The following is a 57,671-nucleotide window of genomic DNA, read 5'->3' as shown; positions in this document are numbered from 1 at the left end:
ATCTACCTCGAGCGGGGGGAACGCAATGACCGGCGCACTTATTAAAGAGTGCGTCTTTTTTTGTCCGGATGCTTATATAGACTTTGGAGGCAAAGTTGCTTTGGGGGGCCGGGCAAAGGTACACTTAGGCGGAGGTGAGAGGATGGAACCCTTTAAATTGAATGATAAAGAGCCGGCGCTGCTTCATCTGGAGCCCTGGTGTATGAAGTATCAGGGCATCACCGCCGGCTTTACGGCACGGCAGGGCGGTGTGGGCGAAGCCCCTTATAATAGCTTGAACTGTGCTCTTCATGTCGGGGATGCGCCGGAGCATGTGCTGGAGAACCGCATAAGGCTTGCCGGTAAGCTGGGCTTTCCGCTTGAGGCCTGGACCTGCGGCGAGCAGACGCACGGCAAGCATATAGAGGTGGTAACCGCGGCGGACCGCGGCCGCGGCAGCAGAGACCGGTCAGCAGCATTCCAGTCAACCGACGGTCTGCTGACGAATGTTCCCGGTGTGCTGCTGACTTCCTTCTATGCGGATTGCGTGCCGCTTTTCTTTTATGACCCGGTACAAGGCGTTGCCGGTCTGGCCCATGCCGGCTGGAAAGGGACGGTGGCCGGGATTGCGGCGGAAATGGTGGCAGCCATGGGAAAAACCTTCGGCAGCCGTCCGCAGGATATCGCCGCAGCTATCGGTCCTTCCATCGGTGATTGCTGCTATGAGGTCGATGATTATGTAATGGATCATATCCGGCGTCTGGAGGCAGAACTGCCGCCGGCAGAAGGCGAAGAAGTGCGGGAAATATACCGCGTGTCGGAAGCGGATAGCCGCAAAAGCATGCTTAACTTGAAAGAAATGAACCAACGCATTATGATTAAAGCAGGAATTTTGCCGACTCATATCGAATGTACACATTGGTGTACAAGCTGTAATAACGATCTGTTTTTCTCCTACCGCAAGGAGAACGGCGTTACAGGACGAATGACGAGCTGGATCGGAATAAAGGAGAGTTGAACACCCTGAGTTTATCACTGCAGGAGAGAATATTCGATGTCAAAGCGCGTGTAGCCCAAGCTTGCGCGGCGAGCGGGCGCGACGCGGCCGACGTCAAAGTCATCGCTGTGACCAAGTATGTTTCCCTGGAGACAGTATCTGCGGTGCTTGAAGCCGGGCTGGAGGAGATTGCCGAGAGCCGCTGGCAGGATGCCGAACACAAGTGGAATGCTCTCGGGCATAAAGGCATATGGCATTTTATCGGCCATTTGCAGACGAACAAAGTGAAGGATGTCATCGGCAAATTTCAATATATACACTCGCTGGACCGTCTGTCGCTGGCCAAGGAATTGCAGAAGAAAGCGGATGCCGCCGGCATTGACGTTAAGGTTTTTGTGCAAGTGAACATCTCCGGAGAGGATACGAAATTCGGACTGCCGCCGGAGGCGGTGCCGGATTTTCTCCGGGAGATTGCTCCGTTTCACCGGATTAAAGTAATCGGGCTGATGACAATGGCACCCCATGTTGAAGATCCTGAGCTGGCGCGTCCCGTATTCCGCGGACTCCGCGAGCTGCGCGATCGGCTGAATTCTCTGTCTCTGACGCCTGAGCCTATCCAAGAACTGTCGATGGGAATGTCGAATGATTTTGAAGTGGCGATACAGGAAGGAGCCACCCGGGTCCGCCTGGGTACGGTATTAGTAGGTCACGAGGAGGGAGCTTGATGGGCGTAATGAACCGGTTTATGAGCTTTTTGGGCTTGCAGGAGGAAGAGGAAATCGTGGAGCGGGAGCAGATATCCCGCGATGATGAAGAATTTGAGCCGGCACCGGTGGAGACCCGCAAGAACCAGCGGGCCAATGTTGTCAGTATTCATTCGCAGAAGAATGTGAAGGTCGTCCTCTATGAGCCCCGTTCTTATGAAGAGGCCCAGGAGATCGCCGATCATCTTCGCTCCCACCGCACGGTGGTCATTAACCTGCAGCGCGTGCGCAATGACCAGGCTATGCGGATTATCGATTTTCTCAGCGGAACAGTCTATGCCCTTGGCGGAGGAATATCCAAGATCGGCGGCAACATCTTCATGTGCACACCGGATACCGTGGAAATCCAGGGCTCTATCACCGAAATGTTAATGGACGAACAAGAATTCAGAATGAGGTGACAACATCTTGGCATACGAGATCAACTCGATAATCACTATACTCTTCAACATATACTTTTACATGATTTTTATTTACATCCTGATGTCCTGGCTGCCGAATGCGCGCGAGAATTTCATCGGAGAACTGCTTGCCAAGCTGGTGGAGCCAGTACTGTCGCCGTTCCGCCGCTTTATTCCGCCTCTGTTCGGAATGATCGATATCTCCCCGATTGTGGCGCTGTTTGTGCTCCGGATGGCGATCATCGGCCTGCAGTACATCATCACGAGTATTTTCTAGGCTAGCGATGATAAAGAACGAAATTTACGGGCATTTTCATCCGGATGAGCGGCCTTTCGTAGATAAGGCTTGGGAGTGGGTTCAGAATGCAGGCGAGTACCATGAGAGCAGACTGACCGAATTTCTTGATCCCCGCCAAGCGTATATTGTACAGTCTCTGGTGAACCGCCATCCTGATGTTCAGGTGCGGTGGGACGGCGGATCTCCGGGCGCCGAACGCAAGCGGGGGCTCGTGGCGCCGGATTACCGTGAGCTGGAAAATGAAGACATGGAACTGCAGGTGCTGGAAATTACTTCAGGCGAGCAGAAATTTACGGCGCTGGAGCATGGCGACTATATGGGGGCCATTCTGGGACTCGGAATCAAACGGGGCAAAATCGGCGATATTCATGTGCTGGACGACGGCTGCCATGTGGTCGTAGCGGCGGATATCGCTATGTTTTTGTCCAGCCACCTAACCGGAGTTCACCGGGTACTTGTGCATACGGAAATCCTTCCGGTCTCTGCCTTGCGTACGCGGGAGGAGAAGCTGGAGATTATGGAGCTGAGCGTTGCTTCCCTGAGGCTGGACGGGATTGCCTCGGATGTCACCCGGGTGAGCCGGAGCAAGATTCTGGCTCCGATTAAGGCCGGACGGGTGCGGGTGAACTGGAAAGTTGAGGAAGATCCTTCCTGCAGCCTGAATGAAGGAGATATGGTATCGATTCAGGGCTTCGGCCGTTTTCGGGTGCTGGAGGTCGGCGGTCTGACGAAAAAAGGCCGTTACCGCGTTCAGGTCGGCAAATTTGTCTGAGAATCTTGCAGGATTCCGGGACTCGCTGTCGAAATTGATTATCTCTATAGGGAAGCAAAACAAAGAGAGCAAACATTTTAATCGCTTGCCGCCGATATTGGATGTAGAAGCGGTGCGTTCGCGAATTTGGCCGGAATCAATTTCCCCGGATTGTCTTATACTTGAGGTACGGGGATGATTCTCCAGGCGATTTTATTGAACTTACGGAGACGGGTTCCGCCTTTCTTGATGGGGGTATTCCGGGCTTTTCTCTAAGTTAAGCTTGTTTACTGGCCGCCGAAGAGAGTTTTCGGGCAGCAGGGCCTATGAGGTTTGACATTTCTAGGAGGTGCACAGCATGCCATTAACGCCGCTCGACATACATAACAAGGAGTTCTCCCGGAGAATCCGCGGTTATGACGAGGACGAAGTCAACGAATTCCTGGATCAGGTCATCAAGGATTATGAAAGTGTCATCCGTGAGAACAAGGAGCTGCACAATCAGCTTTTGGCCCTTCAGGAGCGGCTGGATCACTTTCTGAACATTGAAGAGAGTCTCTCCAAGACGATCATCATCGCGCAGGAAGCGGCGGATGACGTCAAGAACAACTCCAAGAAGGAATCGCAGCTGATTATCAAGGAAGCGGAGAAGAATGCCGACCGGATCATTAACGAGGCATTGGCCAAATCCCGCAAGGTGGCCATTGAGACGGAAGAGCTGCGCAAGCAGGCCTCCATTTACCGTACCCGGTTCCGGACGCTGCTGGAAGCGCAGCTGGAGCTGCTGTCCCAGGACGACTGGAATGCGCTGGAGAGCCGGGAAGCAAGTGAAAGCCCGGTCATTTAGCGCCGGACTTGGACTGCTCATGTCCGGGTTATCCCATGCTGGGCTAGCCGGAGGGAACGGTGTCAGAAGCAGCATAATGTGTGTAAATTAGGTGGATATTGTCCACCTAATTTAGGCAGATGCGGCTGAAAGCCGGAATTAAGTGGAAAAAGGTCATCTAATTCACCCTTTTTTGCTTGTTTATCCTTGCGACCCGGAAATTAAGTGGCGATTATCAAACTAACCTACTTAAATCGCCGGATAAGGGTAAAATAAGTGGTGAAAATCCAACAACATGCCTGATCTCAGCGGGGAATGTTGACATTTGCGTTTAAACAGTCTATAACTAGAACATATCTGTACATCGTTCATAACTATTCGATGACGGGACAAGTACGATAAGATCACGATCCCCAGAGAGTCGGTGCTTGCTGCAAGCCGATGTTCACGTCTTATCCGAAGATCTTCCCCTAGAAGCTAAGCTGAAGCGCTCTTTGCGTGTGTAGGCTTATGCCGTCTGCCGGACGTTATACCGGCCCGTGCTTGAAGTTAGGCGCGGACTGAGATTGTGCCCATGTATGCTTTATGGCTGGCACAGAATTAGGGTGGTATCGCGAGCGCTGTCTCGCCCCTTTGGGGGTGGGGGAGTGCTTTTTTTGTGGTTATCCCCCTAAATCCCCCTTACCAAGGGGGACCCCAAGGGCTGCAGCCCTCTGGACACCCGCAAAGGGTGAACCCGAGCAGTGTGCGACTTTGGCGGACGGGGAAGGATGACTGCGGCGTTGGGAGCGGCACTTCTTAGGCTACCCTGGCGGGTACGCCTGCGGTGCCTTTACTGCAACGGCTGCGGCGCGCTCCGCCCGCGCCGCCTGCGGAGGCCTCCCGCCCCCAAAGCTGCCCTTGCGGGGTCGCGGGGCGGGTCGGCCCGGGTGCTGCGGCGCTTCGCCCGCCGCACCACTAAAGATTTGGCGGCACGCTTTGCCGGTGCCGCCAGGGGCTGCGGCGCGCTTCGCCCGCGCCGCCTGCGGAGGCCTCCCGCCCCCAAAGCTGCCCTTGCGGGGTCGCGGGGCGGGTCGGCCCGGGTGCTGCGGCGCTTCGCCCGCCGCACCACTAAAGATTTGGCGGCACGCTTTGCCGGTGCCGCCAGGGGCTGCGGCGCGCTCCGCCCGCGCCGCCTGCAGAGGCCTCCCGCCCCCAAAGCTGCCCTTGCGGGGTCGCGGGGCGGGTCGGCCCGGGTGCTGCGGCGCTTCGCCCGCCGCACCACTAAAGATTTGGCGGCACGCTTTGCCGGTGCCGCCAGGGGCTGCGGCGCGCATCGCCCGCGCCGCCTGCGGAGGCCTCCCGCCCCCAAAGCTGCCCTTGCGGGGTCGCGGGGCGGGTCGGCCCGGGTGCTGCGGCGCTTCGCCCGCCGCACCACTAAAGATTTGGCGGCACGCTTTGCCGGTGCCGCCAGGGGCTGCGGCGCGCATCGCCCGCGCCGCCTGCGGAGGCCTCCCGCCCCCAAAGCTGCCCTTGCGGGGTCGCGGGGCGGGTCGGCCCGGGTGCTGCGGCGCTTCGCCCGCCGCACCACTAAAGATTTGGCGGCACGCTTTGCCGGTGCCGCCAGGGGCTGCGGCGCGCATCGCCCGCGCCGCCTGCAGAGGCCTCCCGCCCCCAAAGCTGCCCTTGCGGGGTCGCGGGGCGGGTCGGCCCGGTGGCTGCGGCGCTCTGCCCGCGCCGCCTGAGGAGGCCTCCCGCCCCCAAAGCTGCCCTACGGGGTCGCGGGGCGGGTCGGCCCGGGTGCTGCGGCGCTTCGCCCGCGCCGCCTGAGGAGGCCTCCCGCCCCCAAAGCTGCCCTAACGGGATCGCGGGGCGGGTCGGCCAGAAAGAAACAACCAAAGCCAAAAGCAACAAACCAAAAGCAACAAACCAAAAGCAACAAACCAAAAGCAACAAACCAAAACAAACGAAAAACATCAATTCAAAACCAAACCTACACAAGGAAAGGATAGATCAGACATGCAGAAAGTGGATGTCAGAGAAAAAGCGCGCGACAGAGATGTGCGCATCCTCAAGAAATGGAACGAGGAAAATACGTTCCGCAAATCGATGGAGAACCGGGAAGGCAAGCCGAACTATGTGTTCTACGAAGGTCCGCCGACCGCGAACGGCGCGCCGCATATCGGCCACGTGCTCGGCCGTGTCATCAAGGACTTCATCGGCCGCTACCAGACGATGAAGGGCTTCCGCGTCGTGCGCAAGGCCGGCTGGGATACGCATGGCCTGCCGGTGGAGCTGGGGGTGCAGAAGAAGCTGGGCCTCGCCGGCAAGCAGGAAATCGAGAGCTACGGCGTGGAGAAGTTCATCAAGGAATGTAAAGCCAGCGTCTTCGGCTATGAGAAGCAGTGGCGTGAATTTACCGAAGCTATCGGCTACTGGACCGATCTGGATAACCCGTATGTTACGCTGGATAACACCTATATCGAGAGCGTATGGAACATCCTCGCTACAGTGCATGAGAAAGGCCTGATGTACCGCGGCCACCGCGTCAGCCCGTACTGCCCGAGCTGTATGACGACGCTGAGCTCGCATGAAGTGGCCCAGGGCTACAAGACCGTCAAGGATCTGAGCGCCACCGCCAAGTTTAAGCTGGACGGCAGCGGTGATTATGTGCTGGCCTGGACGACAACGCCTTGGACGCTGCCAGCGCATATGGCGCTGGCCATGAACCCGGAGATGGAATATGTGCGTGCGCAGCAGGAAGACGGCGTATACATCCTGGCTAAGAATCTGGTGGAAGATGTGCTGAAGGGCGAATACACAATCCTCTCCACGCACAAAGGCGCCGATTTCATCGGGCAGACCTACACGCCGCCGTTCAGCTACATCAAGGCCGAGAAGCACAATGTAATCGTCGGCGCTTCGTTTGTTACCGACTCCAGCGGTACCGGGATCGTGCATATGGCTCCGGCGCATGGCGAGGATGACTACAAGAGCTGCCGCGAGAACGGCATCAGCTTTGTCAGTGTGGTGGACGCTTCCGGGAAATATACGGATACGGTGAAGGATTTTGCCGGCCGGTTCGTCAAGGATTGCGATCTGGATATCGTGAAGGTGCTGTCCGAGCAGGGAACACTTTACCATAAAGAGAAATACGAGCACAGCTATCCGTTCTGCTGGCGCTGCGACACCCCGCTGCTCTATTACGCCACAGACAGCTGGTTCATCAACACGACGGCGATCAAGGATCAGCTTGTCGCTAACAACAGCAGCGTGGACTGGTATCCGGAGCATGTGCGCGAAGGACGCTTCGGCAAATTCCTCGACGAGCTGGTGGACTGGAATATCAGCCGTAACCGTTATTGGGGAACGCCGCTGAATGTGTGGGTCTGTGAAGCGACCGGCAAGGAATATGCGCCGCACAGCATCGCCGAACTGCGGGCGATGGCCGCCCATGACGTGCCGGAGGATATCGAGCTGCATAAGCCGTATGTAGACAACATCAAGCTGAAGAGCCCGTTCCAGGAGGGCGCCCTGATGGTACGCACCCCGGAAGTCATCGACGTGTGGTTTGACAGCGGCTCGATGCCGTTCGCGCAAAGCCACTATCCATTCGAGAACGAAGAAGCCTTGAGCGACCAGTTCCCGGCGGACATGATCTGCGAAGGGATTGACCAGACCCGCGGCTGGTTCTACAGTCTGCTGGCGGTATCCACGTTGTTCAAGGGAGTGGCGCCTTACAAGGCGGTTATCGCCACCGGCCATATCCTCGACGAGAACGGGCAAAAAATGTCCAAATCCAAAGGAAACGTTATCGACCCTTGGGATATCATGAACGAATACGGCACAGATGCGTTCCGCTGGGCCATTCTGTCCGACAGCGCACCATGGAACAACAAGCGCTTCTCGCGCGGCCTGGTCGGTGAGAGCAAATCGAAGGTTGTCGATACACTCGTGAACACGCATGCGTTCCTGACGCTGTATGCCGGCATCGACGGCTATGATCCTGCCGGGCATCCGTTCAAGGTATCGGAACATAAGCTGGACCGCTGGATTCTGTCCCGTCTGAACAGCCTGATCCTTGTTGTCGATAAGACGCTGGCCGTCAACGATTTCGTCAATGCCTCCAAGGCGGTCGAGAATTTCGTGGATGAGCTGAGCAACTGGTACATCCGCCGTTCCCGCGACCGGTTCTGGGGCAGCGGCCTCGGCGAGGAGAAGCTGGACGCTTACCGCACACTGACCCATGTGCTGCTGGTTACCGCTAAGCTGCTGGCGCCGTTTATGCCGATGCTGTGTGAGGACATTTATACTAACCTGGGCGGAGGCGAAAGTGTCCATCTGGCCGATTATCCGGCAGCCGACCAAAGCCTGATCGATCTGGAGCTGGAGCGCGATATGGAAAGCGCGAGAGGCATCGTCGAGTTGGCCCGCAACGTGCGCAACGAGACCGGCATCAAGAACCGCCAGCCGCTCTCCGAGCTGATTGTATCCATCGACCGCAGCTTTAATCTCGCGGAATACGAAGAGATCATCAAGGACGAAATCAATGTGAAGCACATCGTAGTGGAGAACAGCGACAGCGGATTTGTCGACTTCACCCTGAAGCTGAACCTGAAGGTAGCGGGCAAAAAGTACGGCAAAAATGTCGGCTTCCTGCAAGGCTTCCTGAAGGGGATGGACAGCGGGGCGACCCGCAAAGTGGTACAGGACGGCCAAGTGGCCGTAGTATCGCCGGACGGCGAGGAGCTGCTGATCACCTCCGAGGAGCTGCTGATCGAGAAGCAGGCAAAACCGGGCTTTGCCGCTGCATCCGGCTATGGCCTGACAGTAGCGCTGAATACCGAAATTACGCCGGAGCTGGAGCAGGAAGGCTGGGTGCGCGAGATCGTCCGTGCCGTCCAGGACTACCGCAAGCGGCTGGACCTGCCGATCGATAAGCGCGTGGCACTGACGCTGCAGGTTGACGATGAGCTGAAGGCGGCTGCCGTGGCTTTCGAGCATGTACTGCGCGAGAACGTGCTGGTGACGACGATAGATTTTGGCGGAGAGCTGGACTTTGAAACGGTAGATGCCGGCGGCAAGTCGATCGGTATCCATATTGGGGCTTAAAGCGGATTTCCTTGTATTGGCTTGACCTGAACAGTAAATACTAGCGGCAAAAGAAAACGTCAAATCCGTCCCTGCACCAAGCGGCGGGGCACCGTGAACCCGTGGCGGAGAATGCGGCAAACGCGCAGCCTTGGGTCTACAAGACAACTGAAGCGAGTCCCGTGAACAGAAGAGGGAGCCTCTTCGTCCGGGCTCGTTTCTTTTGTGCCGGGAGGATGATGACGGGAAGGAGCCGCTAAAGGTGCAAGATGAGGAGATGAAGCGCAGCGAAGCAAGGCAGACCGATCCGGAGGAAGGGGCGGAGCTTGGACCGGAAGAGAAGCTGAACGTTGTCTACCGCTTAACCCGTGAATTGGCGCAGCAGATGGAGAAATCGCGGATTGCCCAGTATACCGAGCTGCTGTTTTCTCCCTGGCGGCTGATCTGGCTGAATCTATTGTCCGGAGCGGCACGCGGGGTGGGGATCGCGCTGGGCTTTACCTTTTTCGCCGCTACGATCATTTACATCCTGCAGGTGCTTGGTGCGCTCAATTTACCGATCATCGGGGATTACATTGCGGACATTGTGCGGATCGTACAGCATCAGCTGGAGCTGAAGACGTATTGAGATGGAACGAGAGGATGTGGAGCGTTTCGCGGATGGCAGACAGGGGATGCGGCCGGGAAGTCTGAAGATTGTGGCGTGTTTTTTTGGTAGCAGAAGCCGCTACCCATAGAAAAACAGTCTCTGCAGGGTAAAAAAGAAGGAGCAGCCGCCGGCTACTCCCGTTCTTTTTTACTATAAGGGTCAAGCATATAATCGCCTTCCTCGGAGTCCATATACTGCCGGTAACTGGTGCCGCGGATCACAGTCAGATGGTTGCCGCCGATATCGGTGGCGATAAAGTTCTCCCAGGGCTCCACGAACCCCTCGGTTTCGTCGGCCTCGATCTCCATGTCATTGTAGGACGTAATTTCATTGTCCTCGGCCATCGCCGGTGAATTGGAGCTGCCCCAGCTCTCGACAATCTGCCAGGCGTCTTCGCCGTCGAAGCGGTTCTGCTCGGTCCGTTCATCCGCGCTGGTGCGGCCAAACGGCGGATAGAGCAGCTCTTCCTCGGCAGGCCGGTTAAGCTCTGTGAACTGCCGGGGATTATCTTCTTTACAGTAGCGGGTGGAAGGGACCGCCTCCAGACGCTCATACGGGATGTCTTTGCCGCACACGATGCAGAGGCCGTAAGTCCCTTCCTCCATCGCCTGCAGGGCGGCGTCAATTTCGTTCTGCTCATGCTCGTCCCGCTCCAGCAGCGAGATATCCATGGAACGGTGGTATAGCTCCGTTGCAGCATCGCCGGGGTGGTTATCGATTTCCGTAAGGTCTCCGGTGGTATCGCGCATGGAGTTCTCAAGATCGTAATGCCTGTTGTTCAGCAGCCTTTGCTGAATATCTTCCCGCTGCTGCAGCAGGGCTGCGCGGAGCTGTGACTGCTGCTGCTCTGTAAGATGGCTCATGGGAGATGCTCCTTTCACGGTGCGGTTGTGAAACCTGGGGGATGCGCTTATAATCCCCTTTTCTACAGATAGCTTGGCCGGAGCAGCACATTTTTAGCGCTGGAAAATAGTCCATAAGAACACCCGGGACGCCAAACCCGCGCGATAGACGATTTCTTGAAGCCTGTGCTACAATATACAAGTCTATATACAGTATTCGTACCGCTGCAGGCGGGAAAAATAAGAACGGAGTGACAACTTCTGTGGTGTACTATCTGATTGCGCTAATCGTATTTTTGCTTGACCAGGGTACCAAATATTTGATCGCTACCCGGCTGGAGCTCGGAGAGCAGATTCCGGTCATCGGGGATTTCTTCATCATTACTTCACACCGGAATACGGGAGCTGCATTCGGCATTCTGGAAGGGCAAATCTGGTTCTTCGTGATTATTACGGTGATTGTAGTCGCCGGAATCGTCTGGTATTTGAATAAATCGATGGGCTCGCGCAAGCTGCTGCCGACAGCCTTGGGGCTGGTGCTCGGCGGCGCGGTAGGCAATTTCCTGGACCGTATTCTCGCTGGTGAGGTTGTCGATTTCCTGATGTTTAATTTTGGAAGCTATACGTTCCCGATCTTTAATATTGCCGATTCCTGCATTGTGATCGGGGTGGCGCTGATCATTCTGGATACGCTGCGCGATATCAAAGGCGGAGAGGAAATCACAGAAGTGAAGGAATCCAAGGAAGTAAGAGAAGGGAATGAATGATTTTGCCTAATAACGCGGACGTAAATCCGGCAGCCTCAGCAGACAGAGACGTCAGCGAATGGACCGTAGCGGGGCAGAACGCCCGGGAACGGATCGATAAATATATTACGGAATCCTGGGAAGAGGATATTTCCCGCTCCCAGGTACAGCAGTGGATCACCGGGGGATATATCACAGTCAACGGTGCGGCTGTCAAAGCCAATTACAAGCTGGCGGAAGGCGACGTCGTGGCGGTAACCGTACCCGAGCCGGAGGCCACCGAGCTGATCCCCGAGAATATTCCGCTTGAAGTGGCTTATGAGGACAGCGATGTGATCGTTGTGAACAAGCCGCGCGGCATGGTGGTGCATCCGGCCGCCGGTCATCCTTCGGGAACGCTGGTCAATGCGCTGATGTACCATTGCCATGATCTTGCCGGCATCGGCGGGGAGATCCGTCCGGGCATTGTACACCGCATCGACAAGGATACGTCCGGTCTAATTATGGCCGCCAAGAACGACGCCAGCCATATTTCGCTCGCCGCCCAGCTCAAGGAGCACAGTGTGACCCGCCGCTATATTGCCATTGTGCACGGGAATGTGTCGCATGACCAGGGCACTGTAGATGCTCCGATCGGGCGCGATCCCCATGACCGTAAGCTGTATACGGTGACGGAGAAGAACAGCAAACGTTCGGTGACCCATTTTACCGTGCTGGAACGCTTTGGTGACACAACACTCCTGGAGCTGCAGCTTGAGACCGGTCGTACTCATCAGATTCGTGTTCATATGAAATTTATCGGACATCCGCTGGTCGGTGATCCGGTATACGGGCGCAGCAAGGGCATCACGATGAACGGACAGGCCCTGCATGCCGCCGTTCTTGGCTTTGTACATCCGTCCACCGGAGAATATCTGGAATTCAGCGCTCCGCTTCCGGAAGATATGGAGGAAGTGCTTTTCCGGCTGCGTAGCAGATAAATACAAATGAAGTGATGATAAATCCATGGTTTTTCGGGTGTTTTTACGGCATATTTAGTACTGGGAATGTAAATGAGTGCATTAAGCAACCTATATTTCATAAAGCCAGGAGATGAACAGAACCCATGAGTATTGAACAATACCAGGATACCTACATTCAGAACAGCTTTGCAGACCGCATCGGCGGCGCGAACTACGGCAAAGACACTAACATTTATAAATTCGAAAAAATCAAGCGCGCCAAAGCGGCGGCCAAAAAGGATTTCCCGGACATCGAGCTGATCGACATGGGCGTAGGCGAGCCGGACGAAATGGCGGATGCGGGCATCGTCGCCAAGCTGGCCGAAGAAGCGTCTAAGGAAGAGAACCGCGGTTATGCCGACAATGGTATTCCGGAATTCAAGGAAGCTGCCGCAGCTTACCTGAAGGAAGTATTCCAGGTGGAAGGCATTGACCCTGTTACCGAAATCGTGCATTCCATCGGCTCGAAGCCGGCACTGGCGATGCTGCCGTCCTGCTTCATAAATCCGGGCGACATCACGATTATGACGATCCCAGGCTATCCGGTGCTGGGTACACACACCAAATACTTAGGCGGAGAAGTCTATCCCGTTGAACTGAAGAAAGAAAATAACTTCCTGCCGGACCTGAATTCCATCCCGGAAGAAGTGGCTCACAAAGCGAAGCTGCTGTATCTGAACTATCCGAACAATCCTACAGGTGCAAGTGCGACTCCTGAATTCTTCAGCGAGGTTGTAGCCTGGGCGAAGAAATTTAACGTCATTGTTGTCCATGACGCTCCTTATGCCGCACTGACTTATGACGGTGTGAAGCCGCTTAGCTTCCTGTCCGTACCGGGCGCGAAGGATGTCGGTGTGGAGCTGCATTCACTGTCCAAGTCCTACAACATGACGGGCTGGAGAATCGGTTTTGTCGCCGGCAACCCGCTGGTGGTTAAAGCGTTCAGCGACGTGAAGGACAACAACGATTCCGGCCAATTCATCGCCATCCAGAAAGCGGCTGCTTACGGTCTGGCTAATCCGCAAATCACCGAAGCGATTGCGGAGAAATATTCCCGCCGCCACGGCCTGCTGGTAGATGCCCTGAACAGCCTCGGCTTCAAGGCCGAGAAACCGAAGGGCTCCTTCTTCCTGTATGTGGCTGCGCCGAAGGGCATCAAAGGCGGACGCCGCTTCGAGTCCGGCGAAGACTTCTCGCAGTTCATGATCCGCGAGAAGCTGATCTCCACCGTGCCTTGGGATGATGCTGGCCCGTTCGTCCGCTTCTCCGTTACCTTCGTCGCCAAGGGCGAGGAAGAAGAGAAGCGTGTCATTTCTGAAATTCAAAGACGCCTCAGCGATGTTGAATTTGAGTTTTAATTAAGAAGTCCGGTGCGGGATGTCCGCGCCGGACTTTTTTTGGGGAAATTCGGGTTCATTCTCATCATTTGTGCTTGCAACAACCTTGTCACCCCTGCTGGTCTGAACTTATTTGTTCTCATTGAGATATACCAGAAGGGGATGGGAAGGTTCTGCTTGGAGGAGGAAAGGCGCGGAATGCCGTGGTTCCCTTGACCTCTCCGTCAGGTTGTAAATCAGTGAGCGTGGGTGTCATTTCCATTTAAGGTAGTGAAGAACACGTCATTACTAACCAGCTTCGACTTCATTTGATCTTCTAAAATAAAGCTAATCACCACATTATTCATGTGGATTGTTGGTTCATCAACAGTAACGTTATAAACGATTCTTGGGGTATTGTCTTCGATATACAAATCCGCCTCTGAACGAACGTGAAAATCCTCTGAGGATGGGGCAGTAGTGAAGCTGGCTTTGTCATTCATTCTGTCTTTCAGAATATTCATCTCTGTTTGCCTAAGCCCCGTAAGCTTTCCGGTACCAGATGCCGTGTTGTTGTGAGTGCAGCCCGTTAACAAAAGTACTATACAGCAAGCAATCATCAAACACTGCTTCATATATTCGCTCCTTTAAGATGACGGGCGGAACGACTGGTTGTGAAAAGCGGTAATCTGACTGAACAAGGACTGTCCGTTGTCTGTCACTTTAACTCCCGGCTCCAGCGGCCGCAGCATCGCCTGGTACGGCTCCGGTACCCAGATATATTGATGGACATAAGGCGTCAGGATGAAGCCGTTCTTTTGCCAGAAATGAACCCGTTCCTTGTCGGTTTCGGTCGTCCCGGACTCGACTTCGATGATGACTGCATTGACCTGATGCTCCTGCTTGGCCCAAGTGATGATGGCTTCGAGGAAGCTTGTGCCCAGCCTGTGCCCGCGCTGCTGCTGGCTCACCGCCAAATAATCAATGAGCAGCCGCTTCCCTCCGTCCGCATCCACTATACCGGTAACTGCCATAGCGACTATATTTCCGTCAATCCGCCCGAAGTGCATCGTTGCCAGTCTGCGGTCCAGCATTCTGCGTAAGATCCGCGCCGGCTTGGCCCCGTGAGGGAACGACTCATGATAGAGTGCCTCCGTCTGCTTCCACAATTGCTCGTCCCATTCGTGGATCGTGATGAATTCCAGTTCCATCTTTTTTCGCCTCCGGTAATATCATAGCGCTTTTTGCTGGTTCGTATAAATTATAAACGCAAAAGAGACCCAAGATGCAATCAGAGGTCATCTGCTACTATCCGTTCCAAAGGTTTTATGTGTTCGCTTAGTTCGTATTGGTGAGAAAAAGTTTTTTCTTGCCCATTGACTGCATAATCTATCTCGACTTCCAGAACGGATTTTTCTTTAAGCTTCATTTTATACAGGCCGTCACTATTGAACAAAGGGGTTTTATGATTTCCATCTACAAAGGGATTCCCTGAAATGCTTATATTTAAAAATTCATTGCCATCTATATCTCCTTTGAGTTTAACACCATCAAATATCTTTGCAGAACCAATAGTTTCGACGTAATAACCGTCAGATAAATAGAAGTAATTATTAAATTTTACTAATGACAAATTTTTGATAACAAAATCATTAGTTTTTAGATCTAGTGTATATTCGGTCGGTTTTTGCTGCAGTTTTAGTTGTGAGTAGATGGTTAACAGGATTAGCAGCACTATAAAAAAAGGCAGTATAATCAGGCGTACTTTTTTTGTCATAAGTATTGATTGATTTTAAAGTGTAAAATAAATATCCTCCCTCTTAAGAGCGTTTATTTGTTTTGTTTACAGTAATTACATTATACATATTCAATATATTGGAAAATGATTATGATCATAAGGTTATGTTATATCATTCCCTGGAATATTTTGTTTCCCGGATTCAGCCCTCCACAAAGTTGACACAAGCCATCACATCTGTCATAATCACATGTAGTTGAATATGCGCCTTTAAATCAGTCCCGTGAGGCTGGCAAGGTAACGTGAATCGAGGTTCGCGACTCTCAGGAAGGAATCCGTCTGTGGACGGGGGGCCTTTTTGCGCGCGGACACACCACTTTCTGAATCTGCGGATTTCACTCCTTGCCTGTTTTGGGCAAGGAGTTTTTTGTTTATCCGGGAACTTGAGCGGGCGATCAAGCAGGAGGATGGTACGAGAATGGTTACTGAAAAAAATGTCATTATGGACGAAACGGCGATCCGCCGGGCGCTGTCGCGCATTGCCCATGAAATTCTGGAGAAGAACAAAGGGATTGAGAATTGCATCCTTATCGGTATCCGCACCCGCGGAGTTTATCTGGCCCAGCGGATCGCCGAGCGAATCCGCGAGATTGAAGGAGCAGCGGTGTCCTGGGGCGAGCTCGACATCACCCACTACCGCGATGACCGCGTCGGCGGCAAGGATAACCGCGACGAGATGGAACAGGCGGTGTTGAACAGTACGCTTGCGCTTCCGCCGGAATGCGGGGGGATCCGCGACAAGAAAGTGATTTTGTTCGACGATGTGCTCTACACCGGACGCACGATCCGCGCGGCGATGGATGCCCTGATGGATTGCGGCCGGCCGCGGATGATTCAATTGGCCGTACTGGCCGACCGCGGACACCGCGAGCTGCCGATCCGGCCGGATTACATCGGCAAGAACGTTCCCACCTCCAGACATGAGCAAATTGAAGTCTCGCTGACTGAATTTGACGGCAAGGACGAAGTGTACATTATTTCGAATCGGGAGGAACGTTAAAATGACAACGGCAACGAAAGTGAAGGAACGCAGCCTGCTGGGGATTAAGGAGCTGGATGCTACGGAAATCCGGGCGATTTTGGACAGAGCGGCTTATTGGGAAGGGCAGAAGGAGAAGCTGACGCCGGTGCTGAATTCGCATTTTGTTGCCAACATGTTCTTTGAGAACAGCACGCGCACGCGGTTCTCGTTCGAAATGGCCGAGAAGCGGCTGGGCGTACAGGTGCTGAACTTCTCCGCGGCGGCTTCCAGTGTGGAAAAGGGTGAGTCCATCTACGACACGGTACGGACCCTGGAGTCGATGGGTATCGATGCCGGAGTGGTGCGGATGAAGCCGGCGGGCGTACTGCAGCAGCTGAGCGAGAAAGTGGCGATTCCGCTGATCAATGCCGGAGACGGCAACAATGAGCACCCGACGCAATCGCTGCTGGATATGTACACGATGACTAAGCATTTTGGCGAATTAAAGGGTCTGAAGGTGTCCATCATCGGAGACATTATGCACAGCCGGGTAGCCCGCTCCAACCTGTGGGGTCTGGGCAAAATGGGGGCAACCGTGCAGTTCTGCGCACCGCATAATATGCAGGCTCCTGAATTAGGTGAATATGCAAAATATGTGTCGATGGAAGAAGCGGTGAAAGCGGATGTAGTCATGATGCTGCGCGTACAGCTGGAACGTCATGCAACCGGAATTCTGCAATCGGCCGACGAATACCGCAAGCAGTACGGATTGACCGAGGAACGCGCCGCCAAGCTGGACAAGAACACGATCATTATGCATCCGGCGCCGGTCAACCGCAATGTGGAAATCGACGATGCTGTGGTGGAAAGCAGCCAGTCTAAGATTTTCCCGCAAATGTCCAACGGCGTTCCGATCCGGATGGCCGTTATTGAACGCGCCCTTTCTTAAAAAGCTGACAACAAATACATTAATAAATATACACATGAATGAATTTTTATTATATAATATACATCAGAGCCCGGAGCCCCGTGCTGCCGGGAAAAGGAGAATGTGACTGTGATCATCAGAAACGCCAGTGTACTGGGCAAAGCAGGCGAGCTTGAGCGCAAGCATATCGTTGTGGAGGACGGAGTCATCACCGCGATTAAGGATCAGCTGGATGCGGCAGAGGAAGCAGGCGAGCTGATTGAGGCGGAAGGAAAGCTGCTGATTCCCGGACTGATTGATATGCATGTGCATCTGCGCGAGCCGGGCTTCGAACATAAGGAGACGATTGAGACCGGCTCCCGCTCGGCGGCCAAAGGCGGTTTTACCACCATCGCCTGCATGCCGAATACCCGCCCGGTGACGGACAGTCCGGAAATCGTCGAGCTGGTGAAGCGCAAAGCGGAAGAAGCCGGATTGGTAAAGGTGCTGCCTTATGCCGCGATTACGAAGAATGAGCTGGGACGCGAGCTTACGGATTTTGCCGCACTGAAAGCAGCGGGAGCGATCGGCTTCACCGACGACGGTGTGGGGGTGCAGAGCGCCCAGATGATGAAGGATGCGATGAGAATCGCAGCCGGGCTGGATATGCCGGTCATCGCCCACTGTGAGGACAATTCGCTGGTGGAAGGCGCGCCGGTGGCTGAGGGGACTTTTGCCGATAAGCATGGACTGAAAGGGATTCCGAACGAATCCGAAGCGATTCATGTCGGACGCGACATTCTGCTGGCGGAAGCAACAGGCGTGCATTACCATGTCTGCCATGTCAGCACCGAGCAGTCGGTGCGCCTGATCCGCCAAGCCAAGCAAATCGGCATCAAGGTGACCGCAGAGGTATGTCCGCATCACCTGCTCCTGTCGGAAGAAGACATTCCGGGCATGGACGCCAACTGGAAAATGAACCCGCCGCTGCGCTCCCGCCGCGACGTGGAGGCCTGTATTGAAGGGCTGCTGGACGGCACGCTGGACATCATCGTTACCGACCACGCACCGCACAGCGCAGAGGAGAAGGCCAAGGGCATGCAGCTTGCCCCGTTCGGCATTGTCGGCTTCGAGACGGCGTTCCCGCTGCTGTACACGGCTTTCGTAGCAACCGGCAAATGGGATTTGTCCCTGCTGGTGCAGCGGATGACCGCCGATCCGGCGAGAGTGTTCCGGCTGAACACAGGCAGCCTGACTATCGGTGCGCCGGCGGACCTGACCCTGATTGATCTGAATGAAGAGAAAGAAGTGAACCCTGAGACTTTTGCCAGCAAGGGACGCAATACACCGTTTGCCGGATGGAAGCTGAAAGGCTGGCCGGTGAAGACCTGGGTCGACGGCAAGGAAGTATGGACTGACAAGTAACTGACGGATGGGCCAGGCGGAATGCCGGCGGTATGCACAATAAGTCATACGGCGGCATTTGCCCGCGCGTACACTCCGGAAGTATAGGCTAATACAAGAAATACACTACAGAATGAGAAGGAGTGGAAGGAAATGCAGGCTAGATTGCTTCTGCAGGACGGAACGCTGTTTACAGGCACCGCATTTGGCGCCGAGGGCGAGATGACGGGCGAGGTTGTATTTAACACGGGGATCACAGGTTATCAGGAGGTGCTGTCGGACCCTTCCTACTGCGGACAGATCGTGACCATGACCTACCCGCTGATCGGAAACTACGGCATTACCCGCGATGATTTTGAATCCGTTCGGCCTTTCGTCCACGGCTTTGTCGTCCGTAACCATGAAGCGGTGCCGAGCAACTGGCGCGCCGAATACAGTGTAGACGATCTGCTGAAGGAATACGGCATTCCCGGCATCAGCGATATCGACACACGGATGCTGACCCGCATTATCCGCCACTACGGTACAATGAAGGCGATCCTCACGACCTCGAACAAGCGTGTCGAGGAACTGATGGAAATGATGAACGATACGACGATTGAAGAGCTGCGCAACCAGGTTGCCCGCACTTCGACCAGCAAGTCCTACAGCAGCCCGGGCCATAAGGAACGGATCGTGCTGGTGGACTACGGTGCGAAGACCGGCATCCTGCGCGAGCTGAACAGCCGCGGCTGCGACGTGGTTGTCGTGCCGCATGACGTGACTGCCGACGAGATCCGCCGCCTGAACCCGGACGGCATCCAGCTCTCCAACGGCCCCGGGGACCCTAAGGATGTGCCTTATGCCGTGAAGACGATCTCCGAGCTGCTCGGCGAATATCCGATCTTCGGCATCTGCCTCGGGCATCAGCTGTTCGCCCTGGCCTGCGGCGCCGACACCGAGAAGCTGAAATTCGGTCACCGCGGCGGCAACCATCCGGTCAAGGAGCTGGAGAGCGGACGCTGCTTCATCACCTCCCAGAACCATGGCTACACGGTTAACGAGGAATCGGTGAAGGGTACCGATCTGGAAGTGACCCATATCAACAACAACGACAAGACCATTGAAGGTCTGAAGCATACCCGTTATCCCGCTTTCTCGGTGCAATACCATCCGGAAGCGGCGCCGGGGCCGTATGACAACAGCTATCTGTTCGACCGATTCCTGGAGATGATCCGTGAGCATAAGGCGAAGACGCCGGCCGTCTCCCGCCAGGCGCAGCTTGCCGCCAATGCCAGAATCACGGCACCGAAACCGACAATGAAGCTTGAAGCCGTGAAAGGAGCTCTATAACATGCCTAAGAACGATAAACTCAAAAAAATTCTTGTGATCGGCTCCGGCCCGATTGTCATCGGCCAGGCGGCCGAGTTCGACTACGCCGGAACCCAGGCCTGCCAGGCGCTGAAGGAAGAAGGCGTTGAGGTAGTGCTGATCAACAGCAACCCGGCAACGATCATGACTGACACTAACATGGCCGACAAGGTCTACATCGAGCCGATTACGCTGGACTTCGTGACCGGCATTATCCGGCAGGAGCGTCCGGACGGCCTGCTGCCGACGCTGGGCGGCCAGACCGGACTCAATATGGCTGTGGAGCTGGCCCGCGCAGGCGTACTGCAGCAGGAGAACGTGAAGCTGCTCGGGACCCAGCTGGAGTCCATCGAGAAAGCGGAAGATCGCGACCTGTTCCGCGAGCTGATGCGTGAGCTGGAGCAGCCGGTGCCGGAGAGCACGATTATCACCACTGTGGAAGAATCGCTGGCTTTTGCCCGGGAAATCGGCTATCCGCTGATTGTCCGTCCGGCCTATACGCTGGGGGGAACCGGCGGCGGCATCTGCGACAACGAAGAAGAGCTGGTGGAAACGGTCAAGGCGGGCATCCGCTACAGCCCGATCGGCCAATGTCTCGTTGAGAAGAGCATCGCCGGCATGAAGGAAGTCGAATATGAAGTCATGCGCGATGCGAACGACAACTGCATCGTGGTCTGCAACATGGAGAACTTCGATCCGGTGGGCGTGCATACCGGCGACAGTATCGTCGTGGCGCCAAGCCAGACGCTGTCCGACCGTGAGTACCAGATGCTGCGCAGCGCTTCGCTGAAAATTATCCGTGCGCTGAACATCGAAGGCGGCTGCAACGTGCAGTTCGCGCTCGACCCGCACAGCTACCAATATTATGTGATTGAAGTCAATCCGCGTGTCAGCCGCTCTTCGGCGCTGGCCTCCAAAGCAACCGGCTACCCGATCGCCAAGATGGCGGCCAAGATTGCCCTCGGCTACACGCTGGATGAAATCGTCAACCCGGTTACCGGGCAGACGTATGCCTGCTTCGAGCCTACGCTCGACTATATCGTCAGCAAAATCCCGCGCTGGCCGTTCGACAAGTTCACCTCGGCCAACCGCAAGCTGGGCACGCAAATGAAGGCGACCGGCGAAGTGATGGCCATCGGCCGCACGTTCGAAGAATCGATTCATAAAGCCGTCCGGTCCCTTGAGATCGGCGTCCACCGCTTCCGTCTGCCGGGTGCAGAGAAGCTGGAGGATACGGTGCTGCGCACCCGTCTGGCCAAGGCCGACGACGAGCGCCTGTTCCTGATCGCCGAAGCGTTCCGCCGCGGCTATGAGCTGCAGGAAATTCAGGACATCACCCGTGTCGACTGGTGGTTCCTCTCCAAGATCGAAGGGCTGGTACAGTTCGAGGATGTGCTGCGCAGCGAAGAGAAGCTCAGCTCCGAAACGCTATATCAGGCTAAACGCAAAGGCTTTACCGACCGGGCGATTGCCGAAATCCGCGCCGAGGGCGGCCTTGACGAACAGGTTAAGGAGGCGGAAGTACGCCAGCTTCGTCTGGGCCAGGGACTGACGCCGGTGTTCAAGATGGTCGATACCTGTGCAGCTGAATTTGAAGCGTCAACGCCATATTACTACTCGACCTATGAGACAGAGAATGAAGTGACCCCATCCGACAAGCAGAAAGTTGTGGTACTCGGTTCCGGTCCGATCCGTATCGGCCAGGGGATTGAGTTCGACTACTCCACTGTACATGCGGTGTGGGCGATCCAGAACGCCGGCTATGAGGCGGTTATTATCAACAACAACCCGGAGACGGTGTCTACGGACTTCAATACTTCAGACCGGCTGTATTTTGAACCGCTGTTCTTCGAAGATGTTATGAATGTCATTGAGCAGGAAAAGCCAATCGGCGTCATCGTGCAGTTCGGCGGCCAGACGGCAATCAACCTGGCTGCGCCGCTGGCAGCGGCAGGCGTGAATATCCTCGGCACCAGTCTGGAGAGCATCGACGAAGCGGAAGACCGCAAGCGGTTCGAAGCCCTGCTCGGCCGTCTGCATATCGCGCAGCCAAAGGGCAAGACCGTAACGAATGTCGACCAGGCGGTAGAAACTGCGCAATCGCTCGGTTATCCGGTGCTGGTGCGTCCATCCTACGTCCTCGGCGGCCGTGCGATGGAAATCGTCTATAACGATGCCGAGCTGATGAGCTACATGGTCGAAGCGGTGAAGATCAATCCGGAGCATCCGGTGCTGATCGACCGTTACATGCTGGGCAAGGAAGTGGAGGTCGACGCCATCTGCGACGGCGAGACTGTAGTGATTCCGGGCATTATGGAGCATGTGGAACGCGCAGGGGTACACTCCGGCGACTCCATCGCCGTGTACCCGCCGCAATCGCTGGATGAAGGGCTGAAACAGAAAATTACCGATATTACGATCCGCATCGCCAAAGAGCTGAAGACCGTCGGGCTGGTGAACATCCAGTTCGTCATCTTCCAGAATGAGGTGTATGTCATCGAAGTGAATCCGCGCTCCTCGCGTACGGTTCCGTTCTTGAGCAAAGTGACGGGGATTCCAATGGCGAACCTGGCCACCAAAGTCATCCTGGGCGGCAAGCTTACGGAAGAGGGCTACACCGAAGGGCTCTGGCCGGAAAGTGATTATGTTTCGGTTAAAGTGCCCGTGTTCTCCTTCGCCAAGCTGCGCAGAGTAGAGCCGACGCTCGGACCGGAAATGAAGTCGACCGGTGAAGTCATGGGCCGCGACAAGCTGTATGCCAAGGCACTCTACAAAGGGCTGATCGGCGCAGGAATGAAAATCCCGGCCAGCGGTGCCATCATCGTCACGGTAGCGGATAAAGATAAAGAAGAAGCGGTAGAGCTGATGAAGGGCTTCCATGCCATGGGCTACAAAATCATCGCCACCGGCGGTACCGCCAGCGCCCTGGAGCAAGCGGGTCTTAACGTCATGAACGTCAACAAGCTGGGTGAAGGCGAGCCGACGATCCTTGATCTGATCCGCAGCGGTCAGGCCAACTTCGTCTTCAACACCTTGACCAAAGGCAAAACGCCGGAACGCGACGGATTCCGCATCCGCCGTGAAGCCGTCGAGAACGGTGTGGTCTGCATGACCTCGCTCGATACGGTAGCGGCGCTGCTGAGCATGCTGCAAACGATCAACTTCTCGTCGCAGTCGATGCCCGCTTTTGTCGGACAATAACAGAAGAGAGTAAACACCCTCCAGATGGAACGGTTTGCGTGAATGCGCAGACCGTTCCGCTGCGAACGGGACCAATATTACGCTGTGCGGTGCGCCCGCGCAGGCTAAGGGGCGGTAAGATTAATGGTATCCACACGCGAGGAAATGGCCGGAAGACTGATGATTCCGCTTGATTACTCCGATCCGGCTGCGGCCAGAGCAATGATCGAGAAGCTGGAAGGCATCCCCTGCTACATGAAGGTTGGAATGCAGCTGTTCTATGCGGCCGGACCGGATTTCGTCAAGGAGCTGAAGGCGCGCGGCTATTCCGTGTTCCTGGACGTCAAAATGCATGATATCCCCAACACGGTGCGCGGCGGCGCCGAGAGCATTACCCGGTTGGGGGTGGACATGTTCAACGTCCATGCCTCCGGCGGGAAGGCTATGATGGAAGCGGCGCTGGAAGGAGCCGCCAAGGCGGTCAGCCAGACGCCAGCGCTGCAGCTGCCGCTGATTATTGCGGTAACGCAGCTGACCAGCACGAGCAAGGAAGTCATGAACAGCGAGATCGGTATCCCGGGCGATGTTGAGGCTACCGTAGTCCGCTATGCCCGGCTCGCCGCGGAAGCCGGTCTGCACGGCGTGGTGGCTTCGCCGCAGGAGTCGGCGGCCATTACAGCGGCCTGCGGCCCGCAGTTCCGTACCGTAACGCCGGGTATCCGTCCGGCCGGGGCAGCGCTGGATGACCAGTCGCGTGTCATGACGCCCGGACAGGCCATCCGCCAAGGCAGCCATTATCTGGTGGTGGGGCGCCCGATTACAGCCGCACAGGACCCGCGCCAGGCAGCACTTAATATTATTGAGGAGATGATTCAGGCATGAGCCAATTGCTGAGCAGAAGTGAACAGGTGGCAAGCTATTTGCTGCAGATCGGAGCGGTGGCGCTGCGCCCGCAGGAGCCGTTCACCTGGACGTCGGGGATTAAATCGCCCATCTATTGCGATAACCGGCTGACGATGTCTTATCCGGAGATCCGCAGCTATATTGCTGCAGGCTTCGCCGAGCTGGTTCAGGCCAGCTATCCGGATGCCGGGGTGATTGCCGGAACGGCAACCGCCGGTATCCCGCACGCCGCCTGGGTGGCGGACAAGCTGAATCTGCCGATGGCTTACATCCGCGACAAAGCAAAGGGCCACGGCAAGCAGAACCAGATCGAGGGCAGCATCGCCCCTGGTCAAAAGGTTATCGTGATCGAGGACCTGATCTCCACCGGCGGCAGCTCACTGAAAGCGGCGCAGGCCGTGCAGGAAGCAGGTGGCGAGGTGCTGGCTGTGCTGGCGATCTTCAGCTACGAGCTGGACCGTGCCGTGAATGCCTTTGCGGAGGCGGGTGTACCGCTGCAAAGCCTGTCCAACTACAGCACGCTGATCGGCGTGGCGCTGGATCAGGGGAAGATTGCCGAAAGCGATGTGGCCTTGCTGCAAGCCTGGCGCAAAGACCCGGCTTCGTTCGGAGTATAAGCGTACAGCGGACGGGATGCCGGAACGCAGGAATAACAATAGTGGAGCCTCTACCTTTAGGTGGGGGCTTTTCCATCTTTTTTAGCGGGCTAAGCGGGAGATTTGGACGAGTTGCCTGAGTTATTTACGGGAAAGTGGGCATCATAAGTTCTGGGCAGGGATCAACCATTTCGTAAAGGAGAAGAATTCATCATGAATTGGATCTACTTTGCAAAGCTGTTCAGAACAAGGTTTCAGGCCGGCTGTCTGGCCAAACGGCTGGAGCAGGACGGCTGGATTTACGGCTATCATGATCCGCGTTTTGTGGAGATTTACCGTTCCCGGAAAGGGCGCTACGGAGTCCGTTTTCTTCCATAATTAAAATCATCCTTGACTTTAGGGCCCGGAGTAATGTATATTAACTATTGTCGCTGTTTGAATATTGTTAACGACGCGGGGTGGAGCAGCCCGGTAGCTCGTCGGGCTCATAACCCGAAGGCCGCAGGTTCAAATCCTGCCCCCGCAATTCTTTTCTCATCAAACAGCCATTGTTAATACGGACATTTGAGATCCGGGCCCTTAGCTCAGTTGGTTAGAGCGGTCGGCTCATAACCGATTGGTCACAGGTTCGAGTCCTGTAGGGCCCACTTCCAAGAAACCCTTGCCTAGCAAGGGTTTTTTGCTGTCTGGAGGGTGAAGTTAAAGGGGTTTGGCGTTCTAAAGCGACCCGGATTGTAGCGGCAACCGTTACGGGCTCAACCGATATTCAAAACGGTGGGGAATGTCGTGAATAGCCGATACCAAAGAACTGTATAACAACTATATATCTCAAATCGAGCATCAGGTTCAATTGATGTTTATGAAATACTTGTATGTTATGGAGTATAAAAAACCGTCATCATAAGTACACAAAACAAAAATGCTGATAAATTGATTCCTAATCCTAAAAGCGAGACATGTCTAGTTTTTTTGATTTTGAGACCCAATAATCCGAAAGTTAAACCTATTGGACTAATAAAGAAGAGAGAAAAAAAGCCGAAACCATCTACAAGCTGACCAGCTTTTATAGCATAGTGATCAATAATAGCAAATAAGACTATAAAGATACCAATTATAACGGAACGGAGTGGAAAACTTATACTTGATATTCCTTTTTTACTCATTCATTTTCACCCTCCATACATTAATAAAGTTCTTGAAAGGAATGGTTGCGAGATAGAACGACGATATTGGGTCGTAGACGCAAACTATGCAGTTAAGAGGGGATATTGAGAAAAATTAGTTCATTTAATAGTCTAACAGAAACATTTCTTAGTTTCTCAGTCTAGATAAGAAGGAAATAAGCGCACTATTGAACTCTGCAGCGTGTTTTCCAATCCAAATTAAGTGACCCCATGAGTCAAGAATAACTACTTCAGATTGAGGGACTAGCTCTCTAGCGTTTTCTGGATGACTTAAGGATACCGATTTATCGTTTTGGCTGTGCATGATCAAAGTGGGTACTTGAATTGCTGCCAGTTCCTTAGAATAAACTCGTTGAGTTTGTTCTAAATCAATAATGAAACCGGAATATGAGCGTTGACGATTATTCATCTTACGAAACTCTTCGACGAAGTGGTCATTGATTTGCTCTTGTATTTTTGAAAATGGGAGTTTGGAGAAGGAAGACGTCATCAATCTGCAAGTTAGTTTAGGGAACTGGTTACTCATCTTTGCAAGCAGCTTCCATGTTCTTCTTTCAGCACCAGGTTTAAAAATACGCATAGCCATCTTATACTCTTTGTCCTCTTTTGAGTGCCATGGTTTTGTAACCGCACACTGTAACGTGAAATTAGTAACTCGTTCTGGGAACATAGAACAAAATACGATTCCTGTAGGCCCTCCTGCAGAAACAGATATAACATGCACTTTTTCAAGAGCGAGATGATCAAGTAATGATTTATAAATACGGCAGGCTTGCCCTAAATCGATAATGAAGGAAGTCCGACCATATCCTGCACGAGAAGGAGTGATGATAGAATATCCTGAAGTTAGCAATGGCAGATAACCGAATTCCTCATGGCAGCTGGAATGACCGCCGTGGAAAAGTAATATAGGTGTTCCGGTTCCTGTAATCGAATACTCCAAAGTAGCACCATCACAATTGTAAACTCTAATTTCACGTTGCATTGTATCACACCTTCCTAATATTTCAGCCTAGTAAATATCAAAAAGACATCCACATTGCAACAAACGTATATTAGCACGTATTGGAATATTATTCATGATAACTTTTTGAGGCATTTCGTGAATAGTCACAGTGAATTGTTGCACAGTGCGACGATATTGGGCCGTTTACGCATATGGCGCATTAGGGAAGAGAAATTCGTTTTGACAATGAAATGATGTTTTTGTCCTTGTCATCACCATGGTCGGCATTTTCTTCTATCTCTTTTTTCTCATCGTGAAACTCAACAGGCGACTGGGCCGTGATGTAGTCAAATGGAGTGTAATTATTACTTGGTAATTTTCTTGTAAGTAATATCTTAATAATGATGATTCCTAATAAGATATTGACTATGCCGAATGCTCCAACCAACAAGAATTGTACTAAGTTCACTATTAACACCGCCTTAGTTTGATTTTAATGTTAATATTTACAACTTACAATGCCAAAATTCTGACCCATGGAATAGGTTTTACCTGCTAAAGTACGTAGTAATCACTACAACGACTATGAATGCCAGCATATACAACAAGCCTAGAATAACCGTGACCCTACAAATATACAGCATCATTTGGGACGGGCACATCAAGTACTTATCACTACAAGAAAATTCATTACTTTCTTCATACAGGCCACTCCGGTAGCTCTTTATTTGTTTTTATCATATTGACGAATATAAGCTTTACGATTAGCATCATATGTGATTTCCATAATATTGAATGGGGGCGTCGAGACTGAGAAAGTTTTTATTCAATATCCTTTTCACTGCAATGCTTATTATTTTTGCAATATTACCATTGAATGCTACTGCTTTGGGTAAAAGTTCAAATTCTGCCATCCAAAAGCAAATGGTTTACACAACAAATTGGGGCTATGACTTATCAATAGCTTCCATAGGTTCTGATGATACAATTTATACATCCATAAATAAAACAAACCTTGTATCAGCAGTCTCACCAGGTGGAACTTTAAAATGGACTGCCTTTGGAGCGGAGAACTATACTGCAAAAGGTGATATCTACTTTACGAAATATTACGAAAATACAACTGTGAGATTCTATAATTCTAATAAAAAGTTAATGAGCGCTGTTCCGAATCTAATTTCTATAAAGTCCATTTATGGTCCAAAAGATGTTATTTATGATGCTAAATTCTACGCAGGGGAATTAAGAGCTTACTATCCTACGAGCAAACAGCATTTATGGTCTAAAAAATATAATAGAGACCGTGACATATCTGTTTTTACAGATGATGAAAACAACGCGTATGTAGAAGCGCATATTGAGGATCAATGGGTTCTGCAAAAGATATCTCCACAAGGAGATTTATTATGGTCAAGGGACTTTAATGCTGCGCAGATATTACCATGGAAGTCTAACTTATTACTTATTGAAAGTGACAAAATCATTTACTTGGATGCTCAAGGGAATGAGCTTTGGAACGTTCCTGTGTCAGACGACGTGTTAGCGAGAATTGCTGATGACGGAACTATTTATGTGGTTAAGGGGTTTACATGGTATTATGATCCAACGATTCCAACAGAGATGATGGCCATTAATCCTACAAATGGAACCATAAAATTCAAAACAACGATTCCGAATGCAGCTGGTCCTGCTGACATAAGAGTCGATAAACAGGGGATGGCGTTTGTATCTACTGTGCCTCGTAAAGATGGAAACTCGAAAATGGATAATCCGAAATATATTTCTCAAGGAAAGTTTATTGCCATTGATGCTAATGGAAAAATAAAGTGGCAATTCAATTATGATAAGATGACACCGGAACGAGCAGTAATTGGACCTGATCAAAGGGTTTATGTAATGCTTCATGATACAATAAAACATACTACTAAAGTTATATTGTATGATAAACTCGGCCAGAAATTAGGTGAATTAGATACAAACGACACTCCTCAGTTCAACTCCAAAGGAGTAGGATACTTCACTAGTGGTAAGAGTCTGTATCGAATAAAATAAGCAGCGCTATAAGAAAGGACCGCACTCATTGGAGGGTGGTTTTTTTACATCCAAGAAAAACACAAAACCCTTGCCTGGCAAGGGTTTTGTGCCGTATTCCTTAACGTTCACTCCAGTAGAACCAGCCTAACCTATACCCGGCATAGAAGAATAAGGCGATCCAGCCCCATAACATCAGCAAGCGGAGCGGGCGGGGAATCACGAGGTATTCGGAGTACAGCTTGTTGAACAGTTTCGCGGACATCCCTCCTATGTCCTTATCTTAGCACAGACCTCCCGGTTACTTGCCGGATTTTCCGGCAGAAGAAAACGCGATCCCAAAGAGAATGCCGAGACTGATCCCCAGTGCAATATTGTCGAGTGCCAGCCAAAAAACAAGACCAAAGCATACGCCTAATGCGACTCCGGAAGTTGATGCGTTTTTGAACATGTTGAACGCCTCCTGTTCCCGTTTTTTAATAGTACGAATTTGAAATACTTGGAGTTTCAATAACATCGATGAAAGATCGAAATTAGATTAATGTTTTTATTAATTAAACTAAGGTTGCTTTTATTAACCTAATCACAAAAATCAGCTATTTTATCTGCTGTATTTGAAGAACTAATTATATAATCGGGATATTATTTGACATTGACGATCCCGGATATTACTCCTATAATTGTTCGGAGAACGGTAAACTAAATAATAATATTATTAATTAAGTTTGGATTTATGTATTCCTTAACTTGCAAGTAATAGCCAATGAACCAGGGAGGAATCACTTTTAATGAAGACGCTTACCAAATTGAACGTGTATGCAGGGCAGACGGGAGCAGAGCTGGGGGATTTGTTCGGCATTTTCTTTGAGGATTTGAACCATGCTGCCGACGGCGGGCTATACGCGGAGCTGGTGCGCAACCGGTCCTTTGAATTTGATCCGGTGGATCACCCGGACTATCATGCGCTAACCGCCTGGGAGAAAGTTGAACGCGGGGGAGCGCGTGTCGGGTTAAGCGTGGAGAGTGCTGAGCCGGTTCATCCGTCCAATCCGCATTACGCCGTGCTGGCTGTCGAAGCGCGAGGGAGCGGAGCAGGCCTTTCCAATACCGGCTTTAATACAGGAATTCCGGTGAAGGAAGGCGGGCGGTACCTGTTCTCCGCTTACATCCGTTCCCGTGACTACAGCGGCAAATCGCTGCGGGTCCAAATCGAAGATAAGGAGGGCAGAATTTGCGCTGCTGCGGAGATTCCGGCAGGTTCCGGAGAATGGCAGCAGCACGAGGCGGTCCTGACTGCCGATTGCACCGATTCCGGCTGCCGGCTTGTCCTGCTTGCCGAAGGAACAGGCTGTATCGAGCTCGACATGATATCGTTGTTCCCCGAGAGTACGTACAAGAACCGCCGCAACGGACTGCGTGCGGATATCGCCGGGCTGCTGGCCGAGCTGAAACCGAAATTTATGCGTTTCCCCGGCGGTTGCCTGATTCATGACGGCTCGCTGAACCCGGACGACCGCGACTCCATGTACCGCTGGAAGAACACGCTCGGCGATACCGCTGCGCGTCCGCCGCGGCGCAACAACTGGCGGTACCATCAGACGCTGGGGCTGGGCTATTATGAATATTTTCAATTCTGCGAGGATATCGGCGCCAAGGCCATTCCAGTATTGCCGGGCGGTTATGACCCGCATCACCGCCGGATCGTGCCGATTGATGAATTAGGCCCGTGGATTCAGGATGCGCTCGACGTCATTGAGTTCGCCAGAGGCGATGAGACGACCGAGTGGGGTGCGCTGCGCAGCTCCTTGGGGCATCCTGAACCGTTCGGACTGGACTATATCGCGATCGGCAACGAAGAGGTGGGAGAGCCGTTCTTTGAGCGGTATCCTTACTTCCACCGGGCGATCAAGGAACGTTATCCGGACATCAAGGTGATCAACAGCAGCGGCCCGTTTGCAGCAGGCGGAGAGTATGAGCGAGGCTGGGCCTCGGCAAGGGAGCATGGCTCGGATCTGGTGGATGAGCATTACTATTCGTCTCCGGAATGGTTCCTGGCCAATATCGACCGTTATGACAGCTTCAGGGCAGAGGACCCTAAGGTATTCCTGGGGGAATATGCGACCTGGGGCAATACCTACTATAATGCACTGGTCGAGGCGGCGTTCATGACCCGGCTGGAGCGCAATGCCCATGCCGTGGCCCTGGCCTGCTATGCGCCGCTTCTCTGCAACGTTGATTACGTCAACTGGAAGCCGGATATGATCTGGTTCAACAACCATCAGGTCTGCGGCTCGGCGAACTATTATGTTCAGAAGCTGTTTATGAATCATCAGGGAGACCGCCTGCTGCGGATCGAGGCGGAGAATCTGCCTCCGGTCCAGGCTGCAGATCCTGAACCCGTGCAGGGCGGTATAGTGCTGGCTGCGGACAGAGCCGCCGTCACTTACCGGAATATCTCCCTGACGAACAATATTACGGGCGAGCAGCTGCTGTATGCCGGGCATGTGGCGCTGAATGATACGGACAGCGTAAAGGGCACTGATGCCCATGTGCAATCTTTCAGCGTAGGCGAGGCGCAGTGGAGTGACTGCACCTTGCGGCTGACCGCAAGAAGAACGGCGGGACCGCGCGGCTTTCTGATCCATTTTGGCGTCGAGGACGGGGAGAATAAGCTGAGCTGGGAGCTTGGAGGTTGGCAGAACCAGGACACCGTACTGGTGTCACAGATCAGCGGTAGAGGCTCCTGTCTGACGCAGAGTCTCTTTACCGTAGAGAGTGAAGTGGACTATGAACTGGAGCTGCATATCGCCGGCCGGAGGATCACCGCTTCCATCAACGGTCTGCCTGTCAATATTGCGGAAGACCGGGTGCCGGCCATAGAACCGCTTTACTATACGGCCAGTGTGGAGGACGCAAGCGGGGACCTGATTGTCAAAGCGGTCAACGTGAAAGACACACCACTGCCGGCCCGGATTGAACTGAAGGAGCTGTCCGGCGCCTGTGGTGAAGTGGAAGTGTCCGAAATGTCGGGCTTTGCCCTGGACGATGCCAATGATCTCGATAACCCGGTCAAAGTCAGTCCGGCCACCCATGCGCTGGCACTCACGGACAATGTGTTTGCGTATGAGTTTCCGAAGCATTCAGTAACGGTATTTCGCATCAAGCGGGCTTAACCTACACCGTCAAGACTCCCTGCCTGCAGTGCGGCAGCGGCATCGTCTCTGGGCGGCAATGTGTATAACTGTCCCGAGTGCCAGCGCTAGAGGCATACATGGGACCCGGCGCCCATATTTATGGAGCCTATCGTCATTCACCCAGTCAGCAGCGGGCAATTTGCATATTCTGTGCTGTACCCACAAATGAAGGAGGAATGGAAATGGGCGCTTGTTATGGTGAAAATACAGGTCCTGTCGCTGGTGCAGGTTGTGGAATCGGAACATCGACTGCGGCAATTCTGGTTCTGTTCATTCTGCTTGTCATCATTACTAAAGCATTCTGGGTGTAGTGTAACAGCCTTATAAACGCAGCTGTCCCAGGCAGCGGCGGCCGGCAGACTGGTAAAGTCGCGGCCGCTGCTGCTTTATTGTGTCCCTCCGAATGCCTCGCTCGTAATTTTTATGCATCAAAGGATATAATTTCTGGAGTGACAAGCCTGTTTATGGGGTAATGTGCCTAAGAGGGTTTACATATTGCCGGCAACACGGGCAGCCGGGACAGAAAAGGGGTCGTTTCATTGTTTTATGACCAGATGCCGTATGATGTTAAAGTGGAATGGGGACCAAAAGGCGGGCGCGCTGCGGCGGAACGCGGAGACATCGTGATTATCGTGGACGTGCTTAGCTTCTCTTCTACGGTGGTTACCGCTGTGCAGCATAAAGCCAGGGTCTATCCGTTTCAGCCGCCCAGCAACGAATTTGCGAAAGCGTTTGCTAAAAAAGTGAATGCCGAGCTGGTCAGGGGCAGAGCCGAAGCCTTCAGGGAAGGAGGTCATTCCCTGTCGCCATTATCGTTCAGTTCGGCAGATGCAGGAAGAGGCTTCGTCCTGTGCTCGCTGAACGGAGCCGCTTGCACGGTCATGGCAGCTGAGGCCCCGGCGCTAATGGTCGGCTGCCTGCTGAATGCCACGGCAGTGGCTGAGGCTGCCGACCGCTTAAGACGGGAGCTGAAGCGCAGCATCACCCTTATTCCCTGCGGGGAGCTCTGGCCGGATGCTGATCCGGGTCAGCAGCTCCGTCCGGGCATTGAGGATTACTTAGGCGCCGGTCTGATCCTCTCCCAACTGTCGGGGAGCCGGTCTCCCGAGGCCGAGGTGTGTCTTGGCGCCTTCCATTCCAGCCGGTCCAGACTAAACGAGCTGCTTTGGGACTCCGCCAGCGGACGGGAGCTTCGCGAACGCGGATACGAAGCTGATGTGACCTACTGCGGTCAGGTGGACATCTGCCGGGCTGTCCCGGTGCTGCATGAGAATTGGTTCGAGAATGCCAACGAGACCGTCAGCTGGCTATAGCTCTTATTGATGCTGCTTCCCGCAAGTTTCAGTTTACATTCAGCGGGCTTTCATGTGGGGTTAAGCAACCGGGGATATAGTTATATCCATACCCCCCTTATTATAGATTTGGGCCCTGCCGGAGACGGCAGGGTTATTTTTTTGGATTGCATGGCTGTGCTGGTTCACGGGGCCGTTTACGGAGCCGCTGGTGAATGGAGGGAGCCGTTCTCCTTCTTCTCCATGACCGCGATCAGCTGTCCCTGGAAGATACGCCGCTGGATCTGATCGATTCGCTGCATAGCCAGCGCACCAGGCACCTCAAAGGCTGCAGCCAGAAAGGCGATGGCCGCTTCCCGCTGCTCGGGCACTGGCAGCCGGGAGATCAGCGAAATCGGCATAGCCGCATACAGCAGAAAACGCTCCGATTCATCCTGTTGTCCCCGGGTGAAATGCTGCGGCATCAGCGTGCTGCTGCCGGCGTGGCGCAGCAGGTGGCACAGCTCCTGCAGGAATTCCAGGCGCTGCCATGCGGCGGGCAGCCTGCTGTCAAGGAACATGGTATACATCCCGGCGGAGGCCTCCATGGCCTTGCTGCGCATCTCCAGGTAATGCACCCGGATGTTCAGGCGTGCGGCGATATAATCCACCGAGATCTGGCTCGGCTCATGTACCTCCAGCCGCCGGTAGAGCTCTTCCGTCCATTTCTCCAGCGCGGTGGTCTGGTAATAAGAATACATCGAATCACCTCTTGTAATAAGATCGTATGTTCGTATTTCAGGTGAAAAAGAAAAGCCTGGGCAGGCTTTGAAAGGAGTGAATTCTAGTCAATCTCAGGAACCTATGTTCGGTTCATATCTCTAAGGATAAAGCAATCACACACGAATATCAAGTGTTTTCCCCAGCGTAGGATGCAGGCCTTGGCTTAACATCTGGACCATATTCTGGCCGGCTGTCTCCGCAGTACTCTTGGCAATATTCATGACCTGCAGGCCGGCCGCCTGCTGTAAAGAGGCCTGACTCATCACGGTTGACAAGGCGGCGATATCCATAAGTGCTCCTCCTGACCGTATGTATTAGAATAGCTGTACTATAGTAATATCGACCTCCCCGTTCCGAAACATTAGGTGAAGAGGAGTTCTTTACCGATTGGCCCATGCCGTCTACGGGGCATACACATATGCTGTTTCTGAACACAATCAAGAGGAGGAATCGAGCATGGGTATGGAATATGGTTGCGGTTGCGGCAATAACGTCGGCGGGGTTAATCAGGGGCCTCCGGTTGTAAGCCCTTATTACACTTCCACTAATGCTATTCTGGTCTTGTTCATTTTGCTGGTGATCATTACCAAAGCCTGTATATTCTAAAGGGTTGCCGCTTCAGCGGTGCCGCCCCGTCCGGTTTTATTCCGGAACGGGGTTATTTCTTTTTGCGGTGTGCCGGACCGATCCGGCGGACGGTTCTGCCGGTTGCTTCATCAATCTGAACAATATATAAGTCCCTCACCGTGCCGGAGAGGGCGAACCATTCCTTATACGCCTCCGTTTCGGTCATGGGGCCATACAGCCTTCTTCCCCGGTAACAAATATAGAACACCCTTGCTCTCCGTAAGTGGAATTATATTCCACACCATTGTACGCCTTATCCTTTAAATGTTGCATAAAGAACATGAGTTCGCATATAATACATGGCGGAATATAGACGGAAGCGGAAGACGCGGCCACCAAGCTCGGAGCCGACTGCAAGGACGAATGGGAGGGGGGAGGGCCATGCTTGCTGACACGCCCCGCAAGCTGCTAAGGATCATGGTGCATTTTCATGGGCATTACCGGAGGATGCCGATCCTGGAAGAACTGGTGCGGCTAAGCGGCCGGACCCGGGCAGGTGTGCTGTCCGGCCTGCGTGTGCTGGCGCAGGAAGGATACATCCGCTGGCAGCACACGCAGCCGCCCGAAGCCGCCGAAATTGCCGTGGCCTGGGAAGAGGATACGGCCGGGCATAGCCCCCGGTCCCGGGTCCGGGGCATCCCGTACTGGCTGGATTAGCAAGGTGCAACTAGGGCGTTTCAAGGCTTACTTGAACATAAATTCGACCTTCGTGCCATTCGCGTAATCCTCCAGCTGGTTGCCCACCCAGCTGCCGGCTCCGCGGTTGTCGCTTGGCGTTATGTATTCGATGTCGGCACCCGTTCCGCCTTCAGCGCACATGGCCATCGGCCATTCATCCCGGTCAAAGCCCTTCTTGGTCGGGACCCCCTTGAGCGATTCCTTGCGGTTCTCCTCGGCGTTGTCCCGGTCGATGGTACAGACGGGGGACTCTCCGTTATTGATCGCCTCCTGGATATGATCGGCCGTCTCCGGGTAACGGTCTGCCGGAAATATCAGTTGGACGACCTCCGTGTCGTCCGTTACCGGCGGCTCGGCGGGCACGCCGTTCTCCTCGAACCAGTAGGCGGCCAGAACGAGCAGTGCAATCAGGACTATAGTGGAGAGCCATTTGTGTTTCTTCATGCTGTTCCTCCTAAACATAAGGTAGGCGGCTCGCGCCAACTTTAATAGTATAGCTTAAATTCCCGGCCTTTTAGTATACTGGGCTGTAGGAAGTTTGCTGCAGAAAAGAGATGAACAGGGGGAACGGTGCTGTGAAATATGAGATTTCTATGGAAGATGAGACGCTGATCGCCGCCGCACAGGAGATGATCCGTAAACGATACAAGTGGGAGAGGCATCATGTAGGTGCGGCACTTCGCACTTCAACGGGAGAAATCTTCGCCGCCGTGCATCTGGAGGCCAGTCTGTCCCGCGTTACGGTATGTGCGGAGGCGATGGTTATCGGCAAAGCGATCTCCGAGGGGCATACGGAATTTGATACGTTTGTCGCCGTCAGACATCCCGATCCGGACAGCGAAGACCGGGAGGTCAAAGTGGTCTCCCCTTGCGGGATGTGCCGGGAAATGCTTGCGGATTACGCGCCTGACGGCAAGGTGATCCTCCCGGCGGAGGACGGCCTGGCCAAAGTGCACATTACGGAGCTGCTTCCGCTGCGGTACAGCCGGTAGGCCAAATTCCCGGGTTGCCGGGAGTTCTCCGAACTTTTGCCAATTTTATGGCGATTCGCCGCTTCCTTGTCCCTTTTGCCGTCATAGGATGAAGCAAAACATCAAGGAGTGGTGGTCAACGATGGCAGAGCAGCGACATCTCCGGAACATGCTCGATTCCGCATCCCGGCTGGTCAACGATGCAGCGTGGCAGGCTTCCTTCCGCGAGCTGCTGATGACTCCGGCCGACGATACGCTGGCACTTCCGGCGCGTAATTTACTGGCTGCCCTGTATGCACTGCAAGGCAGCGGCATCATCAGCGGTCAGCATGATTATCTGGAAAGCCCGGATGAATATATTTATAAGCTGCAAAATATCACCGGCAAGCATGCCGTGCTCCATGGATATGAGCTGGGTGCGATCAATAACCAGACTGAGACGGTCATTGCCGCCCAGCGGCAGGCGGTGACGGACAGCGCGATCCGCTGGCACAAAGCCGGAGGCATCGTTACGATGACTTATCATGCCAATCAGCCGGGTACGGCTCCGGCCTGGTCCAACGTGTCGAAGGGACTAAGCGAAGAGGAGTTCGCCAAGTACGTTACGCCCGGCAACGGGCAGTATAACCAGCTGCTGGCAGAGCTGGACAAGGTGGCCGTGTACCTTAAGAAGCTGGCGGCTGCAGGTGTGCCTGTACTCTGGCGGCCGTACCATGAAATGAACGGCGGCTGGTTCTGGTGGGGCCGCAAGAGCCGGTTCCGCGAGCTGTGGAGGATTATGTTCGAGCGTTACACTGGATACCACGGGCTGCATAATTTGCTCTGGGTATGGAGTCCCAATGCGAAGAATGAGTGGTGCGACAACCCGGCAGACTACTATCCGGGTGCAGACAGCGTCGATGTGCTGGCACTGGATATCTATGAAGGGGATTATAAAGCCAGCCACCATGACCAGCTGTGGGACCTTGGCCGCGGCAAGCTGATTGCCATCGGCGAGAATGGAGAACTGCCCGCGGCGTCCCTGCTGGTGAAGTCCCAGAATAAATGGTCTTACCAGATGACCTGGGGTAAGCTGCTGTTCGAGAAGAACAGCAATGCGGTCATCAAGTCGTTTATGCTGGACGGCTTCGTGTACAACCGGGATGAGTATGCCATCAAGATAGCCAGCCTTGCCGCTGGACCGCCGGAAGACAGTATGCTGGTATCCGGCCTGACGGGTGAGTATTTCAATAATATGACGCTTAGCGGTGCTCCTGTACTGGTCCGCACTGACGCTAATATTAATTTCAGCTGGCGGCAGTCTGCACCCGATCCGGCCGTTTCGGCCAACGGCTTCTCGGTGCGCTGGAGCGGCCGGCTCTGCCCATCCTACAGCGAAAGCTACACGATTTACTCTTCCTCTGACGACGGCATCCGGGTCTGGATTGACGGCTCGCCGGTTATAGACAGCTGGATCAAGCAGAGCGGGCAGGAACGGAAGGGGGCGATCGCCTTGACCGCAGGCAAGCTGCATACGCTGAAGGTTGAGTATTACGAGAACGCGGGGGATGCCAAGGCAGTGCTAATGTGGGAAAGCGCCAGCCAGCCAAAAAGCGTCATCCCGGCAGAGGCATTGTTCCTCCCGGAGTAGTTAAAACTGCTGAACAGGATTCCCGGCATGAGGCGGGAATCTTTTTTTGGTGGAAATGAAAGCGCTTCAATATGTGCGGAATAAAATTAGTGCAGATTTACATTATTTTTTATTTGCACTTTACAAAACTCGACATTATTCTGTTATGTGGAGGGATAGAAATGAGATCAATTTTACTGACAGGAATGCTGCTTATAGGCATGGTCCTCAGTGCGTGCGGAAATGGCAATAACAATGCGGCTCCGGCCACAGAAGAAGAAGTACAGGAGACGGTCCAGCAATTTTACAATGAAATGTCCAAATTCGATCAACTCGGTAAGGATGCCCTGGAGAACTTCAATACCACGCTTGCGTCCTATTCGGCAGGACAAGCCACCGGCGATGAACTGACGGAGGCCGTGGATCACTTTCAGGATACGGCAGCCGATATCGCCGATCAGGTTAACGGGGTAAAGATTGCCGGCAATTTGCCGGACGAGATTGAGAAGTTGCTCCGCGACTCCGTGATCGCGTTTCAAAGCGCGTATTCCATCAAGGAGCAGGCTTCCAAAAGCGCCGTGTCACCCGATGTGACGGCCGAAGAATTCGATTCGCTGAACCAGCAGGCCGATGTGGCGATGCTCTACGGAATTTCCAAGCTGAATGAGGCGCGGGTAAACGCGGGGCTCATTGAAGCCGGCAGCACCGATGCAGCGGTGCTTGAGACGGAGGGTACAGCCGGAACGGATGATGCCGCCGAAACAGAGATACAGCCCGGAACCGTAGCGGAAATCGAAGCCGAAGCCGGCAATGCCTCAGAATAAGGATGACAGCCGTACAGCGATGTACATCAAGGCGCCCCGCGCAGAAACTTTTGCCGCTCGGCGTCTTTTTTCTGGGAAGCCGGGGCGCGGGCGATGTCATTTTTTTCAGATTGTTAAAAATGACAATCCCCGCATATAATACAAACGTATGTTCTTGAAGGTGGAAGTTATTCTATGATTGAGGTGACTGTAATGGAAGGGAAATGGAAGGGCAATGGTCCCGGAGATCGCGGGCAAGCGTTGCTGACGGAGGATAAATACCGCATCCAGTCTAAGGAACAGGAGACATGCCCCGTAGAGCAGATGCCGGATCAGCAGAAGCTGGCGGAGATTGAGGAGGCGCTAGCCCGCTCTCTGAGGTCGCATGTGCGGGTGACCGTCGTTTGTTCGGGTCCCTCCGCTGAGAAGATCCGCAGCGGCTTTGTAACCTCGATTCATGCCCATTCCCGTGAGCTGAAGCTGCAGTGGAGCGGTGACAGCGAATGGATCCGGGTGGACGACATCGTGGAGGTCCGATTTTCCTAGCGGAGACCGCCGGTGAGCAGGCAAAAAGGCACTTCGGCGAAGCGCCTTTTGTTACAGCCTTGCGCTAATGCTCCGTCTTCTCGTAGGCAATCAGGGTAACGTCCTTTATTCCGGTCAGCTGGGCCAGCGCCGATTCGGCTTGGCGGATAACCTCAACGGCCTCCTCCTGGCCGGAAAGTGCCGCGATTTTATAGCTGTCGCTGTGTATGTCCATACAGGAACCCCACCTTTCCACCGTAGTGTGGCCCATTTCGTCTGAATTATCCGGTCTACCGGAAAAAGGGCCGCAGCCGCACCGCTCCGTACAAGCGAATGCCGCCAGACGGGCATTTACTGTATTAGGGGGTGATTACCATGCTTACCTTGGATCAGGTCAAGAGCAAATCGGCCGGACGGCTGGGCGATCTGCATCCAGTCGTTCTGACGGCCGCGGGAGCGCTGCTGCAGCGCAGCTATGCCAGAGGCGTTCCGATCATGATTACCCAGGGCATGCGGACGATTGCCGAGCAGAACGAGCTGTATGCCCAGGGCCGCACGAAAAAAGGTCCGATCGTCACCAATGCCAAAGGCGGCAGCAGCTACCACAATTACGGGCTGGCCATCGACTTCGCCCTGCTCCTGCCGGACGGCAAGACGCTTGCCTGGGACATGAACCGCGATGGCGATAACGATAAAGTGGCCGATTACCGGGAAGTCGCCGAGGAAGGCAAGAAGCTGGGCTTTGCCTGGGGCGGAGACTGGGCCTCGTTTAAGGATTATTCTCATCTGGAGATGACCTTTGGACTGACCATTGATCAGCTCCGGGCCGGCAGGCAGCCCACCGCCCAGCAGGTCAAGGAGGCGCTGGCCGTCATTAACGGCGGCAGCGCGGGGACGGGGGAGATTGCGGTACAACTGAACGGGCGGAGAATTGCCGCAGGCGTTCTGGAGAACGGAACCACACTCGCGCCGGTACGGGCGGTCGCAGAAGCACTGGGCGCACAGGTGACCTATGACCCGGTTACCCGCACCGTCCATATCGTCAAAGCGTAAATCTTGGCTTGTATAGATGTTATGCCTAACGGGGAAATTATCAGCGTCCAACCAACCATCCATTAAGGGGGCATAACATCTTGAACAAGCTGATTACAAGCCTTGCTTGCGGCACACTGTTATCCATGAGCCTGATGGGCGTCGGTTTCGCCGACAGTGCAGCCGGTACGACGGGAATGGGCAATACTGTTCCCAATACCGGAGCCAGAGGCGGCCAAGGGGTCGTAAACAACATGACCAATGATGCCCATCGCATGTACAATGAAGGTACGGGCCGCCTGAATCAAGCCGGCAACAACATGATGAATGAAGTGACCGGCAGCGTTGACAAGACGGGGAACATTATGCGCGACAAAGTCCGCACCGGAAACAACAACGGTACTTCTCCGGTGGCAACAGACAACGGCCGTTACCGCATCACCAGCACCAACAACGACAACGCCCGTTACCGCGCAAATGCTACAACCAACAACAACGACAATGACAACGGCAACTGGGGCTGGCTCGGACTGATCGGGCTCCTCGGCCTGGCCGGTATGCGCAACCGCAGCACCGACCGCGAACGCCATTAAGCGTCCGCTTAATGAGCAAAGTAACCAGCCCGCTTCTGGCTTTGGCCGGGAGCGGGCTGGTTTTTGGTGCGGACAGGGCGGTCTATTTTTTGAGGAAATCGAGCAGCGCCAGGATGAATAAACCGAACATGAACATTAGCGGCAAAGAGATTATAAAGGATGCTGTGGATATACTTTCAGGTTGACAGCGCTCTACATTGCGTGATATGATCTAATTCGTTCGGTAAACGAACATTGCTGTTCAAATTACGAACAAGCATTTTTATATGCCGGGGTGGCGGAATAGGCAGACGCACAGGACTTAAAATCCTGCGAAGGGTGACCTTCGTACGGGTTCGACCCCCGTCCTCGGCACTAGAACAACAAGGGTTTCAGCTCATTAGAGCTGGAACCCTTGTTTGTTTTTAAGCCGGGTTGCAGGGCCATTTACTTTTGCTAAAGGTTAATTTATATACATAAGAAATAATAAAACACTTGTAATAATTCATGTTTTAACAAAGAAAGTAGCATTCGACCCAAACAAACAAAAGTCTGTAAGAAAAAGTATATACTTTTCCAACATTTAGGTGTTATACTCTGTGATGTCAAAAGAGAATTAAGGTTTTATATACATAATATTGAAAGGTAGTATAAAAAAGGAGAACTGTTACGAGATAACTTTGGCCGGTCAGCTGGTAATGGTTCTGACGTCATGGTTCTTTGGTGTGCAAAGAATCAGACTATTTTGCATTTTATCAGTATTTAAATAGAGTGTAAAAGTTAAGTAACTTAATTTGCTGACCGTTAAATTGGGGTGATTTTGGAGTATTTAACCAACCCTTCGAGATAGCAAACACAGAGAGTGGAGGCGCTTATGAATCAGGAAAACCATGAAAATTCAGTTGCGATTGTTGGACTATCCGGACAGTTCCCAAAGGCACGGAATACCAGGGAGTTCTGGCATAGGCTTGTTACGGAAACGGATTGCATCACCCGATTTACGGACGAGGAATTGTTGGCTGACGGGGAAGATCCGGAGCTCTTAGAACATCCCAACTATGTCCGGGCCAAAGGCATTATCGACAATCCGGAAGATTTTGATGCCGGTTTTTTCGGGATCTCCCCGGTCGAAGCATCGATGATGGATCCTCAGCACCGACTTTTTCTCGAATGTTGCTGGAGTGCAATCGAAGATGCAGGGATGAATCTGGATAAGGATTTGAGGGCGATCGGTGTATTCGGGGCCGGTGGGATGAGCACATATCTGTTGAATAATCTTAGTAATAATTCCCGGCTATTCCGAGAATACGATTCATATCAATTAATGCTAGGCAATGACAAGGATTATATTGCCACTCGTGTATCTTTTAAACTGAATTTGTCCGGTCCCAGCATATCCGTGCAGACGGCCTGCTCCAGTTCCTTGGTGGCAGTGCACATGGCATGTCAAAGTTTGCTGAACGGCGAATGCGATATGGCGCTGGCTGGCGGGGTTTCGGTCAGTTTTCCACATAAAAGAGGGTATGTCTACCAGAAAGGTATGGTGCTCTCGTCAGATGGACATTGCCGTCCGTTTGATGTGGAAGCTGAGGGGACAGTTGAGGGGACTGGCGTAGGTGTTGTCCTGTTGAAGCGCCTTGAAGATGCGATCGAAGATAACGACCGCATTTACGCGGTGATTCGAGGCAGCGCAGTCAATAATGATGGTGCAGAAAAAATCGGCTATACGGCCCCTAGTATTGATAAACAGGCGGCCGTGATCAGCGAGGCATTGGATATCGCAGGGGTTGATCCGTCCGAAATATCCTATGTGGAGACTCATGGCACGGGTACGCCGCTCGGTGATCCAATCGAGATAGCCGCTTTGACTAAAGCATTTAGACAGGGCACGGACAACGTAGGTTATTGCCCGATCGGCTCGTTAAAAAGTAACTTGGGGCATCTGAATTCAGCTGCCGGTATTGCCGGACTTATCAAAGTGGCGATGTCGCTTAAAAATGAGTGCATCCCGGCAAGCCTTCATTTTTCGTCGCCGAATCCTAATATCGACTTTGAACACAGCCCCTTTTTCGTTAACACACGGACCGTTCCTTGGAAAAGCGGTCAGGATACGCGCTTTGCCGGAATAAGCTCCTTCGGAATCGGGGGCACCAATGTACATATGATACTATCTGAGGCGCCAGCTCCATTCAAAACAACGCTATCGCAGCGTTATGCTCATGCACTGACAATCTCGGCCAAGTCACCGGAGTCAGTCTTGCTCTATTCCAGGGAGCTTCTAAAGTTTTTGGAAACGGAACGAAGTAGCCAACTGGCTGACATTGCATTTACTTTGCAAACGGGCCGACGTGAATTCGAATATCGCCGCACGGTTGCCGGCCGTACCGTCGATGAGGTGATCGCACAACTTACTGACGTAAATCAGCGTGTTGAGTCGGCTGATCAGGCGAAACAGATGGTGTGGATGTTCAGTGGACAGGGCTCTCAACATGTTGGAATGACGAAGGAGATTTATGCCTCCGAACCGGCTTTTAGGCGCGAGTTTGACATGTGCTGCGAGCTGCTGCGCCCGCACTTGATGGGACAGGATATCAAACGTTTGATTTTCGCAGAGCCTAAAGAAACGCCAGAGGCGATGGTGGAGCTGAGAAACACCGCCATCGCTCAACCGGCCCTTTTTATAGTGGAATATTCCTTGGCCAAGTTACTGTTGTCGTGGGGTATGAAGCCTGCTGCAATGCTGGGGCATAGCATCGGCGAATATGTGGCAGCGACGCTGGCTGGTGTGATGTCCTTAGAAGACGCGTTGGCTCTGGTAGCGCACCGGGGTCGTTTGATGCAGGGGTTGCCGGAAGGCGCTATGCTTTCTGTAGCTTTGGCGGAACACGACTTGCTGCTGCGATTGGAGCGGCATACGAATCTGGATATCGCCGCAGTCAACAGTAAGAGCAGTTGTGTTGTTTCCGGACCGGCTGCCGAGGTGGAGGCATTTAAGACTTCCCTGGAAATGGAGGCTATTGGCACGACGCTGCTTCATACATCGCACGCCTTTCATTCCGCGATGATGGACCCAATCTTGGCGCCGTTTACCGAATTGGTGCGTGCCATCCGCCTTTCGCCACCTTCAAAGCCGTTCCTGTCTAATGTTACAGGGACGTGGATCACGCCAGAGCAGGCCTGTTCCCCTGAGTATTGGGCTGAACATCTGCGGAAGACTGTCCGGTTTGCTTCGATGATCGAACTTTTGGAAAGCGAAGGCTACACGCATTTTGTCGAAGTCGGACCCGGACAAGCGCTGACATCGTTGTCCCGCCAAACGTTCAGGAACGCTGCTGCGGTACCTATCTTGCCGGCTGTCCGTATGAAGGACGGAGATGCCGCTCACATGATTAGTGCCGTCGGTACCCTGTGGTCGGCTGGCTTTCAGGTAGATTGGCCCTCCCTCTACCAAGATGAAATACGAGCAAAAGTAGAGCTTCCACTTTACTCTTTCGACCGGCGTACGTATAGCTTGAGCGCGGGTGCTTCGGCACCGGTGCATCATGCGGAGCAGACGACCGGCGCTAGGCCGAAAGCGTATGAACAACGGTACAATATCAAAAATGAGTTTGTCGAGCCAGAGAACGAACTGGAAATGATCCTTTCTGAGATTTGGCAGGATCTCTTCCATGTTAGTCCAATCGGCAGGAAAGATGACTTTTTCGAGCTTGGCGGAAATTCTCTGCTTGGGATTCAACTGCTCGGACGTATTCAATCGATCTTTAAAGTAGAATTGCCGGTGAATGAACTCTTCGAATTTCCGACAATCGAAGGACTGGCTTGCCAGGTGCTGGATAAGCTCGGCACATTGACGGAAGAGGAAGCAGATGAAGTACAACAAACGCTTATGACACTCCTGATTGGGGTGAACGAATAATGAAAAGCACGACTGACACAGCGAAATCCCAACTTATAAAAAGACTTATGAAGCAAGTCACCCCAAAACAGTCCGACGAGATTGTTGCAAAACAAACGGTGATTGCAGAACGTAAAGGATATGAAATCGCAAGAGTAGCCGATCGTTCGTGCTATCCGGCCTCCTTTGCACAAAAGAGAATATTCCTCATGCACCAGATGGACATGCAATCGGTCGCCTACAACCTTCCGCTCGCAATGTATATTAACGGGAAAATTGACCATCATCGCTTTCAAACGGCGGTGGATCAGCTAACCGAACGCCATGAATGTCTTCGGACCGGGATTTGCATCGTGAATCATGAGATCGTTCAATTCACGAAGCAGGACACTCCGCTGCAGATCAATTACGTGGAAATCATGGAAGAGGAAATACCGGAACTGATGAAACAAATCAACAGTCCCTTTGATCTTGCAAAGCCGCCGCTAATCCGTATTTCGCTGGCTAGACTTGGCGCTGACCGCCATCTCCTGCTCCTCAACGTACATCACATCGTAGCGGACGGCACCTCCCTGCAAATTATCCTCCGTGATTTAATGACATTTTATAATGGAGCGGTGCTTCCCCCACTGCAATTACAGTACCGGGATTTTGCCGTCTGGCAGGAACAATGGTTTGAATCTGAAGCGGTGAAAGTGCAAGAGAATTTTTGGCTGAATATGTTTGCATCTGAAATACCTGTGCTGGATTTGCCAACCGACTTTCCGCGTCCGGACATACTTTCCTCTGAGGGATCACATTATGAGGTCACCTTTTGTAGACAAGATACGGAATCGCTCAAACATCTGGCCAAGCAGTGGAGAGTGACCGATTTTACACTGTTTCTTGGAGTGCTATCCGTCCTGCTTGCCAAATATTCGGGCCAAAACGATATCGTGGTCGGCTCTCCGGTCGCTGGGCGACGCCATCCAGAGTTGCAAGAACTCGTAGGGATGTTCGTCAACACGATTGCAATCCGAAGCAGACCCGAGGCCACGAAAACATTCGTTACATACATTAAAGAATTGCGCGAAATAGTCCATTCGGCCATCAATGCACAAGATTATCCGTTTGAGGCGTTGGTCGAAAAGACGGTTACTGCTAGAAGCATTAACCGAAATCCATTGTTTGACGTTATGTTCTCGATGCTCAACATGAAGAAAACAGTAGCGCATTTTCAAGACTTAAAGATCAGCACCTATCCGTTCGAACGGGAAGTAGCCAACTTTGACCTTGAATTGTATATGACAGAAGAGAACAACGAAATGCAGTTCAGGCTGGAGTACAACACATCGTTATTCAAAGCGGAAACCATACAACAAATGATGCGGCACTTCCAATTTATCACCCGACAGCTGATCGAAGATCCGGAGCGTGAAATTGCTGCGATTCAGCTTTTGGATGAAGCGGAACAAACGGAGGCACTGGTAAGACATCGCGGTTCAGCGGTGGTCGAAGATGATCCCGTCTTTACCCAGGTGTTTGAAGATCTGGTGCGAAAAACGCCGTATGCTACGGCAGCGATCTGTGAGAATCGAACGATTAACTACTTTGAACTGAATGCTTGGGCGAATCGCATAGCCGACGGCTTGCTCAAACAAGGGCTACCGCCAGAGGCGTTAGTCACGCTGTGGCTGGACCGTGATCTTGAATTTCTGGCGTCAATGATTGGAGTCTTTAAGGCAGCCCTAGCCTATGTGCCGGTAGACCCAGCCCTTCCGTATGAGCGGATTGGAACGATACTGAAGGAAAGTAAAAGCCGTTATATCGTTACAGAAGTTCAGTACGCAGAGGCTGCGCGTGCGATTGCCGGTGAAGATATGAGAGTCGTTCTGATTGAGGATTTGCTGACAGAATACCATTCAGTAGAAAACCCGGGAGTTCCTGTTGTACCGGACAACCTCGCTTATGTCATTTTTACCTCAGGTTCGACGGGGAAACCAAAAGGAGCGATGGTCGAGCATCGAGGAATGATAAACCATTTGTTGGCGAAGGTCACCGATCTAAAACTCACCAAATTTGATAGTGTGGCCGAAACAGCCACCCAGAGTTTTGATGTCTCCGTATGGCAGTTTCTAACAGCGCTGGTGGTTGGCGGAAAGACCGTCATTTGTAAAGGGGTTAAGGCCTGGCAGCCGAAGCCGCTACTGGAGGAAATTAGATCGCATGGCGTGACCGTATTCGAAACGGTACCAAGTCATCTTACCGTGTTGCTTGACGAGATCGAAGAATCACGAGGAACCATAGGCGAACTGCCGTTACGGTGGATGATATTGAACGGTGAACAGTTGCTGTCTGAGCTTTGCCGCAGATGGTTTCGCTTGTACCAATACATACCGATTATTAACGCGTACGGCCCAACAGAATGTTCGGATGACGTGACCCATCATTTCGTGCTAAGCGCTGCTTCGATTGAGCGCCCTTCGGTACCGATTAGCGGAACGATCCGGGGGATGCGGCTCTATGTGCTTGATGAGCACTTAAGCCAAGTAGCCAAAGGCATTGTCGGTGAATTGTACATTGGCGGAACAGGGGTTGGCCGCGGATATCTAGGAGACCCCATGAAAACGGCAGCTGCCTTTTTGCCTGACCTTTTCGCAGAGGAACCGGGACAACGCATGTACAGAACAGGTGATCTTGTACGTGAACTGGCAGATGGAACCCTGGAGTTCTTGGGACGCAGCGACCATCAGGTCAAGATAAACGGAATGCGTATCGAATTAAGCGAGATCGAACATGTAATCCTGACCACAGAGATGGTAGGCGAAACAGTGGTCGTAGCCGGCAAATGGGGAAAGTCGGAAGACAAGCAGCTCTGTGCGTACGTGGTATTAAAACCGGGTTTCAATTTAGAGGAACTGAAGTTTGCGGCCCAGTCGCTGTTGCCCGGCCATATGGTTCCGGCCTACTGGATAGGCTTGGACATGCTGCCTTTGCTCGTCAATGGCAAGGTCAATCGAAGTGCACTCCCGGCACCTGAAAGCAATGTTGTCAATCCATCCGACTATGTCGTTCCGCAAACGGATGACCAGCGCTTAATCGCAAAACTGTGGGCAGAAGTCCTTGGTCTTGAAGAGTCAAGTGTCGGTTTGCAACATGAGTTCTTCAAATTGGGTGGAACTTCCTTGAAAGCGATGCGGTTGGTTTCCAGGATCAAAACAGAGACAGGTGTGGAGCTGCCGTTCACCGCGATTTTTTCCGGACCCGTCTTGGGGGAATTTGTTGAATTGTATCAACAAGCCCAAGAGAACAGCCTTCGACGTATTGATCAACCGATTGCAGGGATAGCGACACAAGTGCAAGCTCTGTCTGAACATTGGCGGATTTATCGTCATAACAACCAAATTCAGTCATCTGCCGTGTTCAACATGCCATATCGTGCTGTCGTGGAGGGAGAGTTGGATCCGGAGCGTGCCGAAGCTGCGTTTCGGGCCGTCAGTGATCGCCATTGGATAATGAAGGCGATCTTAATCACTGAAGAATCGGGCGGGCTGATTTTAAAGAGCGATCCGTTGTTGTCCCTTGAATTTCGTTATGGCCATGCGAGTGAAGAGGAGATTGAGGGGGATTGGCTTCAATTCATTCGTCCGTTTACTCTCGCTCAAGAACCGATGTTCAGAATGCAAGTGCTGACGGTGAACCCGAACCGGCACTACATCTTCTTTGACAATCACACAATCGCTGCCGATTTCACTTCAAAGGCGTTGATCCTGCAGGAGTTTATCAGTCTATATCTAGGACGGATGCTGTTGCCTGTAAGCATGCACTATCCGGAGTACGTCAGACACCGGTTGCGCCGGGCGGAAAGTGCGGCTGCTCTTGCACAAAAAACGGAGTGGGAGAATGTGTTTGCACAGGGGGCCAAGCGCTTGCGAAGCCCGGATGCGCAATTTCTGGCAGGGATTGGTTGGGAATCGGGCAAACATCTTATGCTCAATCTGGAGGAAAGCTTGGTTTCGAAGCTTGGCTCCGTCTCGCAAGCGTACGGTGTGAGCGAACATAGCATTTGTCTTGCTGCCTTTTCGCTTGCCCTGTCCAGGCAATTCGAACAGGATGAATTTTTCCTGCTTTCTTTCGTTGCAGACCGTGATAGACCAGAATATGAAAACGTCGTAGGCCTTCTTTTCGATACCATCCCCGTACTACAACAGGTGGATACAGAGCGCACTGTTGCCGAGCTCTTGGTTCAGACCCAATTTAGTTCGCGGCAAGCGTATTCGAAGCGTGATTATCCGGTTATCCGTCTGTACGAAGAACATGCTGAACGAGACAGTGGATGGTCTCAGGGTTTCTTTGATACTTCAGTGGTGTGGGTCGAGAATGAATTGTTCGATTTTGAGAAATTCGGTTTCACCGTTCGAGAGATCATGGATGAAAAAACCATGACGCGTTTTGACCTTCGTCTTGAAGCCTATCGTAGGGATACTGGTCTGTTATTGATGCTGGAATTCCGGGAACGATTGTTTCAGGTTTCAACGGCCGAGCGGATTTTGGAGCTAATCTTATCGGGCCTTGAATTTATTGTGAACAACCCCACCGAAAAAATTTCAGTTTGGAGGGGAACGCATGTGTAAGGCAAAAGTATTTTGCTTGCCGTTTGCCGGCGGGTCGGCCAGCGTGTATATGAAGTGGAGATCTGCAATTCATCCGATGATTGAATGGGTCCCTCTAGAACTCGCCGGACACGGTGTCCGCCTCCACGAACCTCATTACGAGACGTTTGAGGATTGCCTGGAGGACGTACATCAACAAATCCTGCATCATGGGGTTAACACGCCTTATGCGCTCTATGGACACAGCATGGGAGCGAGTATCTCGTTTGAAGTGACGAGAAAACTGATTGAGGAATCCAACTCGGTACCGACGCACCTGTTTCTATCGGGTCGCCGGTCGCCCCAATCTGTACGTCCACATAAACAGATGCATCTGCTGCCTGAAAATGAATTTATTCAGGAGTTGCGCAAGCTTGGCGGAACGCCGGAAGAGATGTTTACAGACCCGCACTTTCTGGAGATGTTTCTGCCTATCATCCGTGCGGATTACCGATTGCTGTCAACCTATACGTTCAGGCCGCCGCATAAGGCACTGGATGTTGAATTCATTATCTTAAACGGAAAAACGGACGATTTGTACCCTCAAGAAATAACAGGATGGCAAGCTTTCACTTCCCAAAAATGTGAGTTCCTATTTTTTGAAGGGGGTCATTTTTTCATTAATAAATATTACCAGGATATTGGAGCGTATGTGAATTCGGTCATGCTCGCTGGGGAGATAACGGAGGCAAAATGAACAACTTATTCATGTGGATCAAAAGGCAGTTTTTCTATACGGAAGTGAACTCAGTAATCAAAGCCAGTTCGGAACGCATGCTGCGGCTTGAAGATTTGGCGCCTCTCGAAACAAAGGATCGCGAAGGCGGATTTAATAATCTCTCGTATGGCTCCGTCGGGAAGTTTATCGGGTCAATGATCCGGATAAATCGAAAACCGACGGTATGGGGCATATTTTTTACTCTTTTCCGAGTCTTCTTTGCGCTAAGTATCCCGGTACTCATCAAGCAGATTCTCACTGTCATTGTAGGCGACGGCGTCCACCAATCAAGCATATCGGACGGGGTGATTAAAGCCCTTTTGTTCGCTATCGCCACTATTATCAGCGGAATCGTCACCAACCAGTGCTTTTTCTGGGATTTTGTTGCCTTTCAGAAGCATCAAAAGTTACTCAATTCTTTAATTTTCCGTCAGATGCTAAAGCTAAATACTGTGGCCCGGTCGAAATATCGTTCCGGCGATGTCATCAACAGTGTAGGGAATGATGTACAAACCATTTCCAATCTGGGATATCTAGTCAACGATTTGTTTTACGTAATCATTCTTTTTATTGGGGTAATTGTCTTGCTCCTGTATTATTTGGGGCTTGGGACGTTATCAGCAGTGGCGACACTGCTGGTTTTCCAACCAATAGCACTACGGATTACGAAGCATTTTGTCAAATTCGATAATAATCGCGCGAGACTGAGAGAGTCACGTCTCAACTTGATTTCACAATTACTTAGCGGCATTCGCACCGTAAAGCTGTACGATTTAACTGGATTGCTGGATAAGAAAATCCGCGATGTCCGAGATCAGGAAGTGCAGCAACAGATTTCCTGGGGCTCCAAATCGGCAATGTCGATCGTCGTGTTTGGCAGTACGACAACGCTAGTTTGTTTAGCCGCATTCGGGACGCGCGTAATGTTGAATCAACCATTGGATCCTACTGTGCTGTTCCCGTCGCTTGGCCTTTTAATGCTGCTGGAAGTTCCGTTTGCGCAGATGCCGGATATTCTTAACAATTTCTCCGGAGTTAAAGCTGCCGGACAACGCGTTTTAAATTTTCTGAAAGCAGATCAGAATCCGAGTGGATCGAAGCCACTTTCGGCTCCGGGTGTGGCGGTGGGAGTTTCGTTAGAACAAGTGTCTATGGCTGTAGAAGACCAGGAAACACCGATTTTAAGCGGAATCAATCTCACTGTTAAGCCTGGCGAATCGGTGGCGATTGTCGGCTCGGTGGGATCCGGGAAAAGCGTCTTGCTTCGCAGCCTGTTGGAAAAAGATGAACGAGTATCGGGCCTGATTCGCTGGGAAGGCGTGAGCTCTTCGCAAACTCCGCGCACCGTTTATGTACCACAAGAGGCATTTATATTCAATGCAACACTAAAAGAGAATATCCTGATGGGCTTGGAAGAAGCAGGCTCTGAGGAACTGCTGAAGCGGGCGATTGAAGTGACGGCGATGGAGGCGGATGTTCGCCTATTGACGGGCGGTCTTGCTATGGAGATCGGAGAGCGGGGCATCGGCCTTTCCGGAGGACAGAAGCAACGCGTCAGCTTGGCACGTTCGGTCATGGCCCAACCGGGCCTTGCCCTGCTGGATGATCCATTTTCTGCGCTGGACTCGGCTACAGAAGAACAGATTGTCGAACGTCTGCTCTTCACAGAATGGAAGCCGATTACGCGCATTGTGGCAACCCACCGCCTGCGATTCTTACACCGTTTTGACAAGATCGTTTATTTGCAGGAAGGAAAAATTATAGCGCAAGGGACGCTTGATGAACTTTTGACCCGTCCTGATTTCCGGGATTTCTATTCAGATGCCCCCGTCAATACTCCGATAACGCCTGCAGCGAAGGAGAGCGAGGCTGCCAATGAGATCCTGTCACAGGAAGCCGACTCAAACGATCCGTTGCGTATTACGGAGGACGAGGACAGACGCTCGGGGAGTGTGGGCCGAAAAGTTTATGGTGCCTTTGTGAATGCGATGACTGGTGGTAAAAATAACCCCAAACGCAGATACATGTCTATCGCTCTTGCGGCTACGGTCGTTTTGGCTGTTCTGATTCCTCTCATCCAGAATCTTTGGTTTGTTGCATTGTCTGACCCGCAGGCGTTCCGAGAGGGATCACTACTGAGAAGAATCGCCGAAAATTCCGGACTGAGCATACTGATTTATGCAGGAATCGGAGTTCTGATAATGATTGTCACTTATATGCAGCGAGCCCTTTGGAACCGTCAAACGGCTGTTGCATCCGGTATTCTGCACAATGAAGGTCTGGAGGGGGTCGTTAGAGCGCCAATCCGGTTTTTCGATTCGACAATGTCCGGCGTCTTGATGAACCGTTTTTCCAGAGACGTTTTTGTGATTGAAAACGATTTGCGTTGGATGTTTGAAAATATGGTGCGTTTTACGTTCCAATGCATAGTGAACATGATTCTGATCGTCATCGCCGGTCCTTGGCTGATCTTTGGGATAGTCCCGATCCTGTGGGCGTACTACAAACTCCAAAAAAAATTCAGTATCGCATCGCGTGAAATCAAAAGGCTGGTACAGGTTAAGCAATCCCCTCTTTTTAGCCATCTGCGCGAAACGTTCGAAGGTTTGTTGACGATCCGTACCTTTAACCAGTCAGACTATTTTACCGAACGGTTTGAGGAGCGACACAATGCGTTTCAGCGTGCATCGCGTGCACATGAGCTCACAGACCGCTGGTTTAGTGTTCGCGTACCGGTCCTAAGCGGAGGCATTTCCATGATTTCGGCTGTTTCTATTTTCTTTGCAGCCCGTCACGGCTTGATTTCGACCGGTCTTGCTGGTGTGATCCTCACTTACCTGATCAGTTTCTGGACATTGCTGAATTGGAGCGCAAGAACGTTTGCGATGGTGGAAGGAAATTTGACCTCCGTGGAGCGTTTGATGGATTTAGCGCAATTGCCAAATGAAGAAACATCGTTCCGAAGACATGATACCCAAGAGCAGGCGATGTATAGCAAATATATTGCGGGGACGAACGATATCGAGGGGATGACGAGTTTTGAGCGCAAGGGCGCTTCAATTGAGTTTGTCGCTGCATCTGTGCGCTATGCGGAGCATTTGCCTGATGTCCTCAAAAACCTCAGTTTTTCCATCGCACCGGGGGCGCAAGTGGGCATTATCGGGAGAACAGGATCAGGGAAAAGTACAATTCTCCAATCGTTGGTGGGTATGGCGGAAGTCTCAAGCGGTGATATCCTGATTGACGGTGTGCCGATCCGCGCAATTCCTTTGAGAACACTGCGCAGTCTGGTTGCGGTAGTACCGCAGGAACCGTTCCTGTTAAACGGGGAGCTTCGCATGAATCTGGACCCGAACGGCCTGCATCCGGATGAGCGGCTCCGGGAAGTTATGGACCAAGTCGGCATGGGCGATTTCATGAGACTGTTGCCTGAAGGGTTGGATACCGTAATCTCCGAAAGCGGAGGCAATTTGAGCCAGGGCCAACGGCAACTTATATGCTTCGCGCGGGCGCTCTTAAAATATCCTAGGATCATCATCATGGACGAAGCTACTTCTAATGTGGATGTGCAGACGGAGGCGCGGATTCAAAGCCAACTGAAAGCAGCCATTGATGGCATTACCGTATTAACCATTGCACACAGGACATCTACTGTTCTCGGTTGCGATCAAATCATTCGTCTCTCGGCTGGGAGGCTTGAAAACACTTCAACGGAAGACGGTGATATGAATGAATAATTTACAGTCTGTATTAACGCCGCTTTCTTATGGGCAAAAAGCGCTCTGGCTTCAACAGCAGGGCAGCAATGAAGCGCCCTTTAACCATCTCAGCTTTGCAGGACGGGTCGTGTCAGGAAAAGATCCTGTGCGACTCCGTCAAGCAATAACCCTTTTATTCCACAAATATGATGCCCTTCGCACACGTTTTTTTGAGCAGGAGGGCGAACTCTTTCAAGAGGTCGTGCATGATGCCATTTTGCCAATCGAAGAAGTGGATGCCACTGCGCTTGATGAGCCCTCCCTGCTGGAAATCCTCGCCGAGGCGGCTGACGAACCGTATGACCTGACTTCCGGCGTACTGATGAAGGCGAAATTATACTATTGCGCAAACGATGAGCTGGTATTCTTTTTAGGCTTTCATCATATTTCAGTTGATCTCTGGTCGATGACCGGATTTATTCAAGATCTGGGTCAAGCCTTTATGAACAAAGCGCTGGACGAGGCCAAGCAGGAAGAGCGAGTGAATAACTACCCCGAGTTTGTTGAATATCAGTCCTCACTCCTAGAAGGCGAACGAGGGAAAGAGCTGCTGAATTATTGGCAGTCTGTACTTGGCCAAGAGCTGCCGATTCTGCAACTTCCAGAAGACGCACCGCGTCCTGCCGTCAAGACTCATCGCGCCTCCGTTATCAGGTTTGAGCTGCCGGAGTCGTTGGAAACGAACCTTCGTGCCTTTGCAAAAGAGGAGGGAGTGACCCTCTACTCCATATTATTGTCTACATACATGGTATTGCTGCACAAATATTCTGGGCAATCGAACATTGTCGTAGGCTCTCCCTATGCCGGCAGAACCCGCGGGAAATTCCGCGAAACCTTCGGCTTTTTTGTCAACATGATTGTCCATTGTCAGAACATAACACCAACGGAATCCTTCTTAGATCTGGTGACCGAAGTCAATCTGAACGCCGGGAAGCATCTGCGCAAACAGGACCTCCCTTTTCCCGTGCTTGTGCAAAAATTAACAAATGCGCGCGACAGAAGCCGCTCGCCACTTTATGATGTTGAGTTTGTCTATGATCGTCCACGCGGACTAGAAGATATGGCGCCCTTTATTCAAGGATGGAGCGGCGCCCGCCTCGATCTGGGTGAACTGGAGTTTGAATCCATCGAATTGGAGAAGCGCTGGTTGGAGCGTGATCTCCAGCTCTTTATCTCGGAAGGCAGGGGCAAGCTATACGGTACTTTGACTTTTAACCGCGATTTGTTTGTCTCGACCACGGCGGAACGCTTTGTTCGCTATTTCATCAACCTCCTGGATGCAGCGGTTCGGAAGCCGGAACTCGCCATCGGATCGCTGGACTATCTGGGTGAAGAAGAGCGGACAATGCTCCTGCAGCAATGGAACCAAACGGGACGGAACTATACAGAATCCGGCTGGGTGCATGACTGGCTGCGTTTACAAGTGCGCAAAACACCGCAGGAGACAGCTTTAAGCTTTGCAGGGAGAAAGCTGACTTATCAGGAACTGGACGACCGTATCGAGCAGATTGCCGGAGTACTGGCAGCTAGTGGCGTTCAGGCCGAGTCCCCGGTAGCTATTGTGATGTATCGGTCGGTGGAAATGGTTGCTGCCATTCATGCCGTTTTGCGGTCCGGAGGTTTTTATGTGCCTATCGACCCGGAATTGCCCCAGGAGCGCATCGAATGGATGGTCACGGAAGTGAATTCCAGCGTGGTGTTGACGCAGAATTCACTGCTGCCTCTGCTGGAGATGCTGGGTATTGCCGACAAAGCGGTCGTACTCGACGAAGTTGATTTACCGGATGCCACTACCGCAACTGTTTCACTTGCGGCGCATAATGCGGCGTACATGATCTATACTTCGGGGTCGACCAGCCGTCCCAAAGGGGTCGTAAACACGCATATTGGAATTAGAAATCGTCTCCTTTGGATGCAGGAAACCTTCCAACTCAGCCATGAGGACCGCGTGCTGCAAAAAACACCGTATTCGTTCGATGTATCGGTGTGGGAGTTCCTGTGGCCGTTTATGGTTGGCGCGCAGCTGGTGATCGCCAAGCCGGAAGGGCACAAAGACCCGGATTATCTGATTGATCTAATCAAAGAAGAGTCGATCACTACATTACACTTTGTTCCTTCAATGCTGCAAATCTTCCTCACAAATCCGCGCAGCCGGGAGTGTGTGTCGCTGCGCCGCGTAATCTGCAGCGGTGAGGCATTGCCGGTAGCTTTGACAAAAGAATTTTTTGAAGCTTTCCCTGAATGCGAACTGCATAATTTGTATGGTCCGACGGAAGCTGCCGTGGATGTGACGTGGTGGAAATGCGAGCCGGGAGACTCCCTGCGCTCCATACCGATCGGTTATCCGATCGCGAATACGCAAATGTACATTCTGAACGAGGAGCTTCTCCCAGTGCCGATTGGCGTGATTGGTGATTTGTATATCGGCGGTTGCCAGTTGGCGCGCGGGTATTGGAAACGCCCAGATCTGACGGCCGATCGTTTTATTCCCGACCCGTTCGCCAAAGAACCTGGAAACCGCATTTATAAGACAGGCGACATTGCACGATACCTGGACAACGGCGCGATCGAGTATTTAGGCCGTTCAGACTTCCAAGTGAAAATCCGCGGGTTCAGGATCGAACTGGGCGAGATTGAGGCCCGGTTGCTAAACCATAAAAGCATCAAGGAAGTGGCTGTAGCAGATCGTGGGGAAGCCGGTAACAAATATTTATGCGCCTATATAGTGGCGGACCGGGAACTGACCGTGACGGAGCTTCGGGAATTTCTGTCCAAACAACTCCCGGAATATATGATCCCCTCCTATTTCGTATATCTGGATCGCCTGCCGCTTTCATCAAACGGTAAGTTAGACAGAAGGGCATTGCCGGAACCGGACAAAAGCCTACATAACGGCGTGAATTACGCAGCTCCGACTAATGCAATCGAAGTGAAGTTAGTAGAGATCTTCCAGGAAGTACTCAGCGTTGAGGGAGTCGGCATCAATCATGACTTCTTTGAACTGGGGGGACATTCGCTGAAAGCGACAGTTCTCATTTCAAAAATTCACCAGGTGCTTCATGCAGCAGTTCCTTTAAGTGCCGTCTTTGCTAACTCGAAAGTTAAAGAGCTGGCCCAATATGTACAAAGCGCCGAACAAAACCTCCATGCAGCCATAGAACCGGTTGCGGAGCTGGACTGTTATCCGACATCCTCCGCTCAAAAACGGCTGTATATACTCGGACAGCTGGAAGGGGCAGGCACCAGCTACAACATGCCGGGAGCCATGCTGATCGAAGGCGCTCTGGACCCGCAGCGGTTGGAAGCAGCCTTCAGGCAACTCATCCGGCGGCATGAGACGCTGCGTACCTCATTTGAAATGGCAGACGGAGAAATTGTGCAGCGGGTTCATCCGCAGGTCCCCTTTACCGTCGAAGTGAAGGCAGCGGAAGAAGCGCAGGCACAGGTGTTAATCTCCGGGTTCGTACAGCCGTTTGACTTGAGCCAAGCGCCTCTCTTACGGGTTAAACTGCTCAAGTTGGCGGCAGACAGACATCTGCTACTCTTTGATATGCACCACATCATCTCCGATGGGGTTTCCATGGGCATCCTGATCCAGGAATTCGTTGCGCTATACCAAGGAAAAGACCTTTCGCCGCTGCGGATTCAATACAAAGACTTTTCCGCCTGGCACAACGAACGGGTTGCCGGTCCGGTGCTGCAA

Annotated in this window: 51 protein-coding genes, 3 tRNA genes and 1 other annotated feature (1 of these 55 running past the window's edge); of the genes, 40 read left to right on the top strand and 14 right to left on the bottom strand. The window is 52.6% G+C overall.

Annotation, left to right across the window (positions count from 1 at the left end; genetic code table 11):
- The 9 genes from F1381_RS15885 to F1381_RS15845 all read left to right on the top strand — a co-directional run.
- Window positions 1–45, top strand: partial view of a YlmC/YmxH family sporulation protein gene (locus F1381_RS15885; protein ID WP_151735831.1) — the 3' portion only. Its footprint begins 300 nt before the window's first position; the window shows 45 of its 345 coding nt (coding positions 301–345); its start codon lies off the left edge, out of view; it ends in the stop codon at window positions 43–45.
- A 97-nt stretch (window positions 46–142) separates the two neighbouring features.
- The gene (pgeF, locus tag F1381_RS15880) at window positions 143–997 is read left to right on the top strand and encodes a peptidoglycan editing factor PgeF (RefSeq protein ID WP_151735830.1); all 855 of its coding nucleotides are present in this window, start codon (window positions 143–145) and stop codon (window positions 995–997) included.
- A complete protein-coding gene (locus F1381_RS15875; RefSeq protein WP_246188062.1) occupies window positions 994–1,701 on the top strand; it encodes a YggS family pyridoxal phosphate-dependent enzyme in 708 nt (235 codons plus the stop codon). Before pgeF ends, F1381_RS15875 begins: the two co-directional genes overlap by 4 nt.
- A complete protein-coding gene (locus F1381_RS15870) occupies window positions 1,701–2,141 on the top strand; it encodes a cell division protein SepF (RefSeq protein WP_151735829.1) in 441 nt (146 codons plus the stop codon). Before F1381_RS15875 ends, F1381_RS15870 begins: the two co-directional genes overlap by 1 nt.
- A 7-nt stretch (window positions 2,142–2,148) precedes the next feature.
- Window positions 2,149–2,418 carry a YggT family protein gene (locus F1381_RS15865; RefSeq protein ID WP_151735828.1) on the top strand — a complete coding sequence of 90 codons (270 nt, stop codon included), beginning with the start codon at window positions 2,149–2,151 and terminating at the stop codon, window positions 2,416–2,418.
- A gap of 10 nt (window positions 2,419–2,428) precedes the next feature.
- Entirely contained in the window at window positions 2,429–3,211 is a 783-nt protein-coding gene (locus F1381_RS15860; RefSeq protein ID WP_187355391.1) for a YlmH family RNA-binding protein, read from the top strand.
- Window positions 3,212–3,548: 337 nt separating this feature from the next.
- The gene (locus F1381_RS15855; protein WP_151735826.1) at window positions 3,549–4,037 is read left to right on the top strand and encodes a DivIVA domain-containing protein; all 489 of its coding nucleotides are present in this window, start codon (window positions 3,549–3,551) and stop codon (window positions 4,035–4,037) included.
- 351 nt (window positions 4,038–4,388) lie between these two features.
- Window positions 4,389–4,652: a binding site (T-box leader), on the top strand.
- A 1,362-nt stretch (window positions 4,653–6,014) separates the two neighbouring features.
- Window positions 6,015–9,107, top strand: a complete 3,093-nt coding sequence (gene ileS, locus F1381_RS15850; protein WP_151735825.1) for an isoleucine--tRNA ligase — start codon at window positions 6,015–6,017, stop codon at window positions 9,105–9,107.
- Window positions 9,108–9,363: 256 nt separating this feature from the next.
- On the top strand, window positions 9,364–9,714 hold the full coding sequence (locus F1381_RS15845; protein WP_151736002.1) for a DUF5665 domain-containing protein: 351 nt from the start codon (window positions 9,364–9,366) through the stop codon (window positions 9,712–9,714).
- A gap of 152 nt (window positions 9,715–9,866) precedes the next feature.
- Here F1381_RS15845 and F1381_RS15840 read toward each other — a convergent pair whose 3' ends face one another.
- Entirely contained in the window at window positions 9,867–10,598 is a 732-nt protein-coding gene (locus F1381_RS15840; RefSeq protein WP_151735824.1) for a TraR/DksA C4-type zinc finger protein, read from the bottom strand.
- 242 nt (window positions 10,599–10,840) lie between these two features.
- Between F1381_RS15840 and lspA the strand changes: the two genes are divergently transcribed.
- The 3 genes from lspA (at window position 10,841) to F1381_RS15825 (ending at window position 13,682) form a co-directional block, all read left to right on the top strand.
- Window positions 10,841–11,344, top strand: a complete 504-nt coding sequence (gene lspA, locus F1381_RS15835) for a signal peptidase II (protein WP_151736001.1) — start codon at window positions 10,841–10,843, stop codon at window positions 11,342–11,344.
- Window positions 11,341–12,303 (top strand): RluA family pseudouridine synthase, encoded by a 963-nt coding sequence (locus F1381_RS15830; protein ID WP_151735823.1) that lies wholly within the window; start codon window positions 11,341–11,343, stop codon window positions 12,301–12,303. The genes lspA and F1381_RS15830 overlap by 4 nt, the downstream gene beginning before the upstream one ends.
- Before the next feature lie 125 nt (window positions 12,304–12,428).
- A complete protein-coding gene (locus F1381_RS15825; RefSeq protein WP_151735822.1) occupies window positions 12,429–13,682 on the top strand; it encodes an LL-diaminopimelate aminotransferase in 1,254 nt (417 codons plus the stop codon).
- Between the two features lie 215 nt (window positions 13,683–13,897).
- Here the strand turns inward: F1381_RS15825 and F1381_RS15820 are convergent, their stop codons facing one another.
- From F1381_RS15820 to F1381_RS15810, 3 genes are all read right to left on the bottom strand, one after another.
- Complete coding sequence (locus F1381_RS15820) at window positions 13,898–14,275, bottom strand: hypothetical protein (RefSeq protein WP_151735821.1); 378 nt, start codon at window positions 14,273–14,275, stop codon at window positions 13,898–13,900.
- A 12-nt stretch (window positions 14,276–14,287) separates the two neighbouring features.
- A complete protein-coding gene (locus tag F1381_RS15815) occupies window positions 14,288–14,851 on the bottom strand; it encodes a GNAT family N-acetyltransferase (RefSeq protein ID WP_151735820.1) in 564 nt (187 codons plus the stop codon).
- A gap of 80 nt (window positions 14,852–14,931) precedes the next feature.
- Window positions 14,932–15,417 carry a hypothetical protein gene (locus F1381_RS15810; RefSeq protein WP_151735819.1) on the bottom strand — a complete coding sequence of 162 codons (486 nt, stop codon included), beginning with the start codon at window positions 15,415–15,417 and terminating at the stop codon, window positions 14,932–14,934.
- Between the two features lie 439 nt (window positions 15,418–15,856).
- On the opposite strand from F1381_RS15810, the gene pyrR reads away from it, so the two are divergent.
- The 10 genes from pyrR (at window position 15,857) to F1381_RS15765 (ending at window position 25,387) form a co-directional block, all read left to right on the top strand.
- Window positions 15,857–16,438, top strand: a complete 582-nt coding sequence (gene pyrR / locus F1381_RS15805) for a bifunctional pyr operon transcriptional regulator/uracil phosphoribosyltransferase PyrR (protein ID WP_151735818.1) — start codon at window positions 15,857–15,859, stop codon at window positions 16,436–16,438.
- A gap of 1 nt (window position 16,439) precedes the next feature.
- Window positions 16,440–17,348, top strand: a complete 909-nt coding sequence (locus tag F1381_RS15800; protein WP_151735817.1) for an aspartate carbamoyltransferase catalytic subunit — start codon at window positions 16,440–16,442, stop codon at window positions 17,346–17,348.
- Window positions 17,349–17,450: 102 nt separating this feature from the next.
- A complete protein-coding gene (locus tag F1381_RS15795) occupies window positions 17,451–18,731 on the top strand; it encodes a dihydroorotase (protein ID WP_151735816.1) in 1,281 nt (426 codons plus the stop codon).
- Window positions 18,732–18,863: 132 nt separating this feature from the next.
- On the top strand, window positions 18,864–20,042 hold the full coding sequence (gene carA / locus F1381_RS15790) for a glutamine-hydrolyzing carbamoyl-phosphate synthase small subunit (protein WP_151735815.1): 1,179 nt from the start codon (window positions 18,864–18,866) through the stop codon (window positions 20,040–20,042).
- Window position 20,043: 1 nt separating this feature from the next.
- Window positions 20,044–23,262 carry a carbamoyl-phosphate synthase large subunit gene (gene carB / locus F1381_RS15785; protein WP_151735814.1) on the top strand — a complete coding sequence of 1,073 codons (3,219 nt, stop codon included), beginning with the start codon at window positions 20,044–20,046 and terminating at the stop codon, window positions 23,260–23,262.
- 123 nt (window positions 23,263–23,385) lie between these two features.
- On the top strand, window positions 23,386–24,123 hold the full coding sequence (gene pyrF, locus F1381_RS15780; RefSeq protein ID WP_151735813.1) for an orotidine-5'-phosphate decarboxylase: 738 nt from the start codon (window positions 23,386–23,388) through the stop codon (window positions 24,121–24,123).
- Window positions 24,120–24,761: an orotate phosphoribosyltransferase gene (pyrE, locus tag F1381_RS15775; protein WP_151735812.1), complete on the top strand. Its 642-nt coding sequence runs from the start codon at window positions 24,120–24,122 to the stop codon at window positions 24,759–24,761. Before pyrF ends, pyrE begins: the two co-directional genes overlap by 4 nt.
- A gap of 192 nt (window positions 24,762–24,953) precedes the next feature.
- The gene (locus F1381_RS28360; RefSeq protein ID WP_019909365.1) at window positions 24,954–25,118 is read left to right on the top strand and encodes a hypothetical protein; all 165 of its coding nucleotides are present in this window, start codon (window positions 24,954–24,956) and stop codon (window positions 25,116–25,118) included.
- A gap of 74 nt (window positions 25,119–25,192) precedes the next feature.
- Window positions 25,193–25,266: transfer RNA gene (locus F1381_RS15770), tRNA-Met, on the top strand.
- A gap of 47 nt (window positions 25,267–25,313) precedes the next feature.
- A tRNA-Ile gene (locus F1381_RS15765) sits at window positions 25,314–25,387 on the top strand.
- Between the two features lie 228 nt (window positions 25,388–25,615).
- On the opposite strand, the gene F1381_RS15760 is transcribed toward F1381_RS15765, so the two are convergent.
- The 3 genes from F1381_RS15760 to F1381_RS15750 all read right to left on the bottom strand — a co-directional run bounded on the left by F1381_RS15760 (window position 25,616) and on the right by F1381_RS15750 (window position 27,339).
- On the bottom strand, window positions 25,616–25,903 hold the full coding sequence (locus tag F1381_RS15760) for a hypothetical protein (RefSeq protein ID WP_151735811.1): 288 nt from the start codon (window positions 25,901–25,903) through the stop codon (window positions 25,616–25,618).
- 148 nt (window positions 25,904–26,051) lie between these two features.
- Entirely contained in the window at window positions 26,052–26,909 is an 858-nt protein-coding gene (locus tag F1381_RS15755; RefSeq protein WP_151735810.1) for an alpha/beta fold hydrolase, read from the bottom strand.
- A gap of 181 nt (window positions 26,910–27,090) precedes the next feature.
- Window positions 27,091–27,339, bottom strand: coding sequence for a DUF3951 domain-containing protein (locus tag F1381_RS15750; RefSeq protein WP_151735809.1), 249 nt, complete (start codon window positions 27,337–27,339; stop codon window positions 27,091–27,093).
- Between the two features lie 377 nt (window positions 27,340–27,716).
- Between F1381_RS15750 and F1381_RS15745 the strand changes: the two genes are divergently transcribed.
- Entirely contained in the window at window positions 27,717–28,922 is a 1,206-nt protein-coding gene (locus F1381_RS15745; RefSeq protein ID WP_187355384.1) for a PQQ-binding-like beta-propeller repeat protein, read from the top strand.
- 100 nt (window positions 28,923–29,022) lie between these two features.
- Here F1381_RS15745 and F1381_RS28355 read toward each other — a convergent pair whose 3' ends face one another.
- Both F1381_RS28355 and F1381_RS28350 read right to left on the bottom strand, forming a co-directional pair.
- Window positions 29,023–29,166, bottom strand: a complete 144-nt coding sequence (locus F1381_RS28355; RefSeq protein WP_187355383.1) for a hypothetical protein — start codon at window positions 29,164–29,166, stop codon at window positions 29,023–29,025.
- 36 nt (window positions 29,167–29,202) lie between these two features.
- Window positions 29,203–29,352 (bottom strand): glycine zipper domain-containing protein, encoded by a 150-nt coding sequence (locus F1381_RS28350; RefSeq protein WP_187355382.1) that lies wholly within the window; start codon window positions 29,350–29,352, stop codon window positions 29,203–29,205.
- A gap of 337 nt (window positions 29,353–29,689) precedes the next feature.
- Here F1381_RS28350 and F1381_RS15740 point away from each other — a divergent pair, with 337 nt between their 5' ends.
- The 3 genes from F1381_RS15740 to F1381_RS15730 all read left to right on the top strand — a co-directional run bounded on the left by F1381_RS15740 (window position 29,690) and on the right by F1381_RS15730 (window position 33,408).
- Window positions 29,690–32,074: an alpha-L-arabinofuranosidase C-terminal domain-containing protein gene (locus tag F1381_RS15740; protein WP_151735807.1), complete on the top strand. Its 2,385-nt coding sequence runs from the start codon at window positions 29,690–29,692 to the stop codon at window positions 32,072–32,074.
- A gap of 203 nt (window positions 32,075–32,277) precedes the next feature.
- The gene (locus F1381_RS15735) at window positions 32,278–32,406 is read left to right on the top strand and encodes a YjcZ family sporulation protein (RefSeq protein ID WP_151735806.1); all 129 of its coding nucleotides are present in this window, start codon (window positions 32,278–32,280) and stop codon (window positions 32,404–32,406) included.
- 228 nt (window positions 32,407–32,634) lie between these two features.
- Complete coding sequence (locus F1381_RS15730) at window positions 32,635–33,408, top strand: 2-phosphosulfolactate phosphatase (RefSeq protein WP_246188060.1); 774 nt, start codon at window positions 32,635–32,637, stop codon at window positions 33,406–33,408.
- Window positions 33,409–33,584: 176 nt separating this feature from the next.
- Here the strand turns inward: F1381_RS15730 and F1381_RS15725 are convergent, their stop codons facing one another.
- Both F1381_RS15725 and F1381_RS15720 read right to left on the bottom strand, forming a co-directional pair.
- Complete coding sequence (locus F1381_RS15725; protein ID WP_151735805.1) at window positions 33,585–34,127, bottom strand: ImmA/IrrE family metallo-endopeptidase; 543 nt, start codon at window positions 34,125–34,127, stop codon at window positions 33,585–33,587.
- Window positions 34,128–34,262: 135 nt separating this feature from the next.
- On the bottom strand, window positions 34,263–34,439 hold the full coding sequence (locus F1381_RS15720) for a YjfB family protein (protein WP_151735804.1): 177 nt from the start codon (window positions 34,437–34,439) through the stop codon (window positions 34,263–34,265).
- Between the two features lie 166 nt (window positions 34,440–34,605).
- Between F1381_RS15720 and F1381_RS15715 the strand changes: the two genes are divergently transcribed.
- On the top strand, window positions 34,606–34,755 hold the full coding sequence (locus F1381_RS15715; protein ID WP_151735803.1) for a YjcZ family sporulation protein: 150 nt from the start codon (window positions 34,606–34,608) through the stop codon (window positions 34,753–34,755).
- Between the two features lie 52 nt (window positions 34,756–34,807).
- On the opposite strand, the gene F1381_RS29095 is transcribed toward F1381_RS15715, so the two are convergent.
- Entirely contained in the window at window positions 34,808–34,942 is a 135-nt protein-coding gene (locus tag F1381_RS29095) for a hypothetical protein (protein ID WP_281349922.1), read from the bottom strand.
- A 215-nt stretch (window positions 34,943–35,157) separates the two neighbouring features.
- On the opposite strand from F1381_RS29095, the gene F1381_RS15710 reads away from it, so the two are divergent.
- Window positions 35,158–35,433, top strand: coding sequence for a hypothetical protein (locus tag F1381_RS15710; RefSeq protein WP_151735802.1), 276 nt, complete (start codon window positions 35,158–35,160; stop codon window positions 35,431–35,433).
- A 27-nt stretch (window positions 35,434–35,460) separates the two neighbouring features.
- On the opposite strand, the gene F1381_RS15705 is transcribed toward F1381_RS15710, so the two are convergent.
- Window positions 35,461–35,898 (bottom strand): NucA/NucB deoxyribonuclease domain-containing protein, encoded by a 438-nt coding sequence (locus tag F1381_RS15705; RefSeq protein ID WP_151735801.1) that lies wholly within the window; start codon window positions 35,896–35,898, stop codon window positions 35,461–35,463.
- 131 nt (window positions 35,899–36,029) lie between these two features.
- Here F1381_RS15705 and F1381_RS15700 point away from each other — a divergent pair, with 131 nt between their 5' ends.
- The 4 genes from F1381_RS15700 (at window position 36,030) to F1381_RS15685 (ending at window position 39,383) form a co-directional block, all read left to right on the top strand.
- Window positions 36,030–36,446, top strand: a complete 417-nt coding sequence (locus F1381_RS15700; RefSeq protein WP_151735800.1) for a cytidine deaminase — start codon at window positions 36,030–36,032, stop codon at window positions 36,444–36,446.
- 88 nt (window positions 36,447–36,534) lie between these two features.
- Entirely contained in the window at window positions 36,535–38,055 is a 1,521-nt protein-coding gene (locus F1381_RS15695) for a glycosyl hydrolase (protein ID WP_246188059.1), read from the top strand.
- A gap of 161 nt (window positions 38,056–38,216) precedes the next feature.
- Entirely contained in the window at window positions 38,217–38,858 is a 642-nt protein-coding gene (locus tag F1381_RS15690) for a hypothetical protein (RefSeq protein WP_151735798.1), read from the top strand.
- Window positions 38,859–39,032: 174 nt separating this feature from the next.
- Window positions 39,033–39,383 carry a YolD-like family protein gene (locus tag F1381_RS15685; protein WP_151735797.1) on the top strand — a complete coding sequence of 117 codons (351 nt, stop codon included), beginning with the start codon at window positions 39,033–39,035 and terminating at the stop codon, window positions 39,381–39,383.
- A gap of 64 nt (window positions 39,384–39,447) precedes the next feature.
- On the opposite strand, the gene F1381_RS28345 is transcribed toward F1381_RS15685, so the two are convergent.
- On the bottom strand, window positions 39,448–39,597 hold the full coding sequence (locus F1381_RS28345; RefSeq protein WP_187355380.1) for a hypothetical protein: 150 nt from the start codon (window positions 39,595–39,597) through the stop codon (window positions 39,448–39,450).
- Window positions 39,598–39,737: 140 nt separating this feature from the next.
- On the opposite strand from F1381_RS28345, the gene F1381_RS15680 reads away from it, so the two are divergent.
- The 8 genes from F1381_RS15680 to F1381_RS15645 all read left to right on the top strand — a co-directional run.
- On the top strand, window positions 39,738–40,415 hold the full coding sequence (locus F1381_RS15680; RefSeq protein ID WP_151735796.1) for a M15 family metallopeptidase: 678 nt from the start codon (window positions 39,738–39,740) through the stop codon (window positions 40,413–40,415).
- 80 nt (window positions 40,416–40,495) lie between these two features.
- A complete protein-coding gene (locus F1381_RS28900; RefSeq protein ID WP_151735795.1) occupies window positions 40,496–40,987 on the top strand; it encodes a WGxxGxxG family protein in 492 nt (163 codons plus the stop codon).
- Between the two features lie 268 nt (window positions 40,988–41,255).
- A tRNA-Leu gene (locus F1381_RS15670) sits at window positions 41,256–41,341 on the top strand.
- A gap of 499 nt (window positions 41,342–41,840) precedes the next feature.
- A complete protein-coding gene (locus F1381_RS15665) occupies window positions 41,841–44,882 on the top strand; it encodes a type I polyketide synthase (protein ID WP_151735794.1) in 3,042 nt (1,013 codons plus the stop codon).
- Between the two features lie 47 nt (window positions 44,883–44,929).
- Window positions 44,930–49,474, top strand: coding sequence for a non-ribosomal peptide synthetase (locus F1381_RS15660; protein WP_187355379.1), 4,545 nt, complete (start codon window positions 44,930–44,932; stop codon window positions 49,472–49,474).
- Window positions 49,467–50,189 (top strand): thioesterase II family protein, encoded by a 723-nt coding sequence (locus tag F1381_RS15655; RefSeq protein ID WP_151735792.1) that lies wholly within the window; start codon window positions 49,467–49,469, stop codon window positions 50,187–50,189. The genes F1381_RS15660 and F1381_RS15655 overlap by 8 nt, the downstream gene beginning before the upstream one ends.
- Entirely contained in the window at window positions 50,186–53,947 is a 3,762-nt protein-coding gene (locus F1381_RS15650) for an ATP-binding cassette domain-containing protein (protein WP_151735791.1), read from the top strand. The genes F1381_RS15655 and F1381_RS15650 overlap by 4 nt, the downstream gene beginning before the upstream one ends.
- A partial coding sequence (locus tag F1381_RS15645; protein WP_151735790.1) for a non-ribosomal peptide synthetase occupies window positions 53,940–57,671 on the top strand: 3,732 nt, incomplete at its 3' end. The genes F1381_RS15650 and F1381_RS15645, both read left to right, overlap by 8 nt.

The organism is Paenibacillus tengchongensis (genome assembly GCF_008973665.1).
Lineage (GTDB): Bacteria > Bacillota > Bacilli > Paenibacillales > Paenibacillaceae > Paenibacillus_AQ > Paenibacillus_AQ tengchongensis.
The sequence above is the reverse complement of the archived record's forward strand: the minus strand, read 5'-3'. Positions and strand labels throughout refer to the sequence as shown.

Excerpts from the sequence above, each read along its gene's own strand:
- pgeF (WP_151735830.1), top strand. The coding sequence starts at position 143 with ATGGAACCCTTTAAATTGAATGATAAAGAGCCGGCGCTGCTTCATCTG.
- F1381_RS15870 (WP_151735829.1), top strand. The coding sequence starts at position 1,701 with ATGGGCGTAATGAACCGGTTTATGAGCTTTTTGGGCTTGCAGGAGGAA.
- F1381_RS15855 (WP_151735826.1), top strand. The coding sequence starts at position 3,549 with ATGCCATTAACGCCGCTCGACATACATAACAAGGAGTTCTCCCGGAGA.
- ileS (WP_151735825.1), top strand. The coding sequence starts at position 6,015 with ATGCAGAAAGTGGATGTCAGAGAAAAAGCGCGCGACAGAGATGTGCGC.
- F1381_RS15845 (WP_151736002.1), top strand. The coding sequence starts at position 9,364 with ATGAAGCGCAGCGAAGCAAGGCAGACCGATCCGGAGGAAGGGGCGGAG.
- F1381_RS15840 (WP_151735824.1), bottom strand. The coding sequence starts at position 10,598 with ATGAGCCATCTTACAGAGCAGCAGCAGTCACAGCTCCGCGCAGCCCTG.
- F1381_RS15830 (WP_151735823.1), top strand. The coding sequence starts at position 11,341 with ATGATTTTGCCTAATAACGCGGACGTAAATCCGGCAGCCTCAGCAGAC.
- F1381_RS15825 (WP_151735822.1), top strand. The coding sequence starts at position 12,429 with ATGAGTATTGAACAATACCAGGATACCTACATTCAGAACAGCTTTGCA.
- F1381_RS15820 (WP_151735821.1), bottom strand. The coding sequence starts at position 14,275 with ATGAAGCAGTGTTTGATGATTGCTTGCTGTATAGTACTTTTGTTAACG.
- F1381_RS15815 (WP_151735820.1), bottom strand. The coding sequence starts at position 14,851 with ATGGAACTGGAATTCATCACGATCCACGAATGGGACGAGCAATTGTGG.
- F1381_RS15810 (WP_151735819.1), bottom strand. The coding sequence starts at position 15,417 with ATGACAAAAAAAGTACGCCTGATTATACTGCCTTTTTTTATAGTGCTG.
- pyrR (WP_151735818.1), top strand. The coding sequence starts at position 15,857 with ATGGTTACTGAAAAAAATGTCATTATGGACGAAACGGCGATCCGCCGG.
- F1381_RS15800 (WP_151735817.1), top strand. The coding sequence starts at position 16,440 with ATGACAACGGCAACGAAAGTGAAGGAACGCAGCCTGCTGGGGATTAAG.
- carA (WP_151735815.1), top strand. The coding sequence starts at position 18,864 with ATGCAGGCTAGATTGCTTCTGCAGGACGGAACGCTGTTTACAGGCACC.
- carB (WP_151735814.1), top strand. The coding sequence starts at position 20,044 with ATGCCTAAGAACGATAAACTCAAAAAAATTCTTGTGATCGGCTCCGGC.
- pyrF (WP_151735813.1), top strand. The coding sequence starts at position 23,386 with ATGGTATCCACACGCGAGGAAATGGCCGGAAGACTGATGATTCCGCTT.
- pyrE (WP_151735812.1), top strand. The coding sequence starts at position 24,120 with ATGAGCCAATTGCTGAGCAGAAGTGAACAGGTGGCAAGCTATTTGCTG.
- F1381_RS28360 (WP_019909365.1), top strand. The coding sequence starts at position 24,954 with ATGAATTGGATCTACTTTGCAAAGCTGTTCAGAACAAGGTTTCAGGCC.
- F1381_RS15760 (WP_151735811.1), bottom strand. The coding sequence starts at position 25,903 with ATGAGTAAAAAAGGAATATCAAGTATAAGTTTTCCACTCCGTTCCGTT.
- F1381_RS15755 (WP_151735810.1), bottom strand. The coding sequence starts at position 26,909 with ATGCAACGTGAAATTAGAGTTTACAATTGTGATGGTGCTACTTTGGAG.
- F1381_RS15745 (WP_187355384.1), top strand. The coding sequence starts at position 27,717 with ATGCTTATTATTTTTGCAATATTACCATTGAATGCTACTGCTTTGGGT.
- F1381_RS28355 (WP_187355383.1), bottom strand. The coding sequence starts at position 29,166 with ATGTCCGCGAAACTGTTCAACAAGCTGTACTCCGAATACCTCGTGATT.
- F1381_RS28350 (WP_187355382.1), bottom strand. The coding sequence starts at position 29,352 with ATGTTCAAAAACGCATCAACTTCCGGAGTCGCATTAGGCGTATGCTTT.
- F1381_RS15740 (WP_151735807.1), top strand. The coding sequence starts at position 29,690 with ATGAAGACGCTTACCAAATTGAACGTGTATGCAGGGCAGACGGGAGCA.
- F1381_RS15735 (WP_151735806.1), top strand. The coding sequence starts at position 32,278 with ATGGGCGCTTGTTATGGTGAAAATACAGGTCCTGTCGCTGGTGCAGGT.
- F1381_RS15725 (WP_151735805.1), bottom strand. The coding sequence starts at position 34,127 with ATGTATTCTTATTACCAGACCACCGCGCTGGAGAAATGGACGGAAGAG.
- F1381_RS15720 (WP_151735804.1), bottom strand. The coding sequence starts at position 34,439 with ATGGATATCGCCGCCTTGTCAACCGTGATGAGTCAGGCCTCTTTACAG.
- F1381_RS15715 (WP_151735803.1), top strand. The coding sequence starts at position 34,606 with ATGGGTATGGAATATGGTTGCGGTTGCGGCAATAACGTCGGCGGGGTT.
- F1381_RS29095 (WP_281349922.1), bottom strand. The coding sequence starts at position 34,942 with ATGACCGAAACGGAGGCGTATAAGGAATGGTTCGCCCTCTCCGGCACG.
- F1381_RS15710 (WP_151735802.1), top strand. The coding sequence starts at position 35,158 with ATGCTTGCTGACACGCCCCGCAAGCTGCTAAGGATCATGGTGCATTTT.
- F1381_RS15705 (WP_151735801.1), bottom strand. The coding sequence starts at position 35,898 with ATGAAGAAACACAAATGGCTCTCCACTATAGTCCTGATTGCACTGCTC.
- F1381_RS15695 (WP_246188059.1), top strand. The coding sequence starts at position 36,535 with ATGAAGCAAAACATCAAGGAGTGGTGGTCAACGATGGCAGAGCAGCGA.
- F1381_RS15690 (WP_151735798.1), top strand. The coding sequence starts at position 38,217 with ATGAGATCAATTTTACTGACAGGAATGCTGCTTATAGGCATGGTCCTC.
- F1381_RS15685 (WP_151735797.1), top strand. The coding sequence starts at position 39,033 with ATGATTGAGGTGACTGTAATGGAAGGGAAATGGAAGGGCAATGGTCCC.
- F1381_RS28345 (WP_187355380.1), bottom strand. The coding sequence starts at position 39,597 with ATGGACATACACAGCGACAGCTATAAAATCGCGGCACTTTCCGGCCAG.
- F1381_RS15680 (WP_151735796.1), top strand. The coding sequence starts at position 39,738 with ATGCTTACCTTGGATCAGGTCAAGAGCAAATCGGCCGGACGGCTGGGC.
- F1381_RS15665 (WP_151735794.1), top strand. The coding sequence starts at position 41,841 with ATGAATCAGGAAAACCATGAAAATTCAGTTGCGATTGTTGGACTATCC.
- F1381_RS15660 (WP_187355379.1), top strand. The coding sequence starts at position 44,930 with ATGAAGCAAGTCACCCCAAAACAGTCCGACGAGATTGTTGCAAAACAA.
- F1381_RS15655 (WP_151735792.1), top strand. The coding sequence starts at position 49,467 with ATGTGTAAGGCAAAAGTATTTTGCTTGCCGTTTGCCGGCGGGTCGGCC.
- F1381_RS15650 (WP_151735791.1), top strand. The coding sequence starts at position 50,186 with ATGAACAACTTATTCATGTGGATCAAAAGGCAGTTTTTCTATACGGAA.